The organism is Actinomyces bouchesdurhonensis (assembly GCF_963540955.1).
GTDB lineage: Bacteria > Actinomycetota > Actinomycetes > Actinomycetales > Actinomycetaceae > Pauljensenia > Pauljensenia bouchesdurhonensis.
In genome coordinates this window covers 1-52968 of the sequence record NZ_CAUTSL010000009.1, presented here as the reverse complement: position 1 = coordinate 52968, position 52968 = coordinate 1, and the positions used below count along the sequence as shown (strand labels likewise).

The 52968-nt window shown below is 62.5% G+C and carries 44 protein-coding genes, 1 tRNA gene and 1 pseudogene; 38 read left to right on the top strand and 8 right to left on the bottom strand.

Annotated elements, in window-relative coordinates:
- Positions 1–2639 (top strand): DNA polymerase III subunit alpha (gene dnaE, locus RYL44_RS02870; protein ID WP_314975034.1); only part of this gene is annotated, 2639 nt, incomplete at its 5' end.
- A 28-nt stretch (positions 2640–2667) separates the two neighbouring features.
- Here dnaE and RYL44_RS02865 read toward each other — a convergent pair.
- A complete protein-coding gene (locus RYL44_RS02865) occupies positions 2668–2931 on the bottom strand; it encodes an RNA-binding S4 domain-containing protein (RefSeq protein ID WP_314768720.1) in 264 nt (87 codons plus the stop codon).
- 94 nt (positions 2932–3025) lie between these two features.
- Here RYL44_RS02865 and RYL44_RS02860 point away from each other — a divergent pair, with 94 nt between their 5' ends.
- The 18 genes from RYL44_RS02860 (at position 3026) to RYL44_RS02775 (ending at position 22173) form a co-directional block, all read left to right on the top strand.
- A complete protein-coding gene (locus RYL44_RS02860) occupies positions 3026–3673 on the top strand; it encodes a hypothetical protein (protein ID WP_073983476.1) in 648 nt (215 codons plus the stop codon).
- Positions 3670–4392 carry a HisA/HisF-related TIM barrel protein gene (locus tag RYL44_RS02855; RefSeq protein WP_314804688.1) on the top strand — a complete coding sequence of 241 codons (723 nt, stop codon included), beginning with the start codon at positions 3670–3672 and terminating at the stop codon, positions 4390–4392. The genes RYL44_RS02860 and RYL44_RS02855 overlap by 4 nt, the downstream gene beginning before the upstream one ends.
- The gene (locus RYL44_RS02850) at positions 4392–5150 is read left to right on the top strand and encodes an SseB family protein (protein ID WP_314975033.1); all 759 of its coding nucleotides are present in this window, start codon (positions 4392–4394) and stop codon (positions 5148–5150) included. Before RYL44_RS02855 ends, RYL44_RS02850 begins: the two co-directional genes overlap by 1 nt.
- Before the next feature lie 294 nt (positions 5151–5444).
- Positions 5445–6158, top strand: a complete 714-nt coding sequence (infC, locus tag RYL44_RS02845; protein ID WP_276739688.1) for a translation initiation factor IF-3 — start codon at positions 5445–5447, stop codon at positions 6156–6158.
- Positions 6159–6194: 36 nt separating this feature from the next.
- A complete protein-coding gene (rpmI, locus tag RYL44_RS02840; RefSeq protein ID WP_005871559.1) occupies positions 6195–6389 on the top strand; it encodes a 50S ribosomal protein L35 in 195 nt (64 codons plus the stop codon).
- Between the two features lie 27 nt (positions 6390–6416).
- Positions 6417–6797, top strand: a complete 381-nt coding sequence (gene rplT / locus RYL44_RS02835) for a 50S ribosomal protein L20 (protein ID WP_073983479.1) — start codon at positions 6417–6419, stop codon at positions 6795–6797.
- A 3-nt stretch (positions 6798–6800) separates the two neighbouring features.
- Positions 6801–7649, top strand: coding sequence for a TrmH family RNA methyltransferase (locus tag RYL44_RS02830; RefSeq protein ID WP_314975032.1), 849 nt, complete (start codon positions 6801–6803; stop codon positions 7647–7649).
- A gap of 48 nt (positions 7650–7697) precedes the next feature.
- Positions 7698–8693: a thiamine-phosphate kinase gene (gene thiL, locus RYL44_RS02825; RefSeq protein ID WP_314975031.1), complete on the top strand. Its 996-nt coding sequence runs from the start codon at positions 7698–7700 to the stop codon at positions 8691–8693.
- A gap of 81 nt (positions 8694–8774) precedes the next feature.
- Positions 8775–8966: a hypothetical protein gene (locus tag RYL44_RS02820; protein ID WP_314975030.1), complete on the top strand. Its 192-nt coding sequence runs from the start codon at positions 8775–8777 to the stop codon at positions 8964–8966.
- 310 nt (positions 8967–9276) lie between these two features.
- Positions 9277–10224, top strand: a complete 948-nt coding sequence (locus tag RYL44_RS02815) for a zinc ribbon domain-containing protein (protein WP_314975029.1) — start codon at positions 9277–9279, stop codon at positions 10222–10224.
- Between the two features lie 69 nt (positions 10225–10293).
- Positions 10294–10521, top strand: a complete 228-nt coding sequence (locus RYL44_RS02810) for a hypothetical protein (RefSeq protein ID WP_314975028.1) — start codon at positions 10294–10296, stop codon at positions 10519–10521.
- 189 nt (positions 10522–10710) lie between these two features.
- Positions 10711–11901 (top strand): zinc ribbon domain-containing protein, encoded by a 1191-nt coding sequence (locus tag RYL44_RS02805; RefSeq protein WP_314975027.1) that lies wholly within the window; start codon positions 10711–10713, stop codon positions 11899–11901.
- Between the two features lie 368 nt (positions 11902–12269).
- Positions 12270–13298 (top strand): zinc ribbon domain-containing protein, encoded by a 1029-nt coding sequence (locus tag RYL44_RS02800; RefSeq protein ID WP_314975035.1) that lies wholly within the window; start codon positions 12270–12272, stop codon positions 13296–13298.
- Between the two features lie 196 nt (positions 13299–13494).
- The gene (locus RYL44_RS02795) at positions 13495–14628 is read left to right on the top strand and encodes a zinc ribbon domain-containing protein (RefSeq protein WP_314975026.1); all 1134 of its coding nucleotides are present in this window, start codon (positions 13495–13497) and stop codon (positions 14626–14628) included.
- Between the two features lie 201 nt (positions 14629–14829).
- On the top strand, positions 14830–16089 hold the full coding sequence (locus RYL44_RS02790) for a hypothetical protein (RefSeq protein WP_314975025.1): 1260 nt from the start codon (positions 14830–14832) through the stop codon (positions 16087–16089).
- A gap of 138 nt (positions 16090–16227) precedes the next feature.
- Positions 16228–16872 (top strand): TetR/AcrR family transcriptional regulator, encoded by a 645-nt coding sequence (locus RYL44_RS02785; RefSeq protein ID WP_073983482.1) that lies wholly within the window; start codon positions 16228–16230, stop codon positions 16870–16872.
- 272 nt (positions 16873–17144) lie between these two features.
- Complete coding sequence (locus RYL44_RS02780; protein WP_314975024.1) at positions 17145–20708, top strand: bifunctional proline dehydrogenase/L-glutamate gamma-semialdehyde dehydrogenase; 3564 nt, start codon at positions 17145–17147, stop codon at positions 20706–20708.
- 238 nt (positions 20709–20946) lie between these two features.
- Complete coding sequence (locus RYL44_RS02775) at positions 20947–22173, top strand: zinc ribbon domain-containing protein (protein WP_314975023.1); 1227 nt, start codon at positions 20947–20949, stop codon at positions 22171–22173.
- Between the two features lie 1846 nt (positions 22174–24019).
- Here RYL44_RS02775 and rpmB read toward each other — a convergent pair.
- The gene (gene rpmB / locus RYL44_RS02770) at positions 24020–24211 is read right to left on the bottom strand and encodes a 50S ribosomal protein L28 (RefSeq protein ID WP_003792657.1); all 192 of its coding nucleotides are present in this window, start codon (positions 24209–24211) and stop codon (positions 24020–24022) included.
- Positions 24212–24416: 205 nt separating this feature from the next.
- Between rpmB and RYL44_RS02765 the strand changes: the two genes are divergently transcribed.
- From RYL44_RS02765 to RYL44_RS02730, 8 genes are all read left to right on the top strand, one after another.
- On the top strand, positions 24417–26030 hold the full coding sequence (locus RYL44_RS02765) for a hypothetical protein (protein WP_314804662.1): 1614 nt from the start codon (positions 24417–24419) through the stop codon (positions 26028–26030).
- Positions 26018–28165 (top strand): ATP-dependent DNA helicase RecG, encoded by a 2148-nt coding sequence (locus RYL44_RS02760; protein WP_314769684.1) that lies wholly within the window; start codon positions 26018–26020, stop codon positions 28163–28165. Before RYL44_RS02765 ends, RYL44_RS02760 begins: the two co-directional genes overlap by 13 nt.
- Positions 28166–28186: 21 nt before the next feature.
- Positions 28187–28822, top strand: coding sequence for a 16S rRNA (guanine(966)-N(2))-methyltransferase RsmD (gene rsmD / locus RYL44_RS02755; RefSeq protein ID WP_073983484.1), 636 nt, complete (start codon positions 28187–28189; stop codon positions 28820–28822).
- Positions 28819–29289: a pantetheine-phosphate adenylyltransferase gene (gene coaD / locus RYL44_RS02750; RefSeq protein ID WP_314975022.1), complete on the top strand. Its 471-nt coding sequence runs from the start codon at positions 28819–28821 to the stop codon at positions 29287–29289. Before rsmD ends, coaD begins: the two co-directional genes overlap by 4 nt.
- A gap of 30 nt (positions 29290–29319) precedes the next feature.
- Positions 29320–30030, top strand: a complete 711-nt coding sequence (locus RYL44_RS02745; protein WP_073983486.1) for a hypothetical protein — start codon at positions 29320–29322, stop codon at positions 30028–30030.
- A complete protein-coding gene (locus tag RYL44_RS02740) occupies positions 30023–30592 on the top strand; it encodes a YceD family protein (RefSeq protein ID WP_314975021.1) in 570 nt (189 codons plus the stop codon). Before RYL44_RS02745 ends, RYL44_RS02740 begins: the two co-directional genes overlap by 8 nt.
- Positions 30592–31317: a ribonuclease III gene (gene rnc / locus RYL44_RS02735; RefSeq protein ID WP_314769692.1), complete on the top strand. Its 726-nt coding sequence runs from the start codon at positions 30592–30594 to the stop codon at positions 31315–31317. Before RYL44_RS02740 ends, rnc begins: the two co-directional genes overlap by 1 nt.
- Positions 31318–31392: 75 nt before the next feature.
- Complete coding sequence (locus RYL44_RS02730; protein WP_073983489.1) at positions 31393–32007, top strand: response regulator; 615 nt, start codon at positions 31393–31395, stop codon at positions 32005–32007.
- 285 nt (positions 32008–32292) lie between these two features.
- Here RYL44_RS02730 and RYL44_RS02725 read toward each other — a convergent pair whose 3' ends face one another.
- From RYL44_RS02725 to RYL44_RS02705, 5 genes are all read right to left on the bottom strand, one after another.
- On the bottom strand, positions 32293–33936 hold the full coding sequence (locus RYL44_RS02725) for a sensor histidine kinase (protein ID WP_314975020.1): 1644 nt from the start codon (positions 33934–33936) through the stop codon (positions 32293–32295).
- Positions 33933–35687, bottom strand: a complete 1755-nt coding sequence (cydC, locus tag RYL44_RS02720) for a thiol reductant ABC exporter subunit CydC (RefSeq protein ID WP_073983491.1) — start codon at positions 35685–35687, stop codon at positions 33933–33935. Before cydC ends, RYL44_RS02725 begins: the two co-directional genes overlap by 4 nt.
- Positions 35684–37366 carry a thiol reductant ABC exporter subunit CydD gene (gene cydD / locus RYL44_RS02715; RefSeq protein ID WP_276740077.1) on the bottom strand — a complete coding sequence of 561 codons (1683 nt, stop codon included), beginning with the start codon at positions 37364–37366 and terminating at the stop codon, positions 35684–35686. The genes cydC and cydD overlap by 4 nt, the downstream gene beginning before the upstream one ends.
- 110 nt (positions 37367–37476) lie before the next feature.
- Complete coding sequence (gene cydB / locus RYL44_RS02710) at positions 37477–38598, bottom strand: cytochrome d ubiquinol oxidase subunit II (RefSeq protein WP_314975019.1); 1122 nt, start codon at positions 38596–38598, stop codon at positions 37477–37479.
- A gap of 16 nt (positions 38599–38614) precedes the next feature.
- The gene (locus RYL44_RS02705; protein WP_314975018.1) at positions 38615–40162 is read right to left on the bottom strand and encodes a cytochrome ubiquinol oxidase subunit I; all 1548 of its coding nucleotides are present in this window, start codon (positions 40160–40162) and stop codon (positions 38615–38617) included.
- 424 nt (positions 40163–40586) lie between these two features.
- Here RYL44_RS02705 and RYL44_RS02700 point away from each other — a divergent pair, with 424 nt between their 5' ends.
- From RYL44_RS02700 to RYL44_RS02650, 11 genes are all read left to right on the top strand, one after another.
- The gene (locus RYL44_RS02700) at positions 40587–43319 is read left to right on the top strand and encodes an Rne/Rng family ribonuclease (RefSeq protein WP_390883773.1); all 2733 of its coding nucleotides are present in this window, start codon (positions 40587–40589) and stop codon (positions 43317–43319) included.
- Between the two features lie 220 nt (positions 43320–43539).
- The gene (rplU, locus tag RYL44_RS02695) at positions 43540–43860 is read left to right on the top strand and encodes a 50S ribosomal protein L21 (protein ID WP_021610652.1); all 321 of its coding nucleotides are present in this window, start codon (positions 43540–43542) and stop codon (positions 43858–43860) included.
- Between the two features lie 34 nt (positions 43861–43894).
- The gene (gene rpmA / locus RYL44_RS02690; RefSeq protein ID WP_016461852.1) at positions 43895–44152 is read left to right on the top strand and encodes a 50S ribosomal protein L27; all 258 of its coding nucleotides are present in this window, start codon (positions 43895–43897) and stop codon (positions 44150–44152) included.
- A 73-nt stretch (positions 44153–44225) separates the two neighbouring features.
- Positions 44226–45749 (top strand): GTPase ObgE, encoded by a 1524-nt coding sequence (obgE, locus tag RYL44_RS02685; RefSeq protein ID WP_276740978.1) that lies wholly within the window; start codon positions 44226–44228, stop codon positions 45747–45749.
- Positions 45746–46873 (top strand): glutamate 5-kinase, encoded by a 1128-nt coding sequence (gene proB / locus RYL44_RS02680; RefSeq protein WP_314975016.1) that lies wholly within the window; start codon positions 45746–45748, stop codon positions 46871–46873. The genes obgE and proB overlap by 4 nt, the downstream gene beginning before the upstream one ends.
- A 37-nt stretch (positions 46874–46910) precedes the next feature.
- Entirely contained in the window at positions 46911–48191 is a 1281-nt protein-coding gene (locus RYL44_RS02675; RefSeq protein ID WP_314975015.1) for a glutamate-5-semialdehyde dehydrogenase, read from the top strand.
- Complete coding sequence (gene nadD, locus RYL44_RS02670; protein ID WP_073983498.1) at positions 48188–48898, top strand: nicotinate-nucleotide adenylyltransferase; 711 nt, start codon at positions 48188–48190, stop codon at positions 48896–48898. Before RYL44_RS02675 ends, nadD begins: the two co-directional genes overlap by 4 nt.
- A gap of 12 nt (positions 48899–48910) precedes the next feature.
- A complete protein-coding gene (gene rsfS / locus RYL44_RS02665; protein WP_314975014.1) occupies positions 48911–49336 on the top strand; it encodes a ribosome silencing factor in 426 nt (141 codons plus the stop codon).
- Positions 49333–50067 (top strand): histidine phosphatase family protein, encoded by a 735-nt coding sequence (locus RYL44_RS02660; RefSeq protein ID WP_073983500.1) that lies wholly within the window; start codon positions 49333–49335, stop codon positions 50065–50067. Before rsfS ends, RYL44_RS02660 begins: the two co-directional genes overlap by 4 nt.
- 136 nt (positions 50068–50203) lie before the next feature.
- Positions 50204–50276: transfer RNA gene (locus tag RYL44_RS02655), tRNA-Ala, on the top strand.
- A gap of 606 nt (positions 50277–50882) precedes the next feature.
- A complete protein-coding gene (locus RYL44_RS02650; RefSeq protein ID WP_314975013.1) occupies positions 50883–52634 on the top strand; it encodes a CAP domain-containing protein in 1752 nt (583 codons plus the stop codon).
- A gap of 111 nt (positions 52635–52745) precedes the next feature.
- Here the strand turns inward: RYL44_RS02650 and RYL44_RS02645 are convergent.
- Positions 52746–52968 (bottom strand): annotated as a pseudogene (locus RYL44_RS02645) (hypothetical protein); the annotation flags it as partial.

The window sequence follows — 52968 nt, the reverse complement described above, 5'->3', positions numbered from 1 at the left end:
TGCCCGACTTCCCGGTGCCCGAGGGCGAAGACAAGACCTCGTGGTTCATCAAGGAGGTTGAGCGAGGCCTGCGCGATCGCTTCCCGAACGGCATCCCCGACGACGTGCGCAAGCAGGCCCAGTACGAGGAAGACGTCATTATTTCGATGGGATTCCCCGGCTACTTCCTCACCGTCGCCGACTACATCAACTGGGCGAAGTCCCAGGGCATCCGCGTGGGACCCGGTCGTGGCTCGGGCGCGGGGTCGATGGTCGCCTACGCCATGAAGATCACCGAGCTCAACCCCCTCGACCACGGCCTGATCTTCGAGCGATTCCTTAACCCCGAGCGAATCTCGATGCCCGACTTCGACGTCGACTTCGACGAACGTAGGCGCGACGAGGTCATCGCCTACGTCAAGCGCAAGTACGGTGAGGACCGCATCAGCCAGGTCGTCACCTACGGCACGATTAAGACCAAGCAGGCCCTGAAGGACTCCGCGCGCATCCTCGGCAAGGACTTCAAGGTCGGCGAGCAGCTGACCAAGGCGCTGCCCCCCGCGATTATGGGCAAGGACATCACGGTCCACGGCATCTTCGACGAGAAGGACAAGCGCTACGCCGAGGCCTCGGAGTTCCGTAAGTTCTACGAGGAGAACCCGGACACGCACGAGGTCGTCCAGTATGCGCTCGGCCTGGAGGGACTCACCCGCCAGTGGGGCGTGCATGCGTGTGCGGTCATCATGAGTTCCCATACGCTTACCGACATCATTCCGATCATGAAGCGCCCGCAGGACGGCGCGATCATCACGCAGTTCGACTATCCGACGTGTGAGACGCTGGGTCTGCTCAAGATGGACTTCCTGGGCCTGCGTAACCTCACGGTCGTGTCGGATGCGCTTCAGAACATTGCGCTTAACGGCAAGCCGGACCCGGACCTCGATCACCTGGCCTTCGACGATAAGAAGACGTATGAGCTGCTGGGACGCGGCGAGACCCTGGGCGTCTTCCAGCTCGATGGTGGTGGCATGCGCGACCTCCTCAAGCTCATGAAGCCCGACAACTTCGAAGACATCTCCGCCGTCGGCGCCCTGTACCGCCCGGGTCCCATGGGCGCGAACTCGCACACGAACTACGCGCTGCGTAAGAACGGACGTCAGGAGATTACGCCCATCCACCCGGAGCTGGAAGAACCGCTCAAAGACATTCTGGGCACGACCTTCGGCCTGATCGTGTATCAGGAGCAGGTCATGCAGATCGCCCAGAAGCTGGCCGGGTACTCGCTGGGCCAGGCGGACATCCTGCGTAAGGCGATGGGGAAGAAGAAGAAGGAGGTCCTGGACCAGCAGTTCAAGGGCTTCCGTCAGGGCATGGTCGACAACGGCTACTCCGAGGAGTCGATCAAGGCCCTGTGGGACGTCGTCGTGCCTTTCTCTGCCTACGCCTTCAACAAGGCTCACTCGGCGGCCTACGGCCTTGTCTCTTACTGGACGGCGTTCCTCAAAGCGAACTATCCGACCGAGTACATGGCGGCTTTGCTGACTTCGACGAAGGACAACAAGGATCGTCGTGCCCTCTATCTGGCGGAGTGCCGCCACATGGACATTACGGTCCTGCCCCCGGACGTGAATGCGTCGATGGGTAACTTCGCCCCTGATGGAGAAGCGATTCGCTTTGGCCTGAATGCCATCCAGAACGTGGGCGGCCCAGTCGTCGAAGCGATCGTTTCGACCCGCACCGAGAAGGGGCGCTTCTCCTCGTTCCAGGACTTCCTGGATAAGGTCCCGCAGGTGGTGTGCAACAAGCGCACGATCCAGTCCCTGATCCGTGCAGGCGCCTTCGACTCGATGGGGCACACGCGCCGCGCTCTCCTGGCTCGCTGCGACGAGGCAGTGGACGCGATCATCGACGTCAAGCGCAACGAGGCGATCGGGCAGTTCGACCTTTTCGGCTCGCTTGGGGAGGAAGAAGATTCAGGGTCGGGCCTCACGATCGATATTCCCGATCTGCCCGAGTTCGATCGTAAGACGAAGCTGGCCGCTGAACGTGAGATGCTGGGCCTATACGTCTCTGATCATCCGCTGCGTGGGGTGGAGGCTGCGTTGGCTCGCCACCAGGACTATGAGATCGCGCAGGTCGTGGGTTCGGAAGAGGCGATGGCTGATCGCGTCGTGAAGATCGCCGGCCTGGTGTCGGGGGTGACCACGAAGGTGACGAAGCAGGGTAACGCGTGGGCGATTGCGACGATCGAGGATCTGTCGGGCTCGGTGGATGTTCTCTTTTTCCCGCGCTCCTATGAGTCGATTCAGACTTACCTGGCTCAGGACATCATTGTCCAGATCGAGGGCAAGGTGAACGTGCGTGAGGAGGGCATGACCATCTATGGCCAGTCGATGACCCTTCTCGATCTGTCGGGCGGGGCTGACCAGCCTCTGGACCTGCGTTTGTCGGCTGCACGCTGCACGCCTGAACTCCTCACGGACTTGCGCGGCGTCCTTGAATCTTTCCCGGGAGGTTCACCGGTGCGTCTGCACCTGACGGAGCCAGGGCGCGTCACTGTCGTCGAACTGGACCCGAAGCTGCGTGTTGAACAAACCAGTGCTTTCTTCAGCCATATCAAGGCGGTTGTGGGCGCAGGTGGGGTGGTTACTAGCGCCTAGGTGCGTTTCCCTGTGATGTACCTATCGCTCATGGGTGGGGGAATGCGGCGTTGTTGGTGTCTGATGAGGCGGATCCGACGATGGCTGCTGCCCGGCCCCAAGGCGCGTCGACCTCGACCAGGTCGCCTGCGCTTAGGTGGTGGCCTCGGCGCGTTTCTCGCACGCCGTTGACGCTCACGTCCCCGTCCTGAATGAGTGCGCGGGCCTGCGCGCCGTCTTCCGCGAGGGAGGCAAGTTTGACGAATTGGCCGAGCTTAATTTGCCCGCGCACGGGGATCGTAGGGGTCATCATCGGAGGTGTCCTTTCGCTGGTGGAGGCTGTGTGGAGCGCGAGCGCGCGTTTGAACAGTATCCTTGGTGTCGAAGACAGACAATAAGGAGGAGCGGTGAGCGCTCACAACGACGATATTGATGCGGAGTTCCAGTCGCTGGTCGCATCGCTGGGGGAGACCGTGCCGTCGGCTTCGTCTCTGCCTGCGCGTGACCTGGACGATACGCCTGTTGACGAGTCGCTGCACCTGGAGGGGGGGCGCCTGTCGGTCGCGCTGGTGCTCGCGCCCATTGCGTACCCCGAGGCCTTGCACTCGCTGTTGGCGTTGTCGGGCATCCGCGAATCTATCGTGCGTCTCAAACCTTGGACTGCTGTGTGGCTGCGTGTTGAGACGACCCCGACGGACGAGGAGGAGCTTGATGCTCTCCTGACGGGCCAGCGTCCGATGCCGGATGCGGTTGATCGTGTCGCGCGGGCCGTGTCGCGCCTGTCCAAGTACGGGTCGGTTGCCCTCATGAGTTGGCTCGTGGAGGGCGATGGCGTTGAGCCGGGTGTGTCTGGCCGTATTTCTGCGCAGCGTTACGTGGGCGGTGAGCCGGAGGAAGCGATTCCTGCGGGGCTGCTCCTCGGGGCGATGCCGGCGGCCACTGAGGATCTCTTGCTTGGGCGTACGACGCCGTGCGACTACTCGGATTCGGTGAGTGCCGATGGGACGCGCAGGGGGGGCGGTCCCTTCGGTTGGTTCCGTCGCAAGTCCTCATGAGCGTTCTTGAACTGCTGCCAGCCGTCGATGTGACGGGCGGGCAGGCGGTGCGCCTGTCTGGCGGATCGGTGGATTGCGGCTCGTGGGGTAGTCCCCTCGATGTCGCCCGTTCTTTTTACGAGGCGGGGGCGCGTTGGGTGCACCTGGTGGACCTTGATCTGGCGTTCGGTCGCGGTGATAATGCTGAGCTTCTTGCCCGGGTTATCAGTGATGTTCCAGTCGCGGTTGAGCTGTCGGGAGGTATCACCAGTCGAGCGGCGATCGAAGCCGGATTGGAGATGGGACCCGCGCGCGTCAATATTGCCACGCAGGCACTTCGTAACATCGACGCGGTGTGTGAGGCGATCGAGTGTTTCGGTGAGCGCGTCGCTGTTTGCCTGGATGTGCGCGGCGATCGGCTGGCTGCGCGCGGAGGTGACGGCGAGGGGGCAAACGTCTGGGGGGTGCTGCGTCTCCTGAACGAGGTTGGGGTGGCTCGCCTGGTCGTGACTGACGTGATGCGTGATGGGCAGATGAACGGCTCGAATCTGGAGCTGGTTGCCCGCATTGCTGGCTCGACGAACGCGCGAGTCATTGCTTCGGGCGGTATTAACTCACTCGCTGACATTGAGGCGTTGCGCGGCCTCGATATTGAGGGTGCGATCGTCGGTAAAGCGCTCTACCGGGGCGCCTTCACGCTGGCCGATGCGATGGTGGTTGCCGGTCATGAGGAGCGGTGATGGGTGCCCGTCTGTCCGAGGAGCAAAAGAATCGTTTGGCCAGGCGCCTGTCGATGATGAGTCCCGACCGTGCCGACGTGGGTCAGGGGCTGCCCTGCACGACTCGCGCACTCGCGTTGGGGCGGGGCGCTGACGGCGGAGCCGCGCGACTTCAGGCCCTTGTGGATGCGCTTGCAGTCGAGCGCGTCATCGTCCCCGTTGATGTTGAACCAGATCCTCGTGTGACGGGAGTTCATGCGGGCGACAATGAGCATGCTCCCACCGACTTCGTGCGCGTACTCACTCCCGCGGGTGAGGCGCTTGCGATCTATTCATCGGCGCAGGCTCTGTCCGCACATCGCCCCGGTGACCGTCCGATGGCCTTGAGTGTTCGCACGATCTGCTTGACGGCACTGGTCGAGACCAGTGGGCGCATCGTCATGAACCCGGGTACCGACGCCGTAGTGTTGCCGCGCCCGGCCGTCGCGGCCCTCGCGCAGGGCGACACGTGGTTGCCCGCGTGGCGTGATACGGCCTTGCGCGACCAACTCGTGGCTGAGGCCGGCGCAGTTTGTCCCGCAATCGTCGATCTGTCGGTCGTCTATGCGGGCGACGGCTTGATACGTGTCGTCGTATCCGTGGACCGCGACTCCTATGCGGATGGGGCAGATGCCTCGGCGATGAAGGCTGCGCTTTCCCAGGCGCTGTCCCAGATCGGGGCCAGTCCACGTCTGATTGCCTCGGCAGACCGCGTCGAGATTGCACCCGTGCTGCGCTGAACACGCCGATGGTTGACCTGCCCTGGGCGCCGGTTGTCGATGTGTCCAGCGCGCTCGGGGACCAGTTTGTCTCGGCCCGATCAGCGTGTCATCGTGAGTGAGGAGGGCAATGCTTTCCGATATGGCGTGTTCCTGTTGATTCTGGTAATGTGGGTTTGACCGTCTGGGCGAACGCCCGGAACGCAAGCGGAGAAATCCCACCTGGATACCCGCCTCTCGCCTGAGAGGATGTCGCCCGCAGGGCGAAGCGCAGGGGATCGGGTTTGGCGGTCGACACGCGTGTGTGTTGACTCCTTGGAAGCCTCCGTACGCGTCGCGTATCGGAGGCTTTTCGCTGCGCGCATAAGGATTCTGTGGAAGGAGCCGCTCATCAGCGAGACTCGCATCAATGAGCGTATTCGAGTCCCCGAGGTTCGCCTTGTGGGACCCGGAGGTGAACAGGTAGGCGTCGTCCGAGTTGAGGATGCGCTGCGTCTGGCCGAAGAGGCCGGGCTTGACCTGGTTGAGGTTGCGCCGAACGCTAAACCGCCCGTCGCAAAGCTCATGGATTACGGCAAGTACAAGTACGAGGCCGCCCAGAAGGCGCGTGATGCTCGCCGTAATCAGGCGAACACGCAGCTAAAGGAAATCCGCTTCCGACTCAAGATCGACGATCATGACTTCGGCGTCAAGAAGGGCCACGTAGAGCGCTTCCTGTCTGCCGGCGACAAGGTCAAGGTCATGATCATGTTCCGCGGTCGAGAGCAGTCTCGTCCCGAGGCCGGCGTTCGCCTCCTACAGCGTCTCGCCGAGGAGATCGGTGAGCTCGCTACCGTCGAGTCGATGCCCCGTCAGGACGGGCGCAACATGACGATGGTGCTGGCTCCCACCAAGCGTAAGGCCGACGCCCTGACTGAGCAGCGCAAGCGCCGCGAAGCCGAGCGTGCTGAGCGCCGGGGCAAGCGCGCGGAGCGCGCCAGTAAGGACCAGGCCCGAGTGGCAGCCGACAAAGCTGCCGAACAGGACTGACGGCGATAGTAATCGCCTCACAACGAAGGAATAGAAATGCCGAAGAACAAGACTCATTCCGGTGCTAAGAAGCGCTTCCGCACGACTGGCTCGGGCAAGATCATGCGTGAGCAGGCCGGCGCCCGCCACCTGCTGGAGCACAAGTCCAGCCGCAAGACCCGCCGCCTGGCGACCGACCAGGTCCTGGAGACCGCCGACGTTAAGCGCGTCAAGCGTCTGCTGGGCAAGTGAGTTCGAGTTAGAGGAGAACAATAGAAAATGGCACGTGTTAAGCGTTCTGTCAACGCCAAGAAGAAGCGTCGTACTGTACTCGAACAGGCCTCCGGCTACCGTGGCCAGCGCTCGCGCATGTACCGTAAGGCCAAGGAGCAGGTCACTCACTCCTTCGTCTACTCCTACCGCGACCGCAAGGCCAAGAAGGGTGACTTCCGCCGCCTGTGGATCCAGCGCATCAACGCCGCGTCCCGCGCCCAGGGGCTGACCTACAACCGCCTCATCCAGGGCCTGAACTTGGCTGGCGTTGAGGTTGATCGCCGTATGCTGGCCGAGCTGGCCGTGAACGACCTTAACGCGTTCAACGCGCTGGTGAAGGTCGCCAAGGACGCGCTGCCCGCCGACGTCAACGCCCCCAAGGCCTGATTGGTGAGTTCTTTTCCCGAGCGCCTGACCCTTCTCGATAATCCCCGCGCCGACCGCGTGCGCAGGGTGTCGGGTCTGGTCGGGCGCTCGGCGCGTTTGCGTTCGGGCCTGATGCTCGTGGAGGGGCCTCAGGCCGTGCGTGAACTCGCGCGTTTCCGTCCCGGCGCTATCCGTGACGTGTACGTGCGTGAGGATGCGTGGGACACCCACGCTGACGTCGTGGAGGCGGCGCGGTGCGCGACTCGTTGGGTGCACCCCGTCACGAACGAGGTCTCGGCGGTGCTCTCGCGTGATTCGCAGGGTGTGTGCGCGGTGGCGTCCCTTGACGCCCTCGTGCGTGAACTGCCGGAGCCGAGCGTGGGGGAGACACTCGTTGTGCTCGCCCAGGGACGTGACCCCGGCAACGTCGGCACGATCATTCGCACGGCTGACGCTTTTGGAGCCTCGGGTGTCATTACTGTTGCGGGCACAGTGGAAGCGACGAACCCGAAGGTCGTGCGCGCCAGCGCTGGCTCGGTGTTCCATGTTCCCGTGTGCGTCGTTCCATCTTTTGAGGAGGTTCGCTTCCTCGTGCACGGCCGCGGTGCCGCCCTGCTGGGGACCAGCGGCGGTGCCGGATCCGTCGACTTGGCGCAGATGCTCGTGCAGGGCGTCTCCACACGCTCGCGTCTCTCGCAGTCCCACGCGTGGGTGTTCGGCAACGAGGCGAAGGGGTTGTCGGGGGCGCAGATGCGCCTGTGCGATGCCCTTGTCTCGATTCCGATGAGTGGTGACGCTGAATCGCTCAACGTCGCGAGCGCGGCGACAGTGTGCCTTTTCGCATCTCAGACAGTGCGAGGAATGGCGCTCTGAGTGTCGTCATCACGGCGCACTGTGGCGCGCGAGACTAGTCTGGATGACATGAAGTTAGCCGACCTGTCCGAGGCACAATTAGTCTCCTACTTCCGCGATTATTTTCCTGTCGGTGAGCGCACCCTTATCGGTATCGGTGACGACTGCGCGCAGATCGCGGCGCCCGAGGAGTCATTCATCGTGACGACGGATGTCATGGTGGAGGATCAGCACTTCCACCTGTCGTGGTCCACTGGTTACGAAGTTGGAGCGCGTGTCGCTGCTCAGAATCTGGCGGACATTGATGCGATGGGCGGCAGGCCGACGGGTCTCGTGGCCTCGGTCGTGGCTCCTCGGCAGATGGATGCGGACGTGTTCCTCGACGTTGTTCGAGGCTTGGGGGATCGGGCGCGCCAGGTCGGCGCGGGCGTCGTGGGAGGGGATCTGAGCGCGGGGGAGAAGCTCACGATCTCCGTGACTGCCTTCGGGTACTGCCCGGGTCCGGTCGTGCGCCGCGACGGCGCTCTACCTGGTGATGTGATTGCCGTCAGCGGCACGCTTGGTTTCTCTTACGCGGGCCTGGACTTGCTCGCGGGTGGGCATGTCGATCCTCGCGCCCGGGGCGTTGGCCAGTTGGGTGAGCTTGAACCCTTCGTGCGTACCTACCGTGCGCCCGATCCTCCTCTTGGCTCCGGTGTTGCAGCTGCGAGCGCGGGGGCACGAGCCATGATGGATCTGTCGGATGGACCCGCTGCCGACGCCGCGCGCATTGCGAAGGCCTCGGGCGTCGTGATCGAATTCGACCGGCCCGCGATCGAGCGCGAGGCCTGGCGGTTGCAGGCGCCGGCTCTTATCTGCCGAGCCGATCCCGTGAAGTGGGTACTCCAGGGAGGAGAGGAACACGGCATGATTGCTGCTTTCCCGCCGGATGTACGACTACCGGAGGGATTTCGAGTGGTTGGCCAAACCCGCGCATGCGAGTCAGGCGAGGAATCCTGTGCAATGTTCGATGGGGAGATCCTGCGCGGGGCGTGGGACCATTTCTCCTCCGATTCCGTACACTGATGTGATGTGGACCGCTGATGGTGTCTCCGGGTTGTCCGGGAGGCGTGGCGGTACAGCTACCAACGAATGGAGAACGTCACGATGACCGCGTCGACTGAGGGGACCCAGGCCTCGTCCCGTCCGATGTCGCGCCTTGCGCGTAAGCTCGCTGAAACCTCTGAGGAAGTTCCGGCCACCGCCGGCTTGTCTCTCCCGTGTCTGCGCGGTGACTCTGCGGTGCCGCCGACCAAGGGGCTGCCGGTCGTCACCCATGAGGAGGGTGCACAGGGGTGACACCACGATGTGGTGACCTAGCGATAGGGGGCGATCGTCGATCGCGTCTCCTTCTGGTCCGAGGCCACAGACACACGGCTGTGGCTTAAGCGTTGACGCGGAGTGCTCGCCATCTCGATCACCGATCGGTCGATGGCTCTCAGTCTTTCTGCCCGACCATGGCAATATAACTTGTCATAGTCGTAACTGATTAACGTTGACTGGGGCATATGGCTGTGTTACTAGTTACCCCGTTGTGGTAATCGCTTGTCGAGGAAGTCTCTGGTGGATTACCCGAGACATCGCCGACGGACGCCGTGAGGAGCGAGCAATGAATGCTGCAAGTGATGATTCGACCGGGAGCGCGATCCGTCCGATAGCTATTGGCATGGATGGCGATCCCGTCCCCGATCCGCCGACGTTGTCATCGAGTGCGCCGGGCATGTCCGCCCCGCTGTCGGCTTATACACACACCCCTGGACAGGGCCAGTTTCCGATGGGCGAACCGATTGCGATGGCACCGGCGATGACTGGGGGAGTTCAGCCCTTAGTCACTGCGGTCTCGCAGCGTCCTCGCAAGCGCGTCAACCCCATCTTTTTCGCTGCCCTGTTCCTCGTTGTACTCGCGGTGGTAGCAGTTGGCAGCTTCGTCCTTGCGAACTCAATGCGTACACCCGAAGCGCAGGTGCGCCGTTACCTGGACTACCTCGCACAAGGGAACGCCAGCGCTGCCACAGCGATGGTTGATCCAGGTGTGGCCAACGATGAACGCGTCTTTTTAACGGACGAGGTCATGGCCTCGGCAACCTCGCTGCTGCAGGTCGAAGATGTCGTTGACAGGGATGAGGGGCGCACATCGAAGAAACACACCGTAAACGCCACAGTGACGGTCGGCGATGTCCATTTTACCTTCCCCTTTGAAGTCCAAGAAAGCAAACCGACACTGGGAATCATCAAGAACTGGACGATCCAAAACGCCCTAGTCGTTCCCATCGCCGTCAGGATTAAGAATGTGTCGACGTTTAGCATCGGCGGCGTGACGGCGCCCGTCAGTGATGACAATTATTTCCCATACACGTCCCCGATCTACATGCTGTATCCAGGAGTCTACACGGTGAGTGCCGCCGACCCGGGGGATTATATCGAAGCCGACCCGGTCATCTTCAAGGCCGCGAGAGACGAGTACAAGTTCGGTGCCGACCCGCTTCGGTATGTGACGGTCGATACATCATACAGTGATTCGTTGCTTGCAGCTGCGGTCGACGCGATGGTCGCGTAGACCACGTCGTGCGCCACGCCTCCGGAGAATCTCGATACGGTGTGTCCCTTCGGGCTGCAGCGGACAGATTTGACCATTCTTGAGGTTAAGCAGATGCCGTCCACTGCGAAACAGTGGGATGACGAACCATCCGAGTTCCACGATTACGCCTTCTTTAAGGTGCAACAGGGGGCCGGGACTCCGATCTACACCCTGAAGTCAACTGTGTACGCGACGTTGAAGTTTGACGAAAACGGAAAGATGGTGGTCGATTCTGCTGGTAAGCCTCAGTTCTGGCTGAGGTACGAGGTAGAATAGGTTTGACGCTCTGACATTCCCCGATCGTGTGACGGTCGGGGAATGTCTCGTATCCGCTTTGTGACCCGGCTTTGACTCTTTCCCACTGGCGTGTGATCATAGGCACGTCTTTTTGACCGGTGGTCGGTATCGCCTCGTTTGTCGCCCGATGTCGACGCCGGAGTTTTTGTGCATCGTGAGGAGCGAGTCGTGAATACTGACAACAACGAAACCATCGGCGCCGATATACCTGTGCCATCCCCGGCTGGAGCCGACCCGACTTCTGGTGCCGGCCCTGTTCCGGGTCCTGGTGCCGCCCCTGTTCCGGGTCCTGGTGTGGCGCCTGTTCCGGGTCCTGGTGTGGCGCCCGCTGCGGGGGTGTCGTTTGCTCCCGTCTCGCCACGCGCTAAGAAGCGAGTGAAGCTGATTGGCGCCCTGGTGGGTGTTCTCGTGGTGCTGGTGATCGCTGGCGTGGTGGCGATCAAGGTTGTTAATAGTTCGCGCACGCCCGAGGCCGAGGTGCGCAGGTACCTGGATCTGTTGGCTTCTGGTCAGGCCAGTGCGGCGACGGCCATGGTGGATCCGGGTGTGAATAACGACCAGCGTACCTTCCTGACTGACGACGTGATGGCCTCGGCGAGTTCGCTGCTGGTCATCGAGGACGTGGTTGCCGACAAGAACGAGGGTTCCGACACGCGCACGGTGACCGCCACCATGCAGGTCAACGGCGAACGCTTCACCCACGACTTCACTGTGACGATGGGGAAGTCGACGTTGGGCGTTCTGAATAACTGGACAGTGAAGGACTCTCTTGCCGCGCAAGTGAGCGTTGATGCTGAAGGGTACACTCAGTTCACCGTCGGTGGCACGAGCGCCGATGTTCCCTCGGCGGTCCGCAGTGGTAAGGACAACGCCTACCTCTTCTACCCCGGCGTCTACACGTTCACGCCAGTCGCGCCGAACGAGTATGCAAACTCTAACCCGGAGACGGTGTCGGTCCTCGATGATGGGTTGGGTGACAACAGCGCCGTTGTGACGCTGAAGGCCACCTATAACGCAAAGTTGACAGCAGCAGCGATAGCGGCAGGACAGCAGAGTGTTGACTCCTGCACGTCCATCCCAGGCAACCAGAACTCTTCATGCCCATTCGCGATCCAGAGTGATGCGGTCACCGAGGTGACGGGGTTCATGCCTAAAGCGCTAGCACCAGTGTCCGACGACCAGCCGACAGTATTCCGGGCGTCTGTCATCTTCACAGCGACATACTCCAACAAGTACTACATGGCAGGCACACGAGACGTGGAGGCCAATGTGGAGATTCGCGCGCAGCTGGATGACGACAAGGTGCTCAAACTGGACAAGGACGGCAATCCCGAGTTCACGGTGAGCTTTACCCGCTGAGGCAGTGTCTGTGCGTTTCTAATCCGTGATGGTGCCCTCGGCCTAACACGGGGGCACCATCTATCCGCTTTGTGACCCGGCTTTGACTCTTTCCCACTGGCGTGTGATCATAGGCACGTCTTTTTGACCGGTGGTCGGTATCGCCTCGTTTGTCGCCCGATGTCGACGCCGGAGTTTTTGTGCATCGTGAGGAGCGAGTCGTGAATACTGACAACAACGAAACCATCGGCGCCGATATACCTGTGCCATCCCCGGCTGGAGCCGACCCGACTTCTGGTGCCGGCCCTGTTCCGGGTCCTGGTGCCGCCCCTGTTCCGGGTCCTGGTGTGGCGCCTGTTCCGGGTCCTGGTGTGGCGCCCGCTGCGGGGGTGTCGTTTGCTCCCGTCTCGCCACGCGCTAAGAAGCGAGTGAAGCTGATTGGCGCCCTGGTGGGTGTTCTCGTGGTGCTGGTGATCGCTGGCGTGGTGGCGATCAAGGTTGTTAATAGTTCGCGCACGCCCGAGGCCGAGGTGCGCAGGTACCTGGATCTGTTGGCTTCTGGTCAGGCCAGTGCGGCGACGGCCATGGTGGATCCGGGTGTGAATAACGACCAGCGTACCTTCCTGACTGACGACGTGATGGCCTCGGCGAGTTCGCTGCTGGTCATCGAGGACGTGGTTGCCGACAAGAACGAGGGTTCCGACACGCGCACGGTGACCGCCACCATGCAGGTCAACGGCGAACGCTTCACCCACGCGTTTCGGGTCACCTCCGGTCAAGCAACGATGGGAATCCTTGATAACTGGAAGATTCGGGACTCGCTGGCAGTGCCTGTGACCGTCGACGGCGACGGTATCGATCAATTTTCTGTCGGTGACACTAAGGCCTCTATCGACAAGGCAAGCTTCTACATGGAGGGGCGTTCCTTCCTCTTCTATCCGGGCGCATACAATTTCACGCCCGTCGCGCCCAACGAGTACGTGGACGCGACTCCCGTCGCCGTCTCCGTGCTTGACGACGTTCGCACTGCGGGCGGCGATGGCAGGAGTGACGTGACCTTCAAAGCAACCTACAACGACAAGCTTGAAGCCGCCGCTCTCGAAGCGGCTCAGGCGCTCGTTGAATCGTGTGGGACATACCCGGGCAACCAGGGCGACGACTGCTCGTCCCTGATTCAGGGAGACAGCGTCACCGCTATTTCCATCAAGGAAAAGCCGACATCTCTCGATTCCTACAGCTTCGATCCAACGTCATTTTCTGGGAGCGTGACCTACACGGTCACGACAGAGGGAACGCTGTTCGCCGGAACGAGGGACGTCGGCCTGACGGTGAAGGTCGACGCGCGTTTCGATGACGACGGAATGATGATGATGACCGCCGATGGTAAGCCGGACTTTAGGGTGTCCTTCGCCTTCTAACGTCCACTGCCTGCGCCCTATACACGTGTTGCCCGTCCGCGCCTGCGGACGGGCAACCTGCATCCGCTCCGTGATCCTTCTTTGACTGACCGCGTGCGCAGCATGATACTGAGCACGCCTGGGTAGCCGGGTGACGGGACACGCACAACGTGCCACGCGCCCGGCTGAGGATTGTCAACGTTGTGAGGAGCACACGATGGGCACTGAGAAGAATCAAGCGAACACGACACCGATACCGGAACCCCCCGCAATCCCCGCGATTCCGGCTCCGTCGACGTCCGCCGGGGGAGGCGCGGCGTCGACGCCTCCTTCCGGCCGGGGCAAGAAGCGGGCGATCCTGATCGGAATCCTCGTTGGTGTCCTCGCGGTGCTGGTGATCGCCGGCGTGGTCGCGATCAAGGTTGCCAACAGTTCGCGCACGCCCGAGGCCGAGGTGCGCAAGTACCTGGACTTGCTGGCTTCCGGTCAGGCCAGTGCGGCGACCGCCATGGTTGATCCTGGCGTGCCGGACGACCAGCGTCGCTTCCTGACCGACGAGGCCATGGCCTCGTCGACCTCGCTGCTGGTCGTCGAAGACGTGGTCGCCGACGGGAACGAGGACTCCCAGACCCGTCAGGTTTCGGCCACCGTGCAGGTGAACGGGGAGAGCTTCACCCACGCCTTCACCGTCACCAAGGACAAGCCGACGATGGGCGTTCTCAATAACTGGACGGTGAAGAACTCCCTGGCTGCGCAGGTCAGCGTCGACGCGCAGGGATACACCCAGTTCACCGTCGGAGGGGTGAGCGCCGACGCTCCGCGCAAGCTTGTCTCCGGTAAGCCGGCCACGTACTTTTTCTACCCCGGCGTCTACACGTTTACGCCCGTCGCCCCGAGCGAATACGTGAACGTTAACACCAAGACCGTTGCCGTCCTTGACGGCGTCCACGGTAGGTTTGCCAACCATGCCGATGCCGCTGATGTTTCCCTAGAAGCGACCTACAGCGATAAGCTGAAGGAGGCGGCGCTTGAATCCGCAAAGGAATTCCTGAACTCCTGCGCATCCATCCCGGGCAACCAGAATTCTGACTGTCCCTCCGCCCTCAGCAGTGATGCGGTGAGCGCGATCTCCGTCAAGACGATGCCCACAACGCTGGAACCGATGGATCTGGACCCGGGGGTCTTCCAAGGACCAGTCACTTTCGCGGTGACGTACTCCGACAAGTCCACCACACCGGGCACGCGCGACGTCGACACAACGGTGGTCGTCAACGTCCAATTCAGCAACGATGGGCTACTCAAGCTCACATCGGATGGTAAGCCCGACTTCTGGGTTGGTGTATCCCGGTGAAGCCATCGTCGCCCTCCGACCCGTGACGGCGTCCGCGCTGGGTGTTCTCCTCGAACAGATCCATGGCGTGAGAGCCGGTGTCACACGCAGGTTGAATCGAATTTTTGCATGTGAGAAAATTAGAGGGTTTTGTAACCGACAGGCACACCACAGTGCCCGTTCGCGGGCGCGTGACGGAGACTATCACAGTGAGGAGCATCGATGACACAGAACAGCGATGACACTATCCACGGTCTGACGCCTCCTCCCGGCCCCGACGAGGGTTCCGGCGCACCTGCAGAGGCCTTCGAACAGACAATGCTCACGCTGCCCATCGACGCCCCTCCCGCCCCTGAACCGACCGCCGCGGGTCTCCCGCCTGTACCCGAGGTCGGCATTGACACTCCGCCTGCCCCGCACGCGAGTCCATCCCCCGTGTCCCAGCCCGGATCGGCGCTCGCCTTCACTCCCATGTCGCAGGCGAGTCGCCGTCGGATGAAGCGAAGCGTGATCGTGATCGCGATCCTGGCGGTGATCGGCGGCGTGAGTGCTCTCAGCATCATGTTCGCGAACTGGACGCGTACCCCAGAGGCCACGGTCCGCCAGTACCTGGACTATCTGGCCGCCGGCAATGCCGATGCGGCGACAGCGATGGCAGATCCGGGTTTAGCCAATGAGCAGCGCGGATTCCTGACGAACGCGGTCATGGCCTCGGCCAACTCTCGGATCGTCGTTGAAGATGTTGTTGCTGCGCCGTACGGGGGCAACAAGGTCACCACCGTCACGGCCACGATGCAGCTTGACGGAGAACGCTTCACCTATTCCTTCGGTGTGACCGCCGCAAAGCCTACGTTGGGCCTGCTGAAAAACTGGAAGATGCAAAACGCCCTGGTTGCACGCGTGAATATTACCGGCACGAAGGTTTCCTACTTCACGGTCGGCGGGGCGAAAGGGTCGATCAATATCGGGGCTCTCTCGGGCGGCTCGGACTACGTGTTCTACCCGGGGGTCTATACTTTCACTCCAGCTGACATTGGCGACTACATTGACGCTGCGCCCGTAACGGCGCGTGTGAAGGCGGATATGGCCGCAACCAGCAGGGGGGTCGCCAGCACCAGCGTGACGTTGACGGGTGCGTACAACGATGCGTTGGCCTCGGCGGCACTGGATGCTGCCATTGCTCTGACAAACTCCTGCGCGAGCGCCCCCGGCAACACCAACAAGGCATGTCCTCTGAAGGTGCAGTCCACTGATCTGTCGGTGCTGGAGGTCAAGAGCCTGCCTACGTCGTTGCAGCCCGATCCGTTCTGGGATCGAACGTACACGGGTCGGGCAACATTTCGGATCAAGGGTTCGGGGCGCAATAGTAAGGTCGAGGACATTGAACGGACGTTCACGGTGAACGTCAAGGCGGAGGATAGCGGTACGCTTATTCTCGATTCGTCGGGCAAGCCGCAGTTCAAAGTGACCTTCGACTGGTAACAGGTGGGTGGTGTGGGGCTAATGCCTCACACCACCCCTGTTTCTTCATGGTTGTTCTCCAACGTGGTGGCAAGCAGTCGGAGGCGCGCTATGATGGGTTGTTGGTAACTCTGTCACACTGAAAATGGAGCAGCCCACATGAGCAATGATGCACAGGTCACAAGTGCGCGTAGACCCGGTCGACCCAAAGCTGGAAGTGAGGATAAGAAGGCGCGAATCCTTGCAGAAGCGTTGACCCTCTTTTCGACCCGGGGCTTTGCCGCTACCTCCCTGGCAGACATTGCTCGAGCATCGGATATTTCCAAAGCTGGGCTGCTGCACCACTACTCCTCCAAGGACCAGCTGTTGGCAGCCGTCCTGGAAGAGCGTGATCGTCGCACGATGAGCCGTTTGCCCGGAGAGGGCGCCGGAGCAGAGGCTGCGCTCGATGCATGGGTGGAGATGGTGGCCCATAATCAACGGCATCCCGATGGTGTCGCTCTGTATACAGCGATGTCAGCGTCCGTTATCGATGTGGAACATCAGGCCCATCCATGGTTCCGCCACCACTTGATGGCCGCGATTCAGTACCTGGGGGATTCTCTCGAACGGGGAAAAGTGACCGGCGAAGTGCGTGTGGATGCCCCGAGTGAGCAGATTGCACGCAAGCTCGTCGCGCTCTCGGATGGTCTGCAGGTGCAGTGGCTCTGCTCGCGTGCCGATGGTCGGTGTGACGTGGACATGCATTCGGTGACTGCGGGGGTTGTCGCTGACATTAAAGACCGGTGGTTGATTCGTTCGTAAACGAGGTGTGACACTTCCTTGTAGAGACTAGCAAGAATGTATAATGTATCACACTGCGGTGATCTTTCTTGCTGCTTCGGCAGTGTTTAGGGCTTAGGTCCTTCGTTCGGTCGTGTTGCGGCCATGCGCCTGAGCTACAGGCAAGCCTCGCGCGCGTTAGTATAGACAAACCAGCATGCTTCACAATGTCGGGGGTTTGCCGAGCGTGCCCAGCGGCGGCGCTGCACGTGACGCGGAGGAGCCGACACTTTCTCACGCCTGGAGGTCTACGTATGATGAACACCGCTGTTTCCACCCCGCCACTTCACGATGCCAACGCTCGACGATGCCCCGATGACCTATGGGCGCTGGGGGAGCTGGCCGTGGCCCGTGCCCGCCGCTGGGCAGACGAGTCAGCCCACGAGCCGACACCCCAATCGGCCAAGCTCCTGTCCCGCATCCTCTCCGATCCGGACGGTCTGACCTTCACCACCCGATTCGTCGATGACGTAGTGCGACCCGCGGATCTGGATGTGGCCAGCGCAGCCATGAAGCGGCTGTCTGCCGGACGCAAGAACTTCCTTCCTCCGGTTCTTGCAGCTGCGATGGGGCTCGGGGCGACCGCATCGCACCTGGCTCCCCACACTGTGACGACGGCGGCCCGCCGCGTGTTCCGCGAGATCGTTGGCGATCTCGTTGTCGACGCGACGGATAAGGGCCTCGGCCCGGCGCTCGCGCGCCTTCGTAAAGGTGGACACCGCCTGAACGTCAACCTCCTCGGCGAGGCCGTCCTCGGCGAGAAAGAAGCCGCTCATCGCCTGGCTGAGGTGTCTCGCCTCGTGACGCGAGACGATGTTGACTACGTTTCCATCAAGGTCTCCGCTGTAACAGGCCCGCACAACCCCTGGGGTTTCGAGGAGGTCGTCGCCCATGGTGTCCGTGCCCTATTGCCTCTCTACCGCCTCGCCCGCGATCACGGGACCTTCCTGAACCTCGATATGGAGGATTACAAGGACCTCGACCTGACGATCGCGGTGTTCACAGCCATCCTCGATCAGCCGGATATGCGCGGCTACGAGGCCGGTATCGTCCTGCAGGCCTACCTGCCCGACTCGCTCGGTGCGCTCCAGCGCCTCCATGAGTGGGCACGTCAGCGCGTCGATGCTGGTGGCTCGCGAATCAAAGTCCGTGTCGTCAAGGGCGCGAACCTGTCCATGGAGAGGGTGGACGCGCAGATTCACGGCTGGGAGCTCACCACCTGGCCGTCGAAACAGGCGACCGACACGAACTACAAGCGCATGCTCAGTTGGGCGATGACACCTGAGCGTACCCGCGCGATCCGACTGGGTGTGGCCGGACAGAATATTTTCGACATTGCCTTCGCATACGAGCTGCGCGCTGCGCGCGGCGTCGAGGACAGCGTTGAGTTCGAGATGCTCTCCGGTATGGCGACCGGCATCCAAGAGGTCGTACGCCGCGATGTCGGCTCTCTTCTTCTGTATGTCCCAGTCGTCAACCCCCGTGAGTTCGATGTTGCGATCTCCTACCTGGTGCGCCGCCTCGAAGAGAACGCCGCGCCTGAAAACTTCATGTCCGGCGTCTTTGACATCGCTTCCAATGAGGATGTGTTCGCTCGTGAGCGCGATCGTTTCCTTGCCGCGCTTTCCGACGTTGATCCGGACGCTTGCGTACCCGTTCCCAATCGCCGCCAGGACCGTCTTGCTGAACGCGAGGGGGGTGTTCCCGCCGAGCGGGGGAGTCTCGCCGAGCGCGCACATCGTCCCTTCGCTTCCGAGCCTGATTCTGATCCGGCCTTGGCTGCCAACCGGCAGTGGGCGCGCGACATTGCTGCGGCAATTCCGGCCTCGACGCGGGGTGTCGAGGCGGTGCGTGTCGGCGAGCAAGCCTTGGCTACGAACGAAGCGATTGATGCTCTCGTCGAGGCGAGCGCGCGCGCCGCGCACTCCTGGCAGGCTCTGACTCCTGAGGAGCGCGCCGCCGCCCTGCACCGTGTCGGCGATGTCCTGGCGGCGCGCCGAGGTGAGCTTATTGAGGTTGCGGGGTCTGAGGCTGGCAAGACCATCGATCAGGCCGACCCCGAGGTGAGTGAGGCCATCGACTTCTGCCACCACTATGCGGGTGCCTCCTTGAAACTATCCGACGAAGCATACATGGTGGGGGCACGATTCGTGCCGGTCGACGTCACCGTCGTTGCATCCCCGTGGAACTTCCCCGTTGCCATTCCCGTGGGCGGTGTCGCTGCGGCGCTGGCGGCCGGTAGCGCGGTCATCCTCAAGCCCGCACCGCCGGCCAAACGCTGCGCCGCGGAACTCGTCGCTGCATTCCACGAGGCCGGGGTTCCCAAGGAGCTGGTAGCGCTGGCCCCGCTCGACGACGGTGACGTGTCACGTTATCTCGTGACGCACGAGGGCGTTGGCCGCGTCGTCCTAACCGGCTCCTACGACACGGCGCGTCTCTTCCGTTCCTGGAAGCCTGACATGCACCTGTTGGGTGAGACCAGTGGCAAGAATGCCATCATCGTCACTCCCTCTGCTGACCCTGATCTGGCGGTGCGTGACATTGTCCATTCGGCCTTCGCGCATGCGGGGCAGAAGTGCTCGGCTTCCTCCCTGCTGATCCTCGTGGGTTCGGCTGGACGTTCCGCTCGCATTGCGCGCCAGCTCGTGGATGCGACTGCCTCGCTGCGCGTTGGGCTACCGGCATCCCTGGATTCCCAGGTCGGCCCAGTCGTTGTACCCGATGACGAGAAGGCCGTGCGCGGTCTGACGACCCTGGGTGAGGGCGAGCACTGGGTGCTCAAGCCTCGCTACCTGGGCGATGGCTTGTGGACCCCGGGCATCCGCGCGGGCGTGGTACCCGGCAGCGAGTTCCATCTGACCGAATACTTCGCGCCAGTCCTCGGCGTCATGCGCGTTGATACTCTCGAGGAAGCTATCGAAGCTGTCAACCAGGTCGACTACGGTCTGACCTCCGGACTCCAGACCCTTGACACGGACGAGCTCGCGGCGTGGTTGGAGGGAATCGAAGCCGGCAACCTCTACGTCAATCGCGGCATCACGGGAGCGATCGTGCGTCGTCAGCCCTTCGGCGGATGGAAGCGTTCTGCGATCGGTTCGACCACGAAGGCTGGTGGTCCCTCGTACCTGTTGGGCTTGGGTGTCATCGAGGCGGTCCGCGACACTTCTGTTGGAATGCGCGCCAGTCAGCGTGCGCCGCTTGCGTCGGGCGTGCTCGCCTTGTGTGAGTCGGTGCGCGGGCAGCTTTCCGAGGCGGACATGACGGATCTGCGTCGCGCGCTTGCCGCCGATGCCGACGCGTGGGCCTCCGATTACGGTGTTAACCGCGATGTCACCTCCTTGGCATGCGAGCGCAATATCTTGCGCTACCGTCCCACTCCTGTTCTCGTGCGTGCCGGGGGTGGAACCTCGCTGGTAGATACTGTGCGTGTCTTGGCGGCGGGTATCCTCGCGGGTGGGCCCATCGGCCTGTCCGTTGCCGATGACCTTCCGCTGCCGCTGCGTCAGTTCCTGGAGTCCGCGGGTGTTGACGTGAGTGTCGAGGACGACCACACGTGGAATGCACGCCTGGCAGGCGTAGCGACTTCGGGTGGCCTGGGAGTGCGCGTTCGTATCCTCGGCCCGCGCGAAGAGACCTCGGAGCAGCGGTGGGTTCACGCGAGCCGCGCGAGCTGGGGCAGCCCCGATGTTGCCCTGTACACGGGCGCCGTCACGCCGTGCCCGCACTCGGAGCTGGCGCCGTTCCTCCGTGAGCAGGCGGTTTCGATTACGAACCATCGTTTCGGGACACCGCTCGACTTGGCAGCTCAGCTCCTGTAGTGATCGTGTCTCTCGCTGCCCGGTGGAATCTGTGCCCATGAGATTTTACCGGGCGGCGAGGGGTCATTCGTGCGGTTGTGGGGCTGGAGGAGCGGCGATTCAGGTGCCGCAACCCAGCTGTTTTGACTTTTCGTTATCACGGCGCTTAACGTTAATCCTGTCTGGGTAACTATGTGGCGAGAATGTACTCGTTGGTTACGACACGGTGCGCCGCCGCTCAAGACGTCAGGAGTGACACGTGGGTACGAGTCAATACACCACCAACGGAGATTCGTTTGCGCGATTTGGAGGAGACATGTCGAGCCGTGGTACGTCATCGTACGACGGCAGTGTCAGTACGCAGGGTGCGCGTGTCCGCTTGTTAGAAGACGGAACCCTCGCGCAAGCTTCCCCTGGAGGTTTCGGCGGGAAGGATTTTGGTGCTTATCCGACATCTGCGCGCCACAAGCGCCGCTCGGTTGGCATGGTCATCGCCTTCATCGTCGTGATCGTGCTCATCGGCGTGGGCGTGGTTGGGGTTGTTGTTGCCAGATCAATGCGTACTCCCGAGGCTCAGGTTCAGCGCTATCTCGATCTGTTGTCCAGCGGGCAGGCCAGTGCCGCCTCGAAGATGGTCGATCCTGGCATTCCCAGCGAGCAGCGCGCATTTTTGACGGACGAAGTCCTTGGAGCCACGCCCAACCGTTTGATCGTCGAGAAGATCGTCGACATGAATGAGGGCTCGTCGTCCTCTCTGCATCAGGTCAAGGCCACGATGAGCGTCAGAGGAGAGCGTTTTTCGCAGACCTTCCGGGTCGTGAAGAGGGCTCCAACGCTAGGTTTTTTCGATAACTGGGAGATTCGCGATCCCCTCATCACGAGGATCTACGTGACGGGACGCAACGTGGAGGGCATGACCGTCGGCAATGTGCAAGCTACTGCTCCCTTGACGATCGATGGCAGTGTGCGGTGGGCTCTCCTGGCGTTCTATCCCGGCACCTACAACCTGGAACCGGAATTGTCCAGCGAGTACGTCACGGCTGATTCGGTTGAGGTCGTTGCGAAGGGAAACGATGGGCGTCCAGAGGGTTCTGAAGTGATGGATGTTGTGGTGACGACCGAATACACCCAGGATATTCGTGAAGCGGCGCTCGCAGCAATTACGGAGAAAACTCACTCGTGCGTGACTCCTCCTGGGAACCTTGATCGTGACTGTCCGGTTCCACTGCAGAGCCGCAATTTGGCGGTCCTGGAAGTTCAATTCGAGCCTGTCAGTGTCGAGACCGTGGACTATGAACCGAACAAGTTCCAGTCGGATCTCTCGTTTTTGATTCGTCCGAATACGTCGGGTGGTTCGCTCCGGTCAGTGCCGGCAGTCGCGATCGCGTCGCTGAGACTCGACGAATCGGCATCACTCATCCTTGACGCCGACGGTAAACCGACATTCGATGTGAGCATCGAAAAAACGGTTTCCACCGGGTGTTGATCGGAGTGATCGTTTCCATGAATGATCGGCAGCACCGACGCCGATTCGCGTACCTGTGACTGCGGGAATCCGCGCAATGGGCGGCGGGCGGTGTTGTGGTGCCCGCACCGGGTGTGTGGGGTGTACGTGCCCGTACGATGAAACAACCAGCTTCAATACCGGCTGTCCCTCACGATTAGCCTGAAAAGTCGCCCCGCAACGTGTTGTTCGAGGCCCGGTCCCAGCATCGTCGGGGGAGGTATCGGTGGCGCTGGCACGATCGCGCCGCCGATGGGGGTTGGCGGTGACGTGCGCTTGCGTCGCCCGTCATTGTGCTGGCGTGCTTGCGTCGTAGCGCCTCAGACGGAATGCGCCCCATCGGGAGGATTCCACCTGATCGGGTGCGTTCAACCCGTGCGGGAGCATGACGCCAGGGGTAATGGTGGGGGTTTTGCAGCATTAGAAGCCTCCCCTCGGCGTGTCGGCGGCGTGTCGCGCCTCTAATGGTGCAATTCCCCCCGTTTGATGGCGATGTCATCGGCAGGCAAGTCACGCACGGGGTCCCCGTGTAGCGCAATTCCCACCGTTTGGTGGCGGTGAGGCCGCGGTTCGGGGTGGTGAGGTCGCTGTTCGCGGGTATGTGGCGCCCAAGTCGCAGACCACCTCGACGAACAATGGCTGGCATGGGCGTGATGGCCCAGATGTTCTGTGATGCGGGCAACTCCGGGACGCAGTTCACCTCTGCGACCCCTCCGCACCCAGAGCTGGATGGGGGGTTTTGCAGCATTAGAAGCCTCCCGTCGGCGTGTCGCCGGCGTGTCGCGCCTCTAATGGTGCAATTCCCCCGTTTACTGTCGGTGAGGTCGCGCCTCGGGGCAGCGTGGCGCCCAAGTCGCAGACCACCTCGGTAACAAATGCCGACAATGGGGTGTCGTGGGCAAGGTGGTCTGCGTTGTGGGCGCAACGGCGCCTGACCTGGCGTGCCGCTCGCGAACCGCTGACAATGCGCGTTAACCCCGTGACACGCACGCCAACCCCTAGATATGCGCCAGGGCGCCGCCCACGCGCGGATCAGGGGGCCTGCGCCCGCAATAGCGGGTCCACGCGCGAGGTGTCGAACCCACGCGCGAATGAGCGGGCCCACGTGCGCGGCGAGGAACGCAGGCAGCTAGCGCGCTCGGAGCAGTTTCGCATGCAATTCGATTGAATGAACTTTCAACAGTGTCCGCAAACGTTGCAATCCCAACAATATGAATACACAGTGAGACACAGTGTCGGGGGAATTGCATGCGACATTCGCGGAAAGCTCGCCGGGCGGGACTCATGCGCTACCACTCGTAGCACCGCCAGTAGCGCAGCCGGTAGCACCGCCGGTAGCTGCGCCGGTAGCGCAGCCACTGGCACCGCCGGAGGCGCGCCAGTGGCCTGGCACGGTGGATACCGTCGCCGCAAACGACCTGCCCAAGCCTCACCGCGACAGATCAAGGGACCACGCACAGGCTCGCCATGAAACAACCACCTCCAACACCAACTTTCCCGCACCAACACACCAAAAAGTCACCACAAACCAACACGTTTTGTCCATCCTCCACGTTGGCTCCCACCATCTCCAACACCGACTTTCCCACGCGACAAAGCCGAAAAGTCGCCACATAACCAACACGTTATGTCCTTTAACCCCAAGTCGCCACATAACCAACACGTTTTGTCCTTTAACCCAGTTAATCCTCGAGATGAGGACGGCGGGAGGGGCGGCGTGCCTCTTGTCGGCACGAGAGGTTTCCTTGGAGCGACAGGGAAATAATGAACGCCCGCGACGACAGTCGCGGGCGTTGTTCCTCCGCCCGATGGGCGTCGGTTGTGTCCTTCAGATCGCGCGGGCGACCTTGTCAGACTTTAGGCACTTGGTGCACACGTTCAGACGCTTGGGCGTCCCATTGACAAGGGCGCGAACGCGCTGGATGTTCGGATTCCACCGGCGGTTGGTGCGAACGTGCGAGTGCGACACGCTCTTGCCGAAGCCGGGTCCCTTACCGCACACGTCACAAACGGCAGCCACGATGTTCTCCTCGGTATGTCTTCCAGTTCAGTCTTTGGCTCCCCGCGGTCGCGGGAAACGCATCCTTCGGTGCTTGAACCGAAGGCAACCATGACAGAATAGCGGATGATGCGCGCTTTCAACAAGTCGCACGCTGTGCCGTTCATGTCAGGTCGCACACAGCGAAGGTCGTGAGGACAATTGTTAGGGGTTTGAAAGGGAAGCTATGGAACTGAATGCATCGGTGATCATCGCGGCGTGCCGCGCGGGGGCCGAGGAGGCCACCAGGCTCGCGCCTTTCCTTGACGACCTGGACGGCTGGGATGGGGCGGACTGCGACACCGGCACGAATGCGGCAGCGACGATGGCCGCCCTGGCGGCCGCGATGGATTCCCTGGAGCCGCGCGCGCATCTGCGAGTCGCGCTCGAGGTGGCCGTGGAGACCCTGATCCGCATGGGCGTGGGGCACAGCAGCGTTGCCCTGGCCGCCCTGTTCGAGGCGTGGGCGGGGGTCCTGGGGGACGCGGCGCAGGTGACGCCCCTGGTCCTGCGTCGGATGCTCGCCTCCTCCCTTGCGCCGTCCTCCGCCTTTATTGACTGGTCGGATGCGCTGGCGGAGATGCTCGGCGGTGCGGTTCGTGAGCTTGCGGAGCTGGGGCCCACGCTGCCCGAGGCGGAGGACGTCTTCTCCCGCTTCTCCTCCCAGGCGCAGATCGGCCTCGTGGACGCGACGAACGAGGCGACGGGCAGGATCGACCCGGGGGGAGCCTTCATCGCCCTGGTTCTGGCATGCATTGACGCCACCATGCGAGATGACGCCGGCATCCTCCAGTCCTTCACGGCGATGCTCGCTGACCTGACGCGTCGCCATTCGCGGGCGCCCGAACCCGCCTCGCCGCCGCCGGGCCGCGACTTCACTGTCGACATCATCGTCGAGGGCGTCGCGGAGGACTTGCGCGTCCTCCTGGCCCGACTCACAGGCCTGGGGGCGCGCCTGTCCTACGTCGGGCGTGTGGACCTGTTCGGCATGGGGGAGTGGCGCCTTCACGTGGACACCTCCGCTCCGCTGGCTGCGCACCCCACCTCGGGTCAGGTCGTGCGCTTCCAGGTCAGCGACGCGCGCCCGGACGCGCAGATCGGCATCGACGAGCTCGCCGACGAAGGGCTCACTCACCGAGGGGTTCGCCTGCTGCAACGCCGACCGATGCGCAGGGTCGAGCGCGCCCGAGTCATTGCGTGTACGCGCGCCCCCGGCCTCGTCGAGGATTTGGCGCGCGCGGGAGCGGTCGTCTTCCTGAATCCCAGCGCGGTCGATGCAGCCGGGATCGTTTCGGCGGCGGGCTCACGCACGGGCGTCACACTCGTCGCCCCATGCGACGAGGCCAGCGCCGCCCTCGTGGGCACGGTGGCCTCGATGCTGCCAGCGCCCGCCCCGGGCGTTCCCGCGATCCTGCGCGCCGATAGCCGCGACGACCTGGATGTTCTCGCCGTCGCACGCGCTTGCGCCCCGCTGTTCGTGCCGCAACCGGGTGGGATCGAGGCTGTGCCGACTCTGGCCCGTATGCTCCGTGACGGTGCACACGAGGCGCTGACGTCGAGCACCACCGCACCACTGCCTCGTGACGGCGACCCCGAGGGCATTGCTGAGGCCCTGGCCGACGCCGCGCGCGGCGGCGCACACTCGTGGCGTCTGTTGATTTCGCGCGATGACGATGGACCCTACACGGTGGCGACGGTGCGTCAACTATTGTCCACACGCGACGCCTCCTCCGCGATCGACCTGGAAACGTGGGACGGCGGGCAAGCGGGTCCGAGCCTGGTTGCGGGGTGTTCGTTGTGAGCGCCCTCGACATTCCCCTTTCGTTGCGCCTACCGAAAAAAACCGCGAAGAGCCTCAGCAGTGCAGGCGTTCTCACGGTCGGGGACTTGCTGATGGTTGCCCCGCGCCGCTACTACCACTGGGGCAGGCTCACCCCGCTGTCGTCGCTGCGCGAAGGGGAGGACGTGACGATCCTCGCCGAAGTGGTGGGCACACACCTGGTCGCAAATCGCTCCGGATCGGGCGTGCGCCTCGAAGTCAGTCTCACGGACGGCGTGCAGTTTCTTTCAGCAACTTTCTTCGCGAAGAGCAGGTTTAGGCTCGCCCCCATCGAAACGATCTTGTCTCCGGGACAGTCATTTTTGTTCGCAGGCAAAGTGGGAGCGTTCCGCGGTAAGCTACAGCTCACCCACCCCTCATTTGAGGGCGTCGACGGGGAAGACATCGAACGCATCGCCACCCGCCCCATCCCGATCTACCCTTCGACTGGCACGCTGACATCGTGGGCGATCGCTCGTGCCATCGCCATGGTGCTCGACCACTTGGATGAGGCAGACGTGCCCGACGTTGTTCCCGCCTGCGTCCGCGAGCGCTTCCAGATGGACACTTATGCGCGCTCGCTACGCTTGCTGCACCAGCCGGAGACGGACGAGGACTACCAGCAGGCCCGCCGAGCCCTCGCATTTACGGAGGCTTTCATATTGCAGGCGGGTCTCGCGTCACAACGCCTAGGTGCGCGCTCGATCTCCGCCGTGGCGTCCCCCGAGGGGGCACCCCTGCTCGAGCGCCTGGTGCACTCCTTGCCCTTCGAACTCACTCAATCCCAGAATGACGCCGCCCGCCAGATCAGTGCGGATCTGGCAGGTGAAGTACCGATGAGGCGCCTGCTGCAGGGGGACGTAGGTTCGGGAAAAACAGTTGTCGCACTCATCGCATTCCTGCAGGTGAGTGCTGCAGGTCACCAGTGTGCGTTCGTTGCACCCACGGAGGTTCTGGCTGAACAGCACACCGCGTCCCTGCGCGCTTTGCTCGCGCCGCTGGGGCCAGACGCACCCGATGTGCGCCTGTTGACCGGGTCAACGACGCCCGCCGAGCGTCGCGAGATAGCCGCGGCCATGGCCTCCAGCGCACCCCTCATCGTCGTGGGAACACACGCGCTCTTCCAGGACGGCGTGCGCTTCGCTGACCTTGCTCTGGTCGTTGTCGATGAGCAGCATCGCTTCGGAGTCGAGCAGAGAGCTGCCCTACGTGGCGGACGCCAGGACGGCAGAGGTGTCCACGAGATGGTCATGACTGCAACGCCGATCCCACGCACCATCGCGATGACTGTGTTCGGGGATCTGGATGAGACGCGCATGGGTGGTATGCCTGCGGGGCGCGCGCCGATAGCGACCTACCTTGCCGACGCGGCCAACACCGCTTGGGTCGAACGCACGTGGGAGCGCGCAGCTGAGGAAATCGCCCAAGGAAGGCGTGTCTACGTCGTGTGCCCACGCATCGACGCTTCCGACGAGATCGCAGACGTCGAGGAGGAGGGCGCGCGCCCCCTCGCCTCCGTCGAAGAAGTCGCCGCCTACCTGCGTTCCCACCCGGCGCTCGCGGGCGTCGCCGTCCATGAGCTGACCGGTCGCACGCCGACTGCGCTCAAGGGGCAGATCATGGAGGACTTTTCCGCGGGACGCGCCCCGCTGCTCGTCGCCACGACTGTCATCGAGGTCGGCGTGGACGTGCCTGAAGCGACCCTCATGGTGATTCTTGATGCGCAGCAATTCGGTCTTGCCCAGCTCCATCAGCTACGCGGGCGCGTTGGACGCAGTTCGCTACCGTCCCTGTGTATCGCGTTGCACCGTCACGAGCTCACCGATTCGGGATTGGCCAGGCTACAGGCCTTCGCTCGAACGACTGATGGCTTTGAGCTCGCCGAGGCAGACCTGCGCCTGCGCAAGGAAGGTGACGTCTTGGGGGCGGGGCAGTCCGGGTCGGCCACGCACCTGCGATTCTTGTCGGTTCGTCGCGACGAGGCCATTATCCGCGCGTCGAAGAGTGAAGCGGAGACCCTGCTCGCCCAGGACCCGACCCTGTCGGCCCACCCCGACCTCGCCCGCGCCCTGCGGGAAGCCTCAGACGGGCAACTCGAATGGATGCAGCGCTCCTAGTGCTCCCGGTAGGGTAGGGGCATGACCAGAATCGTCGCAGGTAGCGCTAAGGGCCGTACCCTCGCTGTGCCCAAGTCCGGCACGCGCCCCACCTCTGAGCGGGTCCGCGAGGCGCTCTTCTCCCGTCTGGACCATATGAACGTCCTGCATGGGGCCACCGTCCTCGACCTTTTCACCGGTACGGGTGCCCTCGGTCTTGAGGCGCTCTCCCGGGGTGCTGCCCGCGCCACTCTCGTCGAACGTGCATCGGCTGCCGCTCGCGTCGCCACGGCCAACGTTCGCGCGACGGGGCTGCCCGCCCACGTCGTGACCGCTGACGCGCGCACTTACCTTGCCGCCCGCAGTAGCGACGCCCTCGAGGGGGAGGTGGACCTGGTGTTCATCGATCCTCCCTACGACATCGCCGAGGAAGATATGACGGAGGTTCTGTCCGGCCTTGCCCCGTGGATTGGCCCTGATTCGTTGGTCCTCGTCGAGCGTTCCACGCGTGTCCCCCCTCCTTCCTGGCCGACCTTCTTGGTCCTCGAAGACGCGCGCACGTGGGGAGAGACGGTCGTCTACTTTGCGGGTCCGCCCCTGCCAGAGGAACATGAGCGTGGGGACAGTGATGGGTGTGGGGGTGCCCCGGCCTCGTCGGGTGAGGAGCATGACCGGTGATCGCACTGTTCCCCGGGTCCTTCGACCCTTTCACGAATGGTCACCTCGACGTGGCTGAGCGCACCGCCGCGATCGCTGATCGTCTTATCATTGGGGTAGGTGTCAACCCAGCCAAGCGTGGGTTCACCGCGCCGAGGGAGCGCGTCATCCTCATCAAGAAAGCAACCGCACACCTTCCCGGGGTGGAAGTTGTCCTCCTGAACGATGCCACCATGGACGAAGCCCGTCGCTTGGGCGCGACCCTCATCATCAAAGGGGTACGCGGGGCGCAGGACACCGACTATGAGGCTCCTCAAGCGGCCTTCAATCTGGAAGTCGGGGGTGTAGATACGTGGTGGGTTCCCACGCGTCCCGAGCTGGCCCACGTGTCCTCGAGCGCCGTCCGTGAACTTCTCATTCTCAAAAAAGACGTTTCTCGGTATGTCCCACCAGCGGTGGCGCAGTATCTGACGGAGAATAGAAACTGAATCATGCCCGGTGGAACGCAGGAGGGACTCATGGCTGACACGCCCGCAGACAACAACCAGGACGAGTGGAACGAGGAAACCGTCTACGGTCCCTCCACAGTGATCGCCGCCCTCGACCAGATCGAAGACCTCGTCGAGTCCTCCCGTTCCGTGCCCCTGTCCGCCTCCATCATGGTCAATAAGGCTGAAATCCTCGACCTCCTCGACCAGGCGCGCGAAGCCCTTCCCGAGGACCTCGTCGCTGCCGATGCCGTCGTCGCAGACGCTGACGCTGTGCTGGGGCGCGCTGACTCCGCGGCAGAAACACGCATCGCTGAGGCGAACTCGCGCGCATCCTCCACCCTTGATCAAGCTAACGAGCGTGCCGCGCAGATCCGCGCGGATGCTGAGGAAGAAGCTGAACGAATGCGCTCGCGAGCGAATGACGAGGCCACGGCGCTCGTCTCCCAGGCTCGCGCTGACGCGGAGGCCACGATCGCCGACGCGAATGCCCAAGCCGCGCGCATCGTCTCCACCGAGAATATTGTGCGCATGGCTGAGGATCGTGCCCGTGAGATCGTCGCCGATGCCAAGCGCTCCGCCACCTCCCTGCGCGAGGGTGCGGATGACTACGTTGCCTCCTCCCTCGACGAACTCGCGCGTCTCATCGCCGACGTGTCACGGCGCACCGACGCCGGTCGGCGCGCAATTGCTGAGCGGCGCGGTGTCGACGTGACCGATGTGGACCTGTCTCATGAGTGATAAGGCCCTGACTCTGTCCCTGGCGCGCCTGCCCCGCGCGCTCGGGTCCACGCTCCGCGAGGACATCGTGTGGGTGGCTCCGGATGACCTGGGAACCCCCTCCATGTCGGTGACGCCAGGAACCCCCATTGAACTCTTAGTCGATTTGACCAGCGTTGAGGATGGTGTCCTTGTGCAGGTCGCCACCTCCGTTGACCTGGTCGGCGAGTGCGTGCGCTGCCTGGAGGAGGTACGCGAGCACCACGACGTGTCTAGCGCGGAGGTTTACTTTGAGTCCGGTGCCCCCGCCTTGACCGTGTCCGAGGACGATGGCGTGGAGGCCGACGATCTGTTCGTCATTGGCGAGCGTGACTCGATTAATATCGAGACCCAGTTGCGCGACGCCATTGTCACCCTCGTTGACCTGCGTCCGCTGTGCAGTCCCGACTGCGCTGGCCTGTGCGACGTGTGCGGTGAGAAGTGGGCTGACCTGCCCGCCGATCACGAGCACGTTGCCATCGATCCTCGACTGGCCTCCTTGGCATCTCTGCTGGGTGACAATGCCGAGCCGGGGCGATCCTGATGGCCCGCTCGAAGCACCTTCCTGTCCCTCCTCGCACCGACACCGACGCACTCGTGGAGGCGTGGGGCACGCGCATCGACGCACCCCTGTTGCGGCTCGCGCTCGTGCACCGCTCCTACGCGAACGAAGCCGGTGGTATTGCCAACAACGAGCGCTTGGAGTTCCTGGGCGATTCGGTGCTCTCGATTATCATCGCGCAAAAGCTTTACGAGCAGTACCCGGACGTGGCCGAATCAGATCTGTCGCGCATGCGAGCAGCCACAGTCTCACAGCAGCCCCTGGCTGCCGCCGCTCGCCGCATTGGCCTGGGTGATTTCGTTTTCCTCGGCAAGGGCGAGTCCATGCATGGGGGCAGGGAGAAGGATTCGATTCTCTCCGACACATTCGAGGCACTCATCGGAGCCACCTACCTGACCAGCGGACTGGAAGAGGCGCGGCGCGTTGTCCTCGAGCGTCTGCGTTTCCTACTGGTGGATGCTCCGTCGCGTGGCCATCACCAGGATTGGAAGACCCTTCTCGTGGAGTACTCGCAGGCCGAGGGCCTGGGCGAGGTGTCCTACGAGGTGGAGGGAGAAGGTCCCGATCACCGGCGCGTCTTTACCGCGCGCGCTTTCGTGTCTGAACGCCTGGACGCGGTGGGTTCAGGCCAGGCCTCGTCGAAGAAGCATGCGGAGAACGCGGCCGCACAGGACGCGATGAATCGGCTTTCCCCGGAAGAAGAATAAGTACACGAGGGTGTGGACCCTCCTAACAGTTAGTATGAACTCGTGAGTGAAAATACTTCCGCGCGTACGCGCGTAATGATCGTCGACGATCATGAGATTGTTCGACGTGGTATAGCTGAGATCGTTGACCGGGATGACACCCTGGAGGTCGTCGCTGAAGCCGGCTCCGTTGCGGACGCCGTACGTCGCGCTGACCTGGTGCGTCCTGACGTGATTTTGGTTGACCTGCAGTTGCCCGATGGTACCGGCATCGACATTATGACTAGTCTGCGCGCTTCTCATCCGCAGATCCTTCCCGTCGTTTTAACGTCCTTCGATGATGACGAGGCCTTGGCTGAGTCGTTGGAGGCTGGTGCGCGGGCGTATATCCTGAAGACCGTGCGCGGCGCGGAAATTACGGATGTTATCAAGGCTGTTGCTGATGGGCGCGTGTTGCTCGACGAGCGTACCTTGACGCGTCGGCGTGTTGATCACGAGGATCCGACGGCTGATCTGACGCCGTCGGAGCGTAAGGTTCTCGATTTGATTGGTGATGGCTTGTCGAACCGTGAGATTGGGGAGAAGTTAGGCGTCGCAGAGAAGACGGTGAAGAACCACATCACGTCGCTTCTATCCAAAATGGGTTTGCAGCGTCGCACACAGGTGGCGGCTTGGGTGGCAGGGCAGCGGGCTGCCGCGTGGCGTAACTGAATCCTGAGTTCTCCGACGCCCTGTGATGTTAGGTGAGGTGCGTCATTGTCTTTGGTTCATTCACTGATTGTCGGACTTCTCCTTTTGTATTGGGAGAATGCTCGCATACTCAACAGGTGAATCCAACAATCGTGAGAGGGCAAGCCCTGGCGGTGCGGGTTCGTGGTGTCCTTGTGTAACCGCGTGTGCGACGAGCTCCTCGGGGACAACGTGGTTGAGTGCCTAGACCGGCAGGGCGCAACGCGGCCCGTCGCCACGGCCTCGTCGATGGGGATTGAAAAGGGGTTACTCGAGCGGAGCGATCCAGCGAATCCTGGTGCCGATGTTGCCTTCCCCCGCAGTCGCATCGAAGCTGCCGTGGTGGCGTCGCGCTCGTTCAGCCATGTTCGCCAGGCCGGAGTTGCGGGTGCGTGACGGGTCGATGCCGCGACCGTCGTCTGTGATGACAATACGCACTCGACCCGTTTTTCCTTGCCCGGATACGTCGACGGTCACGGTGGCTGCTGTCGCGTGGGCGTGGCGGGCAATGTTGGAAAGACCTTCGCGCACGATGGCGACAACATCATCAGATAGGTCGGGGTCGACGCGCCCATCGAACTCGTCGATGACGATCAACTCATTGTCAAGATCGGAGTTAATTGCTGCCCCGTCGAGGGTGATGACGAGGGAGGGAGCGAAGCCCAGAGCAGAGCGGGTTAGGGAGGACTCGCGACGGATCCGCTCAACGAGTCCGACGGCCTTGTCTCGCTCGCGCAGGTTGTGCACGATCGTTCGGATCTGGCGGACAGCCTCGTCGATGGAAGCTAACGAATCATCTATAAGTGACTCAATGGCCACGGGATCGACGTGGCCGACGCTCACCTTCTGCTTGGCGGCGTCCAAGGCCATGCCGGTCGCGAAAAGTTGTTGGATGGCGAAGTCGTGCAGGTCGCGTCCGATGCGGTCTCGTTCGTCGAGGAGCGCAGCGACGTCCTGGGCGTGGCGGGCGGAGGCCAGTTCGAGAGCGAGCGTCGCCTGCGATGCCAGCGATTCCGCGAGTGAGAGCTCGGAGGAATCGAACTCGGGGGCTCCGATCTGGCGCAGCAGGATGAGCACGCCGGAGGAGACGCCGCGCGACCGTAGGGGGGCGTAGAGAGCGGAGCCGAAAGCAGCCAGCTGGGGTACGCGCATCGTCTGGGCGCGAGACATTGAATCCACGATCATGCCGGTTCCCTCGTGCAAGACACTCATGGCGCGTCCCTCAGGTGGGAACGTGAGGCCCAAGAGACTCGACGCGTTCTTGCCGTCGGTGATTTCTGCTGCCCATGTGTCGCCCACGGACTGTAGGACGATGATGGCGGTGTCCGCGTGGGATACTTCGCGCACGGTCTTGGCGATGAGTTCGAGGGCTTCTTCCTCGTCCGTTCCTTCAAGCATCGTCGTTGTCAGTGACTGTGAGGCGCTAATCCAGCGCGCCGTACGCTTTGAATCCGCGTAGAGGTGGGCGTTTTCCACGACGATGCCAGCAGCGGGTGCCAGGGCTGTGACAACGGCGGCGTCGTCGCTTGTGTAGCCACCAGGTTTGCCCGTCAGGTAAAGACGTCCATAGACCTGTTCGCGTACGAGGACGGAGATGCCTAGGAACGGGGGAGTGGAGTCGGGCAGCTCCAGGTCCGGAGCGTCGCTGGGGGAATTGACGAGGAGCGGCGCGGTGACGGGGATCGCTGTCGTCAGTGAATGAGGCACCGTCGGACCCGGCAGTGAGTCGTGGTGCTCGAGCTGGAGCGTTGTTGCACCCCACGTGTCGAGGACCGACATCGTTGCGTGTGGGGAGGATGTGAAGGCGCACGCCTGGTTAACGAACTTCTGCAGTCCGTCTTTCAGGTCGAGTGAGCCGGTTAGATCGATGGCTGCTTTGAGCAACGTGAAGTCTGTGTCGTTGGGACTCATTGTTCTTCCTGTCTGAGGGCCCACCGGTAGGTCGGCAGGGAACTGAGGACGTCTGTGTGGGTTCCGTGTGCGGCGACGCGTGCGGGCGCGCCGGGTTCGGGTGTCGCGAGGACGAGGACGTGGTCGGCATGCTCGAGTGCGCTGAGTCGGTGCGTGACGACCAGGGTAGCGCGCGTTGGCGAGTGGGTGAGCAGAGTATTCATGAGCCTGTCAGCGGTGGTCGCATCGAGGTGTTCGGCAGCCTCGTCGATGGCCATGATTGGTGCAGGTGCAGCGAGAGCGCGGGCCATCAGGAGGCGACGACGTTCACCGCCTGACACTGTGGTGCCGCCCGACCCGATGAGGGTGTCGATTCCATCGGGCAGGGAAGCAATCCACTGTTCGAGGCCGGCGCGAGCGAGGAGGTTCACGGCCTCGTCCCGCGAGAGGTTGGCGCGGGCGACGCGCAGGTTTTCAAAGATGGAGGTCGCGAAGACATGGGCGTCTTCGGCCGTCATCGTGATGTTGGAGGCAACCTGGTCACGACTCGCTCTCCATGCGGGGACACCGTTGATGAGGGCTTTACCAGACTTGGGGGGAATCACACCGGTGAGGGTCGCCAGCAGGGTTGTCTTTCCGATACCGGAAGCGCCCACGATCGCCAGGGAATGTCCGGGTTGCACAGAAACAGAGATGCCGGTCGCCAGCGTGGGACCCCCCGGCCAGCCGATTGACAGGTCGCAGGCTTCAACGATCGGCGGGCCTGCTGGGATGTCGTGGGTGGCAGATGGGATCTCGTCGCGCAGCAAAGCGCAAATGCGTTGGGCGGCTTGCGCGCTGCGCACCAGTTGTGAGGCGGCGGGGGCAAGCTCGGCTACCCCCTCGAAGGACGACAGCGGAATCAGGACGATGACCGCGAGAAGCACCTCGGCCAGGACCCCGGAGGTAGTCTGAGGGACGCCAATGAGGATCGCGCCAATGACGCCGGCGCCCATGGCGCACACGTCGAGTCCACGCGCAAGCGCGGAGAGTTTCGCGGAGCGTGCGATCGCGCGGGCCAGATCCGTCTCGGCCTCGTCGAGTGATGCGCGCGCGTGGGGGAGCGTCCCGGCCAGGGAGAGTTCGGTGGCACCTTCTAGTACAGCTAGGGTCGTGGACGCGATGTTAATTCGCGCCTGGGAACCCAGCGTTTCCGCCAGGCGTACCGAGCGGGCGACGAGGGAGGGCGCCACGATGCCAGACACAATGAGGCCAAGCGCGAGGACCAGTCCTGCTGCGGGCGACATGACCGTGACGACACCGACCGTCCCAATGCCGACTACGAAGGCAACCAGCGAAGGCAGGAGGGTCCTGACCACTACGTTTCCAACCTCGTCCACGTCAGAGCCTGCGCGCGTCATCAGATCGCCGCGGCGAATACCAGACAGGGAGGCTTCAGACTGGTGACACAAGCGGTCGTAGAGGTTGGCGCGCAGGGAATCCATGCCGTCGAGAGCAACCCTGTGCGAGGCTAATCGCGACAGGTAGCGAGCGAGGGCGCGAGAGACACCGAAGAGCCGCACCGACGTGGCTGCGACAGTCAGATAGAGGACGGGCGGTTGCTGGGAGGCGCGCGCTATCAACCATGCGGCGGTGCCGCCCAGGGCGATGGCCGAACCGAGCGCAGTGACGCCGAGCAGTACGGACAGGGCAAATCCCGGGCGTGACACGTCAAGCATGGAGATGCAGCGGCGCAGCGCAGCGGATTCGGAGCGGGTCAGGAAGAGCCTCATGCGACTATCGCCTCGTTTGCAGATGCCACGTCAATGATCTGGTCGGCGACCTCAATGATGGCGCTACGGTGGGCGATGACGATGACCGTTGCACCCCTGGCGCGCATGGCGCGAATAGAGCGCACGACGGTTTCTTCGCTAACAGCATCAAGGTGGGCGGTGGGTTCATCCAGGACGACGATCTGGGAGCGTGCAGCGAGCGCGCGCGTCAGTGCTAGGCGCTGGCGTTGGCCGACGGAGAGGCCGACGCCTCCGGAGCCGATGGTGGTGTCCCACCCGTGGGGTGTGGTCGACAGGACGGCGTCGAAGCCGGTGGCGTGCGCAGCATCCTCCAGGTCTGGAGTCCGAAGTCCCCCCATGTTGTCCAGGATCGTGCCGGGGACGAGCGTGGGGGATTGCGGCACCCAGGAGATGGAGGAACGCCAGGAGACTGGGTCCACGTCGGCGAGGTCCAGCTCGTCACTTTGTTGGTTCGAGGCCTGGGGGCGTAGACGGATTTGGCCGACATCGGGGGTAACGTCTGCGAGGAGGCATGCGACGAGCGTCGATTTTCCTGCCCCCGAAGGACCGGCGAAAGCAGTGACGGTGCCCGGGCGGATCACCCCGCTCGTGGGCGCGGGACCCCACGCTCCGCGAGCGTGCACGCCGACGCCGTTGAGCACAATGTCGGTGGCACTCATGTCCGGGCAAGCGGTGGTCCCCGGGTGCGCCGTGTCATCGGCCTGTTCGATGATGTCAAAGGCTGCGCGCGAGGCTGCAACCCCGTTAGCCGATGCATGGAACTGGGCACCCACCTGGCGCAGCGGTTCGAAGACTTCGGGGGCCAACATGATGACCGCGAGGCCGTGGAACAGGGATATGTTCCCAAATACCAGGCGCATACCGACTTCGACGGCGACCAGGGCAACCGACAGGGTTGTGAGGAACTCCAAAACTGCTCCGGAGAGGAATGCGACGCGCAGGGTCGCCATCGTCGCCTTGGTGTTTGCCTTGCCGAGTGCGCGAAGGTGAGCACGCGGTGCCTTCTCGCGCCCGAGGGCCCTCAGGGTCGGAAGTCCCGACATGAGATCCAGCAGCTGGGCTGTCAGGCGTTTCATGGTCTCCAGTTTGTCCTGGGACGCCGCCTCGGTGAAACGACCGATGAGGATCATGAAGATCGGGATGAGAGGAAGGACGAGAAGAGCGATGAGAGCAGACCAGAAGTCCAGCAGGAGAATAACGCCCAGTGCCGCTGGGGTGACGGTGCAGACAAGTACCAGTTGAGGTAGGAACGACACAAAGTACGGGCGCAGGTCTTCGAGGCCGGTCGACAGGAGTGTCGCGGTCTGTGCGCTGTTGGTTGCCCTCCAGCGTGGTCCCAGGGCAATAGAGGCGTTGATGACGCGTTTGCGCAGTTCGATAATGGCGTTGGTAGCGGCGCGTGCAGCAATTGCCTCGCGTCCCGCAACGACCATGGCGCGCAGCGCGAATACAGCCGCGACACCAGCGATGGCGGGAAGAATATCAGTCAGTGTGGCGGAACCTGAGACGACCGGGGAGAGAGCAGCGGAAATAAGCAGCGCCTGGGCGAGCACCAGCAGGGCCGTAACCGTTCCCAGGAGTGCGGTGAGCGCGATAGGGGTGCGAGCCGAACGGGCATAACGCAACAAACGAGGATCAAAGGGACGCACGGATACCATTGTGCCCCAAAACCTACCGTTATGGGTCGAAGGTCCCCGGCCTCGTCTTGGCACGTACACAACTGCGCCCGGCTCCCGCAGAGGGTACCGGGCGCAGCGCAGCGAATCAATCAGTCGGCGAGGAAGTTTTCGCCCAGACGGATCTTCTTCATGAGCAGGCCAGTCTTAGTCGTCACGTCCTCCGTGCCCACGCGGGAACGGAAGGTCCAGTAGGACCACAGGACATAGGCCAGGACGATGGGCAACAGGCACACGGTCACGATCGTCATGACGGTGAGCGTCGCGGTTGTCGACGAGGCCTGTTCGATCGTCAGCGAGTACGCCGGGTTGATCGAAGACTTCTGGACGGCGGGAGCCATCGATGCGAAAACCCATGCAACTGTGCCAGCGATCGCCACAGAGGAAGCCGCGAAAGATAGGCCCTCACGGCGCAACGTGGACTGCGAGAGCACTGTCGAAACGATGATCGCCAAGGCTGCGACCACGAGCGGGACCCACGCCAGGACGTTCGTCGTGTAGGCGAACTGGCCCCACACGAGCCACGCGGCGGCCAGCACGGTCGCTGCGATCGTGGCGGGAGCGGCGATAGCGTTCGCACGATCGCGGACCTCGCCCGTCGTCTTCAGAGCCAGGAACTGTGCGCCGTGAGCCAGGCACACCGCCAGGACGGCCAATCCACCCAGGAGCGTGTAGGGGGTCAGTAGCGAGAAGAAGCCGCCCGTGAGCTGGTGGGTCGCGCTCGCCAGCGATTGATTGACCAGGGTCGGGTCGACGACGGTGCCGGTGGCGACATCAACGACCTCGATGTGCATGCCCGCAACGAAGTTAGCGAATGCGACGCCCAACAACAGGGGGACAAGCCACGCGCAGATCGTGTGGGCCCAGTCCCAGGTGCGGCGCCACTTCTCGGTGGCCACCTTCGAGCGCCACTCGAGCGCCATGATGCGGATAATCAGGCAGACAAGAATGAGGAACAGAGCAAGATACATGCCGGAGAACATGGTTGCGTACCACTCGGGGAACGCCGCGAAGGTCGCCCCGCCGGCGGTCAGCAGCCACACCTCGTTGCCGTCCCAGTGGGGGCCGATCGTACGCACCATCTGCGTGCGTTCACGATCGCCCTTGGCTGCGAAAGGAAGGAGCATGCCGACACCGAAGTCGAAGCCTTCGAGGATGAGGTAGACCGTCCACAGAACGGCGACGAGGATGAACCACAGAATTGACAGAGTCATGATCGTTGTTCCTCTCTCAGTATCCGAAGGACAGATCGGTCGGGGCCTCGTCCTCGGCCTTGTCGGCCTTGGAAGAGTGGATGCCCTCGAGCGCATAGCGCTTCATGAGGACGAACCACATGACGCCCAGCACGCCGTACAGGAGGGTGAATAGAACGAGGGAGGTGAGCACCTGTCCTGCCGGGACGTTGGGGGAGATACCCACCTCGGTCATCATGGCGACGGAACCAAGGTCAGAACCCGTGGCCATCGCCTGCAGGTTCGGAACAACAACCCACGGCTGGCGACCCATCTCAGTGAAGATCCAGCCGAAGGACGCGGCCAGGAAAGGTAGCGGAATGTTGAGGACCGCGAAGCGACCCAGCCAGGTGTTCGACGAGGTCTTTCCGCCGCGGGTGGCCCACAGGCCCCACGCCGCCAGCAGGAAGGCCACCATGCCCAGAGCGATCATGAATCGGAAGGACCAGAAGGTCACCATCTGTGGGGGACGGAAGTCGTACTGCGCGGCGTCGCCGTACTTGGCGGTGAAATTCGAGTCGGAGTTGAGCAACTCCACCATGTGCTCCTGGATGTCGGCGACGCCCTCGGAGGTAGCTGAGAAGGAGTTGTGGGACATGAAGGAGGCGACGCCCGGGACCTTGATGAACTGGGTCGGTTGCGTGCCGTCCTCACCCAGGGGGCAGGAACCGAACTGGGCGACCGTGAAGGCGGCTCCTTCGGTGTCGACGCAAATACCTTCGGCGGCGGCCATCTTCATCGGCTGTGCCTTGACCATTTCCTGGCCCTGAATGTGACCGGTCGCAACCGTGCCAATGCCGCCGATGAGGACGACGATCAAGCCGAAGCGGGCGATGGGACGCCACACGTCGCGAGCCTGCGCCACGGCCTCGTCGCTGCCCTCACGGGAGGCGCGTACCATCCACCAGATGGCCAGGCCAGCCACGAAGGAACCGGCCACCAGCCAGGCGGACGTGATGACGTGAGAGTACTCGGACAGGTAAACGCCCGAGGTAATGAGTTTAAGGAAACCGCCGGGACCGTCGAGCTCGGCGCGACCGGTGTCAGGGTTGAAGCGGGCGCCCACGGGGTGCTGCATCCATGCGTTGGCTGCGAGAATCCAGGCAGCTGACAGCATTGTGCCGATGGCGACGCACCAGATGGTCACCAGGTGAAGGCCTTTCGATAGGCGCCCCCATCCGAAGATCCACAGTCCCAGGAACGTGGACTCGAGGAAGAAGGCGAGGAGGGCCTCGACAGCTAGAGGAGCTCCGAAGATGTCACCGACGAAGCGGGAGTACTCTGACCAGTTCATACCGAACTGGAACTCCTGGACGATACCGGTGGCGACGCCTAGCGCGAAGTTGATAAGAAGGAGCTTGCCGAAGAAGCGGGTTGCTTGCAGCCAGTATTCCTTGCCGGTGCGGTGCCATGCGGTCTGCATGATCGCGACCAGCAGGGACAGGCCGATCGTTAGCGGTACGAGGACGAAGTGGTAGACGGTTGTGATACCGAACTGCCATCGTCCGACCGTGACCGCGTCGAGCGCTGTTTGCGCGAGGGTCATGATGGGACCTTCCCGTGTGGGGATGAGAAATCGATATGCCCCGTGACGAAGACGTTAGGACCTACGTCACGGGCTGGCTTTAATGTAGCTCAAAAGACAGAAACGGAGCGCTTGAAATGCCGGTTATGTGATGGTTTTGTGACATATGTGTCCGAATATTTTTGATGGACTTGTCCGACTGATTATCTGGGTGTGATGTTGAACCTGTCGCCCATCGGGAGATGGTGCCTAGTCTTGTGAGACAATTAGGGTGAATGGATGTCGCGGGCGTGCCCCCGCGATGAGAGCCGAGCGATGATGTGCCGCCGGCACCTGCGCACCTGCGCTCCACTAGGTTTCCGCCCCCCGCGGGCGATGAAAATAGGGTGCGTCCCGGCATGGGGCGCGCGCCCACCATTGGAGAATCGTGACAACCGAATCAACTATGCCCGTGGCTCCTGCCGCGTCGCTTTTGTTCCAAGCACCCGTGTTCCAGGCCGCCCCCGAAGTGGCCACGCCTATCGTCGGCGAAGGATCCGAGCCTCAGCGTCGGCGTGCCTCCACCGCCCCCGAAGAGGAATCGGCTCCACGTGAAGAGACCTCCAAGCGTCGCCGCCGTTCCAAGAAAACGGAGGAGGCGCCGGTGGCCGCCGAAGAGGATGTTTCCGCCGGTGAGGGCGAGGAAACCCCTGTCGAGCCAAAGACTCGGCGCCGTCGTCGCCCCAAGAAATCCGACGAGGCCTCGGCCGCTTCCGAAGACAACGCCGAGAAAGCGAACGTAGCCTCACGCGAGACCGACTCAGTCGACGAGGAGGACTCCTCAAGTCGTCGTCGCCGCCGTCGCCGCGCACGTTCGGCTGCTTCGTCCTCGTCCGAAGAAAACTCCGATCCGGTCGATCAGGTGCAGGCTCTGAAGGGTTCAACCCGTCTGGAGGCCAAGAAGATGCGCCGTCGTGAGGGGCGTCGCGAAGGCCGTCGCCGCCACTCGATCTCCGAGTCCGAGTTTTTGGCTCGCCGCGAGTCCGTTGAACGCACGATGGTCATCCGCGACCAGGACGGCCTGGACCAGATTGCGATCCTGGAAGATGGCCTACTGGTTGAGCACTACGTTGCGCGGCGTACCCAATCCTCGATGGTTGGCAACATCTACCTGGGTCGCGTTCAGAACGTCCTGCCGTCGATGGAAGCCGCGTTCGTTGATGTTGGCCGTGGTCGTAACGCTGTGCTCTACGCCGGTGAAGTTAACTGGGATGCCGTCGGCATGGAGGGCAAGCCTCGCCGCATTGAATCCGCGCTGAAGTCCGGGGACCCCGTCCTCGTTCAGGTGACGAAGGATCCAATCGGACATAAGGGCGCCCGCCTGACCTCTCAAATCACTCTGGCGGGACGCTACCTGGTCCTCATTCCCGGCGGCTCCATGATGGGCATCTCCCGCAAGCTCCCGGATAAGGAACGTGCCCGCTTGAAGAAGATCCTCAAGGCCGTCGTGCCTTCCGGTTCCGGCGTCATCGTGCGTACCGCCGCGGAAGGTGCGACGGAGGAACAGATTCGCGACGACGTCGCGCGCCTGAACCGCCAGTGGGAGGACATTGAGAAGAAACGTACTTCCACGAAGAGCGCTCCAACACTGCTGCGCGGTGAGCCAGAGCTTGCTGTGCGCGTCGTGCGCGACATCTTCAACGAGGACTTCTCCAAGCTCGTTATCGAGGGGCGCGACACCTACGCGACCGTCAAGGAGTACGTGGATGAACTCAGCCCCGAACTCTCCGATCGCGTCGAGCAGTGGGTGGGCACTCAGGATGTGTTCCATGCGCATCGCATCGATGAGCAGCTCGCCAAGGGCATGGATCGTAAGGTCTGGCTGCCCTCGGGTGGTACCCTCATCATCGACCGCACCGAGGCGATGACCGTCATCGACGTCAACACCGGCAAGTTCATCGGGGCCGGCGGTACTCTCGAGGAGACGGTTACCCGCAACAACCTGGAGGCGGCCGAAGAGATTGTGCGCCAGCTGCGTCTACGCGACATCGGCGGCATCGTTATCATCGACTTCGTCGACATGGTGCTCGAGTCGAACCGTGACCTCGTGCTGCGCCGCCTGGTGGAGTGCCTGGGCCGCGACCGCACGCGCCACCAGGTCACCGAGATCACCTCGCTGGGGCTCGTGCAGATGACACGCAAGCGCGTGGGTGAGGGGCTGGTCGAGGCCTTCTCTACCCCATGCGAGGCATGCGAGGGTCGCGGATTTATCGTGCACCATCACCCCGTTGAAAACTCTGGATCTGATTCGTCGTCGAAGTCTTCTAATAAGGCTTCGAAGAAACAGCAGAAGAAGACGGAGAGCCACCATATCGAGGATCGTGTGGATCACGAGCGCGCGAAGGAAGCCCTGAGCGCCATCGCCGCTGCCTCAACCCGTAAGGATGACGAGGCCTCGGCACGCAAGGAGGGGGCCGCCCAGAAGCGTTCCCCTCGCCGTGTGCGCGCCGAGTCCGGTGACGTGACATCTGCCCAAGAGGTGAACACACCAGTAACCGACCAGTCCGCATCGAAGGATAACGCGTCGGACGCTCCCGATGTTCAAGTACCCGCGGATCCTGATGCGCAGACCGCCATGGACAGCGGAGTGAAGCGTCCTCGTCGTCGCCGTCGCGTTGCGGAGACAACACCGATGCCCGACCTTCCGATCTACATTGACCTGCCCGATCCAGTTGAGTCTGCAGATCAGGTGCCGGTGCCGCTCAAGGATGCTTCCGACATTCAGCTGCCCGAGCAGCATGAGAAGGCACCTGCTACCCGCAGGCGCACTACCCGCAAGGTAGCCACGGCCTCGTCTGCTGAACCAGCTGAGGCTCCTGCTGTACCTGCTGAGCGTCACGTCGAGGATGATGCATCTACCGCCGAGGTCTCACCTGCCGAGGTTTCTGCCCCGCAGCTCCGCCAGGATCCCACGGCGCGCAAGGCTCGCAAACATCGCGCGGTCGCTTCCACAGGCATTGTTGAACCCGAGGCTGCCCCCGCCCCGATCGTTGTCGAGCTACCCGCCCGCGCCGAGGTTGTTGAGTCGTCCATCCCGACGCTCTCGACCGATGACATCCGGCTGCCGGAAGCGTCCGACCAGCCACGGGCCAAGCATCGCCGCCGCGTCGTGTCAACGGGCATCGTGGATGCGGGATAGTTTTTCTGGGAGAGAGGGATGACCGGATGGCCTTCCCTCTCTCGTGGGGGTGTGGAATCGCACAGCTATTCCGCCAATTCGTCAGTCGTGCCGGGTTGCACTCGGGCGCGTCAATCAGCTAGATTTGATCGTCGGCGCAACAAGCGCCAACGGGATCATGAGAACTTCGCAAGTCCTCGGCAGTTTCGAGGCGAGATCCCGGTTACGAATACGAGAAGAGATGAGCTCCAACGTGGTCTACGCGATCGTCAAGGCTGGCGGCCGGCAGGAAAAGGTGTCCGTCGGTGACGTCGTCGTCGTCGACAAGCTGGCAGAAGAAATCGGTTCGAGCATCGAGCTCCAGCCGCTGATGCTGGTGGATGGCGACGCCATCACTGTTGACGCAGCCAAGCTGGACAAGGTTTCCGTCAAGGCTGAGGTTGTCGACTCGGCCAAGGGCCCCAAGATTTCCATCATTAAGTACAAGAACAAGTCGGGCTACCGCAAGCGCCAGGGACACCGTCAGAAGATGTCGGTCGTCAAGATCACCGAGATCGCCTGAACCCGACGTTCCTACGAGCAGAAAGTAGCAACTGATGGCACATAAGAAGGGCCTTGGTTCCTCCCGTAACGGTCGCGACTCGAACGCACAGCGCCTCGGCGTGAAGCGTTACGGCGGCCAGCTAGTTAACGCTGGTGAGATCATCGTTCGTCAGCGCGGCACTCACTTCCACCCGGGCGACGGCGTTGGCCGTGGCAAGGACGATACCCTATTCGCCCTGCGCGCGGGTGCGGTCGAGTTCGGTCGCAAGCGCGATCGCAAGGTTGTCAGCGTTTCGCCGGTCTCAGCCTGAGACCGAGCGCACGAAGGGCGTCCGGCGTTGCCGGGCGCCCTTTTCACTATCTTTCTTGGCAGGAGGAGTTCCAGTGGCAGACTTCGTGGACCGCGTGACTCTGCACGCGGCGGGTGGTCACGGCGGTAACGGCGTCGCCTCGATTAAACGTGAAAAGTTCAAACCGCTGGCAGGCCCCGACGGCGGGGATGGCGGTAATGGTGGTTCAGTCATTCTGGAGGTCAGTGAGCAAGAAACAACGCTGCTGAACTATCACCGTAAGCCTCACCGTCGCGCTGACAACGGTACGCCAGGCATGGGTGATTTCCGTCAGGGTAAGACAGGCGCGGACATCGTCCTACCGGTTCCCGAAGGAACGGTTGTGAAGTCGATGTCGGGTGAGCTACTCGCTGACTTGACGGGTGTGGGTGCGCGCTTCGTGGTCGCCGAGGGCGGTCGTGGAGGTTTGGGTAATGCTGCGCTGGCGTCCAAGGCCCGTAAGGCTCCCGGTTTTGCTCTGCTGGGCGAGCCGGGTGAGGAACGCGATGTGATCCTCGAGCTCAAGTCCGTCGCGGATGTCGCCCTCGTCGGTTTTCCTTCGGCGGGCAAGTCTTCGCTGATCGCCGCCCTCAGTTCGGCGCGCCCGAAGATCGCTGATTATCCTTTTACGACCCTCGTGCCGAATCTTGGCGTCGTGTCGGCGGGGGATACGCGCTACACGGTCGCCGACGTTCCCGGCCTGATCCCCGGCGCGTCCCAGGGACGAGGCCTGGGCCTGGATTTCCTGCGTCACATTGAGCGCTGCGCCGTCATCGTGCACGTCCTGGACACGGCCGCTTTCGAGACCGACCGCGAGCCCGTGGAGGATCTGCGCATCATCGAGGCCGAGCTGGCCTCCTATCAGGGCGACCTGACTCAGGTCGAGGGCTACGTGCCGATCATGGAGCGCCCCCGCGTCATCGTCCTGAACAAGATCGATATTCCCGACGGGCGAGACCTGGCCGAGATCACGCGTCCCGACCTCGAGTCGTTCGGCTGGCCGGTCTTCGAGGTGTCCGCCGTGTCCCATGAGGGACTCAAGCAGCTGTCGTTCGCGTTGGCAGCCATCGTCGAAGAGGAGCGCGCGAAGCGCCCCGCCCTCGAGGCCGCTCGCCCCGTCATTCGCCCCAAGGCGGTCGGGCGCAGCGTGGAGATCACGGTGCGCAAGACCCGCAAGGATGGGGAAGAGGTCTACCAGGTGCGCGGCGACAAGCCGGAGCGCTGGGTGCGTCAGACGGACTTTTCTAATGACGAGGCCGTGGGATACCTCGCGGATCGCCTGAACGCCGCGGGCGTAGAGGACGAGCTGATGAAGGCTGGTGCTTTCGCCGGTGACACGATCGTGATCGGTGATTTGGATGGTGGTGTCGTCTTTGATTGGGAGCCGACACTGACAACTGGGCCTGAGCTGCTTGGCTCGCGTGGCACCGACCTGCGTTTGGAGCGCAATACTCGACCGAGTCGTAAGGAGCGTCGCGAGGTGTACCACCAGGTCATGGATGCTAAGAGTGCGGCTCGCGACGAGTTGTGGACCGAGCGCGAGGCCGGCCATTGGACGGATGCATCGGATCAGTCATGAGCGGAGTGTCCGGCGCGCACCGTATCGTCGTCAAGATTGGGTCGTCGTCCCTGACACGCGAGGACGGTGGTCTTGACCTGAATCGCATCGATGCTGTTGCACGCCTCGTGTCTCGCTGGCGTGGGCACGAACGCGAGGTCGTCATTGTTTCCTCCGGCGCTGTCGCTGCAGGTCTCGATCCGCTTGGTTTTTCGTCCAAGCCGAAGGATCTGCCGAGCGTGCAGGCTGCAGCTGCGATGGGACAGGGGCTCCTCATGGCGCGTTGGACGGCAGCGTTCCAGGCCCATCACCTGGACGCTGCTCAGGTCCTGCTGACAACAGATGATGTCATGCGTCGCGACCACTACACGAATGTGCGTGCTGCCTTGACACGCCTTCTTGGCCTCGGTGTTGTACCGATCCTGAACGAAAACGACGCTGTCACCACCCGTGAGCTGCGCTTCGGAGACAATGACCGCCTCGGAGCCTTGATCGCGCAGATGATTCAAGCCGACGCGCTGGTGCTCCTCACTGATGTTGACGGCCTGTACACTGCGCCCCCGGATCACCCCGGCTCCCAGCTGATCGAGACAGTTACCGGCGCGGATGACCTGATGAGCGTCCTTGTGACCGGCGCAGGTTCGCGCGTGGGCACGGGCGGCATGGCGACGAAGGTGCAGGCCGCAATGCTGGCGACCACCAGCGGTATCGGCGTGCAGCTCGCCAACGCGGATGCTCTTCAGGCGGTGCTGGCGGGTTCGTGCGTGGGCACGTGGTTTGAACCTTCCCACGAGCGTCCGGCTTCGCGCCGCCTCTGGATCGCTCACGTGGCTCCCTCACGCGGCGAGATTGTTGTCGATGAAGGCGCTGCGCAGGCAATTACGGTTGGCAAGAAATCATTGTTGGTTGCCGGCGTGCGCGCCGTACTGGGACACTTCGACGCAGGCGACGTCGTGGATGTTGCCTGTCCAACAGGCCTCGTTGCGCGCGGCCTCTCGGGGTATGACTCTGACACGCTGTCCGAGATAGCTGGTTGTGGCACTGTGGAGCTGGAGGCTGCGGGTCACGAACACCCCAGGCCGGCGATCCACCGCGACGATCTTGCGGTGTTGGGCGACGCATTTTCGACGATGAGTACAGACTGAGACGGTCCGATCCCCCCTCGTGTGACATGATGAACGGGTGGATACTGCTGCAGATATTTCCCAGGTGACGGATGCCGCACGTGAGGCGGCACGCCTCCTCGCAAACGCAACGACTCATGCGAAGAACCGGGGGCTCGAGGCCATCGCGGCGGCTCTTGTTCAGCGCACCGACCAGATTCTGTCTGCGAACGCCGAGGACATGGCGCGTGGTCGCGCGGAACAGATGAGCGAGGGGCTACTGGATCGTCTGGCGCTGACCCCTGAACGCATTCGAGGCATCGCCGCGGCTGTTTGCGAGATCATAGCCCTGCCTGACCCGGTTGGCCAGGTTGTGCGTGGAATGCGCACAGACATCGGCCTGCGCGTCACCCAGGAGCGCGTTCCCCTGGGTGTCGTCGGCATCATCTACGAGGCCCGCCCCAATGTCACCGTCGACGCCGCCACCCTGGCGCTCAAGGCAGGCAACGCTGTGATTCTGCGCGGTGGTAGCGCAGCCCAGTCCTCGAACCACGTGCTCATCGATGTGTGCCGTGACGCTTTGACTTCCGTTGGTTTGCCCGCCGATGCGATTCAGACGGTCGACCGGTGGGGGCGCGCGGGTGCCCGGGCGATGATGCGGGCGCGCGGACAAATCGACGCACTCATTCCCCGCGGGGGAGCGGGCCTCATTAACGCCGTCGTCGAACAGTCGCGTGTCCCCGTCATCGAGACGGGCACTGGCAACTGTCACCTGTACGTCGACGCCTCTGCGGATCTCAACGCTGCCGAAGCAATCGTCATGAACGCGAAGACACAGCGTGTGGGAGTGTGTAACGCGGTGGAAACCTTGCTGGTCCACGCCGACGTGGCACCGCGTTTCCTGGTTGCGGCGATCACTCGCCTGACCGCCGCGGGGGTGACAATCCACGCCGATGCTGCCACCCGCGCCATCGTCGATGGCCAAGCTTCCATCGACTCGGAGATGATCGTGGAGGCAACGAAGGTCGATTGGGAAACCGAATACTTGTCGATGGACTTGGCTGTGCGCGTCGTCAGCGGCGTCGAGGATGCAACTGCGCACATCCGCCGCTACTCGACCGGTCATACTGAGGGCATCGTCGCGTCCGACGTCGCCGTTATCCGCGCCTTCCGGGAGGGAGTCGATGCTGCTGCTATCGCTATTAACGCCTCGACCCGCTTCACTGACGGTGGCCAGCTGGGGCTGGGCGCCGAAGTGGGTATCTCGACGCAGAAGCTACACGCGCGCGGACCTATGGGCCTCGCCGAGCTGACCACGACCACGTGGATTTACGAGGGGGAAGGAACCGTTCGCCCGTGAACACGCAGGAGCAAGAATCAGCACAGGCCTCGAACGAGGAAGAGATCGAGAGGACCACCGAGGCGACCGCGGGCGCAACAGCAGCCCCAGCCTCGCCCCAGCACCCACCGCGCGCCCTTCGTCGGAGGCGGGCAATCGGCATCATGGGTGGCACCTTCGACCCTATCCACCACGGGCACCTCGTTGCCGCCTCCGAAGTCATGGACGTGTTTGGACTCGACCAGGTCGTGTTCGTTCCCGCTGCCTTGCAGCCCTTCAAAGCGGGACGACGCGTCACTTCGGCTGAGCACCGCTACCTGATGACCGTCATTGCGACTGCCTCGAACCCGCGTTTCGCGGTTTCCCGCGTGGACATCGATCGCGGAGGCACAACTTTCACGATCGACACACTCGCGGACCTCGCCACGGAGTACCCGGATTCGGACTTCTATTTCATCACAGGCGCCGACGCCCTGGCGCAGATCGCGCAATGGAAGGACGCCGAGAGGCTCTTCGAACAGGCGCACTTCATCGGTGTCACCAGGCCGGGGCATGACCTCTCGGATTCCCCCTTGCCTGGCAGATCCGTGTCCCTGCTCGAGGTGCCCGCCATGGCGATTTCATCAACTGACTGCCGTTCGCGCGTCGAGGAGGGTAAACCCGTGTGGTATCTCGTGCCCGACGGCGTCGTTCAATACATCAACAAGTACGGCCTCTACAGGTCCTAACCGAGGAGAACAGTGAGCCTTCCCGACCCTACTTCAGATCTGGTGACGCTGGTCGCTCGTGCAGCCCACGACCGCGGTGGTATCAACCCTGTCTTGGTTGATGTCACCAGCAAACTCGCCCTGGCCGACGCCTTCGTCGTCGTATCCGCGCCGACCGACCGGCAGGTGCGGGCAATTTCGGAGGACATCATGGACCGCGTGTGGGCGGAGCGCGGGCGCCGTCCCGACCACATTGAGGGCCGCGCCGAGGGGACATGGGTACTCCTGGACTATTCGGAGTTGCTCGTCCATGTGCTATGCGAGGATGAACGCGAATACTACGCGCTCGAACGCCTGTGGGGTGATTGCCCAGCCGTTCCGATCGACGTGGATACCGACCAAGCCCGCGCGGCCGCGGCCGCGCGGGCGGCTGCCCACGGCGCGGAGTCGGCGCAATGAGTGCCTCACGCATCGTTCTGCTGCGTCATGGACAGACGGACTTTAACCTCGAGCGTCGTTTCCAGGGGCACATCGATAAGCCTCTGAACGATGTGGGCAGGTCCCAGGCGGCGGGTGCTGCAGGCGTACTCGTGAGTCGCCTGTGCGAGCCGAGCGCGGAGGTCGGTATCGTGACTGCTGAGACAATGCCCGTAGACGATAATGGGGGAGTACGCATCATCTGCTCGCCTCTGGGGCGAGCCTGCGAGACTGCACGCATTCTCCTTCGAGTGTTTGACATTGCGGGATACCCCGCTGAAGGTCCGTTCGCCGACGAGAGGCTTACGGAACGTTTCTACGGCACCTTCGAGGGGAAAACCTACGAGGAGATCGCCTCCGAGCAACCTGAGGCATATTCGCAGTATCGTGCGACTGGTGAGTGTGAGCGCGCCGACGTTGAGCGTTCTGAGGTCGTGGGGGAACGTATACGCGACGCGGTCGTGGAGGCTGCGGCCGCGTGCCGTTCCGATCAATCGCTCATTGCTGTCTCCCACGGTTCCGCAATTGCGAGGGGTATCGTCTCTCTGCTCGGACTTGACCCGGCTGTTTTTAATGGGTTGCGTGGCGTCGATAACTGCCACTGGTCGGAACTTGTGCCCGTCGGTATCTCGACCGCGAAGAGTGCGGCGCGGACGGGTTGGCGCCTGGCATCGCACAACATCGGTGCGCGTGAGGACGTCCTGGGTGCCTAGACGCTGTCTTGGGCCTATCCATCTGCCTCTGCGACTGATGACAGTCAGTGTGATCAGGGACATGTAATCTGATTTGCGTATTCTTCATGGAGTCCGCTAATATTTATCAGGTCGCCGGGGCGACGAACTGAATAAAGGGGCTATGGCGCAGTTGGTAGCGCGCTTCCATGGCATGGAAGAGGTCGGGGGTTCGAATCCCCCTAGCTCCACCGAAAATCCGACACTCGCGTAGTGGGTGTCGGTTTTTTGTCTATTCAGTCATCTGTTGCGGGATGGGCCTGTGGGGGAGTGTGGCTTCATGTAATGGCGCCTGGCCTGCGTGGCTCTGGTGGGTTGTGGGACAAACCAACACATTTGTCCATCCTCCAAGTTGGTGCCCATCGACTTCAGGGCCGACTTCGTGGTACTGGCAAGCCGACAAGTTGTCACAAAACCAACGCGTTTTGTTATATGAGCACACTATTGCGTGTCTCAACCGGCTTTTCGCATTGTGGGGTGAGTAGTGTCGCGCATAGTGGCGTAAGTACGTGGTGATCGGCCTGTTGTTCTGTCGGTCAAGCAGGAGAGTTTAATGTGTCTCCGAATACCTAAAAAGTTAGGCTGCAGTCACAGTTGGACTTTTGGTCCGGTAAGTAACTGGGCGGTAAATATAACGATTTGGTATCGCTATGTGGAATGTTCAAGATCTGTCAAACCTCAAAAGGCCTGGAATTACGTATATTCATTGGTAATTGCTTACTGAAAAAAGTTGATTGTGAGCGTACCGCGTGGAAAGATTTACCTGTCTTTATTTCATAGTGTTAGGTCGATAGTCGATGTCGTTCCAGCTCACCCGAACCCACACCTCGGTCGTTCTCGCCGCCACAACGATCGCAGCCTCGCTCGTCGTAATTCCCTCTCTCGCTGAGGGGAATCACGCCAGCCAGGACGGATTCTGTGCGGCACTCACGGGCGCGGAGCCGCGCATTACATCTGAATACAACCCGCTTCTCGCCAGCTACGCTGCGGGCGCTGCGGGTGCCTCGACCCCCTCTGCGACCGGTTCTGATCGGGAAACTGAGCTGCGCGACGCTCTCGACGCCGCGAAGGCCTCACTCGCTGCCGCCCAACAGAGCGCTGTGAACGCTACGGCCTCCACGGCCGCCGACAACACGACGGACGTTGACACGGTAAGCCGCGCACTGGGCTGGGTTGACTGGTCGCAAGTCGACGATGCCACCCAGGCAAAGATTATCGAGGTGCTGGTCGTTCAGAAGATGAACGCCTATCGAGTTAACGCTGGTCTTCCGGAATTGGTTGTTTCGGATACGCTGACTAGCGACTCTCGTTCATGGAGCCAGCATATGTCCGATACAGACGACTTCAGTCACGATCCAACGTGGAAGTATTGGAACGGCGTGACCCTTGACGGCGGTGAAACCAGCTACGCTGGAGAGAATATCGCTTACAACTACCGCGAAAACTTCGGTGACAAATGGGGAGCTTACGGGACGACCAAGGACCCGATGCAGGCCGCGAATGCGCTCTTCGATCAGTGGAAGAATTCCCCTGGCCATGACAAGAACATGCTCGCTCGCAACAATGTTGTCGGCGTTGGTGTGTACATCGCCAAGCATGGCCAGTTCACTCGTATCTACGGGACTCAGAAATTCTATGCCATCTCTGGCAGCGGAGTTGATACCGCGCGCTTCCATACGACTGGCGATGCAGCCTCGGCCTACGGTTTCGACGGCGCGGCATTCGTGGCAGACAATACGAATTACGTGTCAGGCTTGGCTGGATCTGGTGACGAACAGCGTGCGAACTCCTGGCAGAATCTGGTCGGCGCCCTTCCTGGCGTAGTTCTTCCCGTCGATGTGAACCAACTTCCTACAAAGGCCGGGGCTGACGCTCCTGCGGCCACTGCAACCGCCTCCGCAGGCGCGCATGATGCGACAGTTGATAATCAGGCTGTCGCCGCTGCGCAAGCGAACGTTGATGCCGCACAGGCAGCATTGGAAGACTATCTAGCAAACCCGTCCAGTGAGCAGTCGCCGCAGAGTCTATCCGACATTGACGCCCAACTCGACACGACTGCCGATGCTATTGCAGCTGATACCTCCGTTCGCCCTGAAAAGGACGGCGGTGTGACGATGCAAGGGGCAGATCAGTCTGGCCGTTATCTCACGGCGGAGGAGTACCGCAACGCGGTAACGCGTTGCATGACGAGCGCCGGTTCCTACGATCCTGCCAAGCCCGCCGATCAGAAGAAGGACGTCCCGAATCCGTCGATCGGCCAGCCGACTCAGGAGCCATCGGCTCCGGCACCCGGCCCCTCGACCCCGGCACCCAGCCAGACCACCCCATCCACCCCCACGCCGTCGGCTCCGGCACCCGGCCCCTCGACCCCGGCACCCGCCCCCTCGGCTCCAGCACCGGCATCGGATGAAGGCACGAATCCCTCCAACGTACGTGCGCAGACCCTCGCAGCGACGGGTTCATCCGCCGTGTGGGTTGCGGTTGGTGCAGTGGCTGTCCTAGTCGCCGGCATTGGTGCGCTCGTCGCGTCGCGGCGTGCTAAGAACTGAAATAGTTCGCGGTAAGAGAGGCCCGTCTTCGTGATGAACGAAGACGGGCCTCTCTTTGTGTGTGTGATTCGGTGACGTCACTGAGAGATACAGCTATTCACCGATGGGCGATCAGATCAGCGAACCGTCGCTGGCGAACTGGTACCAGGTGCCGTTGATGTAGGCGGGACCCGTCACCATCTTGCCGGAAGACTGCAGGTAGAACCAGGTTGAGCCGAGCTTAACCCAGCCGGTGACCATGGCGCCGGACTCGTTCAGGAGGTACCAGTCATCACCGATCTTGGTCCAGCCGGTGACCATCTCTCCCTTGTCCTTGAAGTAGTACCAGGTGCCG

Excerpts from the sequence above, each read along its gene's own strand:
- rplT (WP_073983479.1), top strand. The coding sequence starts at position 6,417 with ATGGCACGTGTTAAGCGTTCTGTCAACGCCAAGAAGAAGCGTCGTACT.
- RYL44_RS02850 (WP_314975033.1), top strand. The coding sequence starts at position 4,392 with ATGGGTGCCCGTCTGTCCGAGGAGCAAAAGAATCGTTTGGCCAGGCGC.
- RYL44_RS02865 (WP_314768720.1), bottom strand. The coding sequence starts at position 2,931 with ATGATGACCCCTACGATCCCCGTGCGCGGGCAAATTAAGCTCGGCCAA.
- RYL44_RS02700 (WP_390883773.1), top strand. The coding sequence starts at position 40,587 with ATGCCCGTGGCTCCTGCCGCGTCGCTTTTGTTCCAAGCACCCGTGTTC.
- RYL44_RS02780 (WP_314975024.1), top strand. The coding sequence starts at position 17,145 with ATGATGAACACCGCTGTTTCCACCCCGCCACTTCACGATGCCAACGCT.
- cydB (WP_314975019.1), bottom strand. The coding sequence starts at position 38,598 with ATGACTCTGTCAATTCTGTGGTTCATCCTCGTCGCCGTTCTGTGGACG.
- RYL44_RS02785 (WP_073983482.1), top strand. The coding sequence starts at position 16,228 with ATGAGCAATGATGCACAGGTCACAAGTGCGCGTAGACCCGGTCGACCC.
- cydC (WP_073983491.1), bottom strand. The coding sequence starts at position 35,687 with ATGAGGCTCTTCCTGACCCGCTCCGAATCCGCTGCGCTGCGCCGCTGC.
- RYL44_RS02660 (WP_073983500.1), top strand. The coding sequence starts at position 49,333 with ATGAGTGCCTCACGCATCGTTCTGCTGCGTCATGGACAGACGGACTTT.
- rpmA (WP_016461852.1), top strand. The coding sequence starts at position 43,895 with ATGGCACATAAGAAGGGCCTTGGTTCCTCCCGTAACGGTCGCGACTCG.
- RYL44_RS02765 (WP_314804662.1), top strand. The coding sequence starts at position 24,417 with ATGGAACTGAATGCATCGGTGATCATCGCGGCGTGCCGCGCGGGGGCC.
- proB (WP_314975016.1), top strand. The coding sequence starts at position 45,746 with ATGAGCGGAGTGTCCGGCGCGCACCGTATCGTCGTCAAGATTGGGTCG.
- RYL44_RS02745 (WP_073983486.1), top strand. The coding sequence starts at position 29,320 with ATGGCTGACACGCCCGCAGACAACAACCAGGACGAGTGGAACGAGGAA.
- RYL44_RS02820 (WP_314975030.1), top strand. The coding sequence starts at position 8,775 with ATGACCGCGTCGACTGAGGGGACCCAGGCCTCGTCCCGTCCGATGTCG.
- rnc (WP_314769692.1), top strand. The coding sequence starts at position 30,592 with ATGGCCCGCTCGAAGCACCTTCCTGTCCCTCCTCGCACCGACACCGAC.
- RYL44_RS02725 (WP_314975020.1), bottom strand. The coding sequence starts at position 33,936 with ATGAGTCCCAACGACACAGACTTCACGTTGCTCAAAGCAGCCATCGAT.
- RYL44_RS02815 (WP_314975029.1), top strand. The coding sequence starts at position 9,277 with ATGAATGCTGCAAGTGATGATTCGACCGGGAGCGCGATCCGTCCGATA.
- RYL44_RS02855 (WP_314804688.1), top strand. The coding sequence starts at position 3,670 with ATGAGCGTTCTTGAACTGCTGCCAGCCGTCGATGTGACGGGCGGGCAG.
- RYL44_RS02650 (WP_314975013.1), top strand. The coding sequence starts at position 50,883 with ATGTCGTTCCAGCTCACCCGAACCCACACCTCGGTCGTTCTCGCCGCC.
- RYL44_RS02730 (WP_073983489.1), top strand. The coding sequence starts at position 31,393 with ATGATCGTCGACGATCATGAGATTGTTCGACGTGGTATAGCTGAGATC.
- RYL44_RS02790 (WP_314975025.1), top strand. The coding sequence starts at position 14,830 with ATGACACAGAACAGCGATGACACTATCCACGGTCTGACGCCTCCTCCC.
- rplU (WP_021610652.1), top strand. The coding sequence starts at position 43,540 with ATGAGCTCCAACGTGGTCTACGCGATCGTCAAGGCTGGCGGCCGGCAG.
- RYL44_RS02740 (WP_314975021.1), top strand. The coding sequence starts at position 30,023 with ATGAGTGATAAGGCCCTGACTCTGTCCCTGGCGCGCCTGCCCCGCGCG.
- RYL44_RS02705 (WP_314975018.1), bottom strand. The coding sequence starts at position 40,162 with ATGACCCTCGCGCAAACAGCGCTCGACGCGGTCACGGTCGGACGATGG.
- rsmD (WP_073983484.1), top strand. The coding sequence starts at position 28,187 with ATGACCAGAATCGTCGCAGGTAGCGCTAAGGGCCGTACCCTCGCTGTG.
- rpmI (WP_005871559.1), top strand. The coding sequence starts at position 6,195 with ATGCCGAAGAACAAGACTCATTCCGGTGCTAAGAAGCGCTTCCGCACG.
- RYL44_RS02795 (WP_314975026.1), top strand. The coding sequence starts at position 13,495 with ATGGGCACTGAGAAGAATCAAGCGAACACGACACCGATACCGGAACCC.
- cydD (WP_276740077.1), bottom strand. The coding sequence starts at position 37,366 with ATGGTATCCGTGCGTCCCTTTGATCCTCGTTTGTTGCGTTATGCCCGT.
- thiL (WP_314975031.1), top strand. The coding sequence starts at position 7,698 with ATGAAGTTAGCCGACCTGTCCGAGGCACAATTAGTCTCCTACTTCCGC.